Below are 57,671 nucleotides of genomic sequence, written 5' to 3' on the forward strand. Positions count from 1 at the left end.
ACCATTCTTACATGAGGCGCTTCGGACTGGTGTCTTGAACTACAGAGCAGCAGCTAGAACTCTTGATATCGATGGCGACGAAGACGCAATTGCAACTGCTCTACGCCGTTATGCTGACACACTCTCTGAACCCATTCAGCAATCAACTCCAGTCGTCCGTGTTAAGCGTGGTGTTGGGATTGCTGACTCTTCTAAGCCTTCATCATCCCCGCTTTTACAAATTGGTGAAACGACTGTGATTGACCAAGGAGACCAAACAGCTGTGTTGATCTCTGGATCATGTTCTACAATGGACCAAGCAAGAGTACTTACTCGACTTGGTATCGCTGACATCGAGACTTACGCATGCGGATTCAGCTCCGAAACAGGGATAATTGTTGTTTCGAATGCGGATGGAATGAGAGCATTACGGTTGATTGAACAGTCTTTCCAAAATCGACCGACGGTTTGAAACATCAGCCTCAGATATAGTACAACAATGACACTCCGCGTGACAAACACGCTGTCGGGAGAACGGGAACCATTTGAACCAGACGGTGATGAAGTCTTACTCTATCTATGCGGACTAACAACTTCGGACCCAGCACATCTCGGTCACGCGCGAACGTGGGTTCATACTGATGTTATGCATCGGTGGCTAGAGCACCTAGGCTATGACGTCCAACACGTCGAAAATTTCACAGATGTTAATGAGAAAATCGTTGCCCGAGTCGGTGCAGATGGAGAATCAGAGTACGATGTTGGTCGACATTATATTAGTGAGTTTCTTCGAGACATGCGGTCGCTTAATCTTAAGCGAGCAACTGTCTACCCAAAGGTGACTGAGCACATCGACGATATCATCTCGATGGTTGAAACACTCATTGATAAGGGATATGCCTATGAGTCCAACGGATCTGTCTACTTTGATGTAGCAGAGTTTGATGAGTATGGAAAATTATCTAACCAGCAACTGGAGGAGATGGAGTCACAAGCGGATCCAGACGAACGAGCCGAAAAGAAGCGGGCTGCTGACTTTGCATTATGGAAAGCAGGCGATGTCGATACCACGACAGTTGAGGAAAACCGGCGTGATGACGCGGCACCAGTTACAGATGCTTGTGAGACTGCCATGACATGGGATTCACCATGGGGGGAAGGTCGGCCAGGATGGCATATTGAGTGCTCTGTCATGTCTACGAAGCATCTTGATACAACCTTCGATATTCATGTTGCTGGTGAAGACCTTGTTTTCCCACACAACGAAAATGAAATTGCACAGGCAGAGGCAGCACACGGTGAGCAGTTTGCTCGATACTGGCTCCACGTTGGCCTGCTTGAGACAGAGGGTGAAAAAATGTCTTCGAGTCTCCGGAACTACTTCACTGTCGAAAATGCAATCGAAGAGTTTGGCCCGAATCCGATTCGGACTTTCCTGCTTTCCACGACATATTCTGAAAAGCAAACATATTCAGAGGCAACGCTGAATGAATGTCTCGAACGCTGGGATCGTCTCGATCGAAGTTACAGACGAGCCGTCGAGACAGCTGATAGCCCTGAAGCAGCAACGACAGTGGTTGATGACGAACTTCGAGACGCAGTAGAATCCTGTGAAGCAACGTTTACCGAGGCTATGAATGATGATTTTAACACTCGAAAAGCAATCTCGGCACTTGACTCACTTGCTGGCGTAATTAATTCACATATTGACTCATCTGAAGAGTATGATTATCAAGGGCTCCGCCAATCCATCGAGTTATTCGAAATGCTTGGTGGTGATGTATTAGGTTTGTCGTTTGGGTCTGAACCAGAAAGTGACATCGAGATTGCAGAAGATCTTATTGAACTCATCCTTGGGATCCGCGAAGCGGAGCGTGAGGCCGGAAATTACACCCGTGCAGATGAGCTTCGCGATGAACTCGAAGAGCTCGGTATCTCTGTTCAAGATACAGACAATGGTCCTGTGTACGAAATCGAACAGTAGTTACTTCTCACGTTTTACCACAAACTCTGTAAATTCGAGTAATTGATCCTTTGGCTCGGGCTGCAGGTCTAACCCATGAATATGTTCTCGCGCTTCTGCGGCTAAATCCAGTGCGATGTCCTTTGCATACGCGATACTGTCTGTTTCTTGGAGGATGTCGATCGCTTCAATGATTTCTTCGTTAGTATTCTCTTCTGCAGCCAAAATCCTCTGTAGTCGCCGTGCTCTCTCTTTAGGAGCTGTCTCGACGGCGTGAATGGCCATTAGAGTAGTCTTCCCTTCGCGGATGTCATTTCCAAATTCCTTCCCGAAGTCACCAGCCTGTCCGAGTGAATTTTCAACATCAAGGATATCATCACCAATTTGGAATGCTACAGACACTTTTTCAGCGTATCTTGCGGCCTCGTGTTCGACCTCTTTTGATTGTTCTGTAACAATCGCAGCAAGTCGTGCAACGATCCGACCAAGGCAACCTGTCTTACAGGCACACATTTCTAGATACTCTGGCTCTCCAACTTCGATTTCTTCGTCGTTATGCCAACAGATATCCATCCCTTGTCCAATGTGCGTTCGATTCAGTTCATACATTAACATCTCGTATGCTCGCAAGCGAAGCTCAGGATCAAGGTTCCCTGGGTTCTTCGTTATAATCTTCAGCGGGATAAAGTACATAGCATTACCAGCATTCAGTGCAATGTCTACACCAAACTGCTTGTGAACTGCTGGTTCGCCACGCCGCATTGCTGCTTCGTCTTCCACATCATCAACAATTATTGTTCCGTTGTGTAGTATTTCAGGAATTATCGCGTATGGAAGATACTCATTGGGATCCTCCCCAAATGCCTCAACAAACACCAAAAATAGCACCGATCGCCACCGTTTTCCACCCCTATCTAACAGGTTCCATATTGGGTCTGACAGTGCTTTTTGAACGCTCCGTGCATCGTACTGATATGTTGGTGTTCCAAAAAATTCATCGAGATACTCTTCGCTGACCTCCCGAGGAATGACCTCTTCTATCGCTTGATCAATGTCCGGCCGCCAATCCGCCAGTGTATCCCGCATATGCTATCTCAGTCGGGCATCTCCAAAAAACTTCCAGAAGCAATCTACATATTTTATCCCAAATCTCTGATCGCTTCGAAAAGTGAGGGCCAATATTTACTGTTTTCTTCCAATCATAGGACCACCCTTGAAGGAAAGACCAAGACGGACCCAATATCCGTTGGAATACTTTCACTTTTATGCGAGATTTTATTCCGGATAAAGACTAATCCACTCATATGAGCCAATCCACGCTTGATAGCGACGAGGAGCTATTTGGAGAAGCAGCAAACGAAATACGGACAGATGTAGAAGAGTCGCTTGCTGATGCCCGAGATGCTCTCCCTGAAGGTAAAGAAATTCTGAATCTCGAAGCGAACAACGTAATCGGTGTTCTTAATCGACTTAAATCAGAACTTGACACCAGTGGCGCGAAAGACAGTCTTCGAGATGCGAAAAAATGGTATACTATCGGCGAACGTGCGGAGGCGTTTGACGATGCCAATGATCTGGCAAGTGAGATTGAGGAAGTTGAGTCGCTGATTACAACTGTTGATGACGCTCATGAACATGCAGCAGAACTCGCCTCGACTGTCCCTGAGATTGGAGATCAGTTGAGCAGTGAAGAATAACTAACTAGCTATTTTATACGGCAAGAGATTCCGATAATTCCCAGAGGGCAGTCTCGTGAATGATTCGCATTTCTGTAGGTTTATAGTGTTCCAATCCAATGATCAACCATGTACAATCACGACGTCCTTGTTATTGGTGGCGGTGGAGCTGGTCTCCGTGCCGCAATCGCCGCGCACAATGAAGGGGCTGATGTTGCAATCATCTCAAAGCTTCATCCTGTCCGTAGTCATACTGGAGCGGCTGAAGGTGGTATCAATGCAGCGTTAAACTCAGACGACAGTTGGGAAGATCATGCATACGACACTGTGAAGGGGTCTGACTACATTGGCGATGCACCTGCTATCGACACGTTTGCTCAGGATGTCCGAAAAGAAGTGATCCAGCTTGAGCACTGGGGAATGGCATTCTCGCGTGAGGACGATGGAACTGTTGCACAACGACCATTTGGTGGTATGTCGTTCCCTCGAACAACGTTTGCTGGTGCAGAGACTGGTCACCATCTTCTTCATACGCTCTATCAACAGGTAGCGAAACTCGGAATTGACATCTATGATGAGTGGTTTGTCACACAGCTTGCAGTTACGAATCATGAAGATCCAACCGAACGAGTCTGTCATGGCTGTGTTGCCTACGATCTCACCACCGGCGAAATTGCCGGATTCAAGGCAGATAATGGTGTGATTCTCGCTACTGGCGGAAATGGGCAGGCATTTGACCACACCACAAATGCCACTGCTAACACCGGTGACGGAATTGCGATGGCATACCGCGCCGGGGTGCCGGTCGAGGATATGGAATTTGTGCAGTTCCACCCAACAACCCTTCCGTCAACTGGTGTGCTGATTACAGAAGGTGTCCGCGGCGAAGGTGGAATCCTGTACAACAGCGACGGTGAACGGTTTATGTTCGAGCACGGATACGCCAAGAATGATGGTGAGCTTGCGTCTCGAGACGTTGTCTCAAGGGCCGAATTGACTGAAATCAGCGAAGGACGTGGGTTTGAAGATGATCATGTTTACCTTGACATGCGCCATCTTGGTGAAGAACGGATTCTGGATCGACTCGAAAATATCGTTCACCTCGCTGAAGACTTCGAAGGTGTTGATCCAGTCGAAGAACCAATGCCAGTCAAACCTGGACAGCATTACACTATGGGTGGTGTTGAAGTCGATGAAAATGGCCAAACATGTATCAATGGACTGTACGCAGCCGGTGAAACGGCCTGTGTCTCACTCCATGGTGCTAACCGACTTGGCGGAAACGCACTACCTGAACTGATGGTCTTCGGTGCCCGAGCAGGAAAGCATGCTGCTGGTGGCGACCTTGAACCGGCTGAGATCGATACCGGAAAACCAGCTGATCCAGAAACTGAAGACAAAGAACTTCCAGTCTCTCCCGGTGCCATTGATACCTCAGCTGGCGAAGTCGTAGCAGATGGTTCTGGCTTGATAGTCGATCCAGATACTGTCGTTGATACCGCCGTTGACCGTGAAGAAAGCCGCATTGATCAGCTTCTTACTCGTGAAGACGGTGAATTCCATGCTGACATTCGGTCTGATGTTCAGGAGACAATGACTGAATACGTCAATGTGTTTCGAGAAGAAGAGGGCCTTAACCAGGCGCTTGAAAGTATCCGCGCTGCACGCGAACGCTATCAAGACGTATATGTAGGGGATACTTCTCGAACGTTCAATTACGATCTTATCCACACTATCGAGACACGCAACATCATTGATGTTGCCGAGACAATCGCTATGGGGGCGCTTGTTCGAACCGAATCACGTGGTGCACACTGGCGGAAGAATCATCAAGAACGGAATGACGCAGAATGGCTCAAGCACACCATGATTTCATGGAATGAAGGATCACCAGAAATCTGGTACCGATCAGCAAACCTGGAAGGAGCAAATAAAACCTACGAGCCGAAAGAGCGATCATACTAAGCGCCTTTTGCTTTCTTCGCTCCTACCGTATAAAATCTGAAAACGCAACTGTTTTACTGAAACCACATGTATATATCGTTGCACGCTCCGATGGTGTAGGCCGGCCAATCATATTGCCCTCTCGAGGCAATGACCGGGGTTCAAATCCCCGTCGGAGCATGAGATTTACAGGCATATCACTTGCAAGCCCTGGGTCAACCATTATTCCGTATATATACGTCGCTTGGTATGCCTATTCTATTTTTTACCTTCATCATTCCAAGTATCGTTATGCGGAAGTCAAAAATCCACCGAGAAACAGTTAATGTACTTTTTTGTTTACTTTTTGACCATAAAAAGACAGAAATTGGTATGATCTTTTCTATTCTATCCGATTCTTCTGTGTGTAGCGTGTCTAATTCCTTGCCATCAACCCTACCAAATGGTTAACTTATTACTCAAGCGAGTTACCTATATCTGGAATTATTCGATTAAACACATCCGTCTGATCGTTGTAGTCAAGAATCCATTCCCACAAAACAAGGCCTGTCACGGTCATCAGACTCGCCAAAAAGAAGAATAATCCTTCTTCAATCGGCAATCCAAGAAGTGGTACCGATAATTCAGATGTGTATTGATCCGAGATTACCCATGTTCCCATCCCGATTGCAATTCGATCAACTATGATTAGATATAGTGACGGAACAAGCGTTGCTTCAACCCATGGTCGATATTTTCGGAGTAGATAGCCACCGCCAGCTATCCATTGTATAATTATAATTGGTCCTACCCAGGCAATCAATCCACCAAGGTACAGGAACGAATCATCAAGTGTAATTAAATAAAGTCCACCAATGACCATACCTACTCCAATAACTACGCCAACAGCCGCAGATCGAAGCGATAGATCTCCACTTTGATATGTATAGTCAAATCCTCTCCAGTGGAGATAAAATCCCACAATTAGCACTTGGATGGTAAAAAACATATACTCGCCCAGTGGGATGTAGAGACCTCGCCAAGCAACTGCTGATTCCCCGTACCACCAGACTCCGGTCTGGATCATATAACTCACCCACGGCGTAGTATAAGTGAATGCAATAACATTCAATATGACTAGCCCAAGTGCTGCTCGCCGTCGTCGAACTGAATTATAGGAAGGAGCAAGATACCATAGAATGGCAAGCACCGGCAGGGTGAAAACTAAATGAAATTGGAGATATGTGAGCATAATCCCATCAAGCGCCTCAATGGCATTATCGATAAGCGTACCAATAAACAATGGCTCGACTGGCGATAATGCAAACTGGTGTATCATTGTCTTAAACTTCCGCCTTATTAGCGAAGCAAGTCATTTTACTCTTGTTCTTCTGGACGTTTGTCCTATCGATTTGTTCCATCTAGCAGGTTAAAATCAAAATAACGGTAAGTAATTTTCGATATAATATCTTTTCGTTCGGGATTCACGTTAAATAACACTAAATGTGATACACGAGGAATAGCTGTTAAAAGGTCTTTGAACTGAAGATATCTTGATATTGTATTATGTGAGAGCCTATTAGCACCTCAGGGAAGATACTGAATAGCTGGAGCTAATTACGGGTAGGCGGTGGTGCAGAAGTCTTCACAAGGAAAGCGGTAGGACGAAATTGATGTGTCCAGCAGCAAGTCCGTCCTACCGAGTAACGATACGGTCGAACAGGTTTTCAAAGCACTGGAGACGGAGACGACAGCGCTGTTCGAACACCTTGATCTCTCCTTTCTCAAGGACCTTCCCGTGTTCGCCCCTGATTCGAGGGGGCGAACACGGGTCCACGAGCCCCCAGAGTTGCTGAAAGGTGTCCTTCACTGCTTCTACAACGACATCTACGGGCTCCGACCAATGGCGCGAGAACTCCGGAATGAAGATGTGTGGCGGCAATGTGGATTCGAGCGCCCACCGTCCCGGTGGACGCTCTCACGGTTTATCACTGATTTCGCTCTCGTCGCAGAAGACATCTTCATCAAATTGGTGCATGAGCTTGCCGAGCAGGTCCCGTTCGGCAAGCTCTTCCGCATCGATGGTACCGACATTCCCGTCGATCAGCGTGATGATGACGCTAGCTGGAACTATGACCACAGCGAAGACGAGTACTACTACGGTTACGGCTGTTGTGTCGTGACCGCGGCAAACAACATTCCGGTCGCAGCAGCGTTCACTCCAGCAAAGAAAGTCGATCAGGAGACGGCGATGCGCGTCACGCGTGACGCGCTCGCCGTCGAAATCCCTCGATGGATGGTCGGTGATTCAGAGTTCGATATGCTGGAGTGGCACGACTACCTGCTGGCGCAGGCGGTCGTACCGGTTGCACCGTACAATCCACGCAATACGGACGACCCGCTAGAGATTGAGTATCGCGTCGAAGACCAGATCAAACGGCACAGCGACACAGTTCGTCTCTGGCAGAAACAGCTCGATAAGACGTATGATCAACGCTCACGGGTGGAAACAGCGATTGGTGTCTGCAAGGATCTCGGCCTCGGGACCTCGCGGGTCCGAGGCCGAGTGAGGGTCAAAGCACACGTTTTTCTGGTTCTGTGTCTTCGGTTGGCCGTTGCGCTCGCTAATCACCATCGAGGAAACGATGTCGCCAGCCCCAACATCATGCTATGAGAACCATTCTGCACCACCGCCTACGGGTAGTATGGTTGGTCGTGAGAAAGAGGTCGTGAAGCACCTCAGTAGGGGAGATTTAGATCGACTTCAAGCTGAGACTGACAATCTCAAAACCTACAAGCGGCTTACCTTTCTCAAGCATCTCTACGACGGTGAAACGTTAGCTGAGGCAGCTGACAAGGTCGGTATCTCGAATGGAGCGGCTAGTAACTGGGTACGTCGCTGGAATCAGGCAGCCCCTGCCGCAAGAAGCCGCCAACGGCGGCTGGTAGTCAGGGGTAGTTCACCTACAACTTGTGCCCAAGCGTATAATCCCACTCAGCTAAGATACACCAGAAACTAACCTCACATTATCGCCTTTGGTTTCTTAACTAGCAACGTCACGATACTTGTCCATACAGCGGCAAGGAACAGTAGTGACAAATTAAATGTTGATATCGCTCCAATCATGGTAATATACGGGGCAGCTATGATAACGATCATTGATCCCAGCCCGACGCTGACCGCAACTTGGATTAGTTGTTCGTTCTCTGCTCGGAATGTCACAGCACCGATGAATAGTACTAATGGAACTACAGTAAGCCACAGAACTATCTGTGGAACTGCACGGTCAATAGCAGGTCCAGTCGCATGATACCGGTCGCCAGTCAACAGCAGGTATCGGTTGTCATCCTGTTCGATAATGTCGTATGCTTCATCTATTGATAGCCCTTCGCCATATGTAAAATCGTCTGGAAGCTCGTCTTTGTAATAGCCATCACAGATAATGGTATAATTCTGGCAAATATCCGGGGTGAATGATCCATCTACTTTTGCCCTATTGAATACTTCTTGTGCAGCCGGTGAAAGTTCTTCATATTGGTGTACCTCAATAGTATCGTTATGTTCGTGTACAATATCCTCGTAATGTTCGTCAGTTTCCGGACTAACGGAATGGTGATAATCAGCACCACCGGAAAAAATATATGGATACGCGAGGGACCCAAGATAGAATAGACAGCCAATTAGAAGCACCGCCGTAATGATTCCGAGAATTCGGAACGGATCAGAGAAGCGGTACATCTACCAAAAATACTGTAGTAGTCGCCGAATAAAAAACCGTTGCCACAATTCAAACATGAGCCGTCAACTTGGAAGTCTTCTTGTTCGGACAATAACACCGACAGTGTTGGTAAATGATAAGAAGTGATCGGTTACCGGCCTTGACTTAGTTGTGGAAATGACTAATCACGATTCTTCAAGATTCGAAACCGTTGCAGTCTCTGTTTCCATCACATCACTAAATACATACGCATCACAGTCTGCTCGAAGATCAGGGAGTGCTTGTGGGTTGTTTTTGATTACAACGTAGTCCTGACCTTGTCTCTCACAAAGTTCAGCAAGCTGCGAACAACGTTGATATTCCGTGGTGGTAGAGCATCGAGACAAAGACCAGCTACTTCACCGTCTGGAGAAGGCCGTTGAAGCTGGTGACATGTACGAGTTGGAGACTGTCGATCACAGTGTTTTCGTCGGATATAGAGGTGATTGCCCAGTCAAGACTGCGGAAACGGGATCACCGGGGTCGGCAACCACTCGAAGCACGGCTTCAGCGAACTCCGAGCCAAGCCGGTTCCAAAGTAGGAGGAAAATCAGGGAGGTGACACAAATCGTAATAGAGGTAAAATATTGACATTACGGCCTGACCGCGTCTCGGCTGACTTCAACTCTCATTCCGGTGTCCACGAAATTGGGCTCACAGACAGTCCTAATAAAGGTAATCGGACTCTCGAAAACTGATAAACATGTTTTACTGACACCTAACTAATGTGAGCCAGAAAATTAGAATCCGACACCATGAATAAACGGCGACCGACTAGCCATCCTTAACGAAACCACCGTCATCTTCACCTTTCCAATCGAATTTAACGAACTCAAGATCATCCCTGTCATCGGGATCACGAGGGTCTGTAGTCGACCGTTCGTCATCATCCTGTCCGGCCTTAAGTGTAAACAGTCTTATCAGCTATGAGCCAGCCATCTTCAACAACATCATCATCCTGATCAAGCGTGGTCACAGTCCCTGAGTCAAATCCATTTCCAAAAATAAGGCCAGTTTCCTCGCGATCGAGACCGCCAATGTTGATTACAATTTCTTCAAGTTCTGTATTCCCATCAAATGATACAGTAACTGGGTCAAGGTCTCCTGATGCGTCATCACCGTTTTTAGCGTCCACTGCTTCTACTTCGGAAATTTCTGGACTCTCTTCCGCAATGAATGCTATGAAGCTAATTGTCTCTCCGGCCTCAATGATCCTCGGTTGTTCTTTTTCTGGCACCGTATCGTCTTCGCATGCATCATTGGCATCGGCGACGAGTTCCACTTCATCAAGTAACACGTCACCATCTTCAGGCTTGTCAAGTGCAAACTCATTGTCAAGGTCTTCTCTGGTATTTACTTGCAATCCGATACATTCACATGCTCCGAGTGGAAGGTAGATACCGTCTTCGATATCAGAGAACAGTTGTGCTTCGTCTGGGATTGGCTGTTCACCTGATTGTTCGCCGGTGTAGAAGGTAACTCGATCCGGGTCTGCTCCGGTTTTCTCAGCAATGTAAACACAGATGTCTTGTTTGCCCTGGTTACAAACCTGAAAAATATCGTCAAACCATGAAATAGAGTTTGAATTGACTCCTTCACCATCAACGTCCGTTGGATTCTCTTCGCTCATCTGAATAGCCAGATGCCCATCCTCGTCAATCTCCGCATAACTCTGATTCGGCGAGTCAGGACAACTGTCCAACCCTAGATACGCATCCGGGTCTTCGGCCACCTCAATAGTTACTTGCCGCTGCGATTCAACACGGGTGAACGCCCCGGAGCCAAGCAATGCACTGCCGCCAATAGATACCGACCCAAGTCCGAGAAGAAGGCGCCTCCGTTGCACGGTGGAACACATTCAATTAATTGGGTAGAAGATACTTTAGTATCTTCAGCATATACCAGAGATAACCAATGCATGTGCGTAATCTGGTTATATTAACGAGCGATTATTTTAGAGCTGAATTTAAATTTTGCAGGCTACGTCCCTGTCCTCAAGGAGAAGCGCAGTGAACCGTAATGAACGAGTAGCGCAGTAGTTCGGGGATACAGCCGTCGCTTAGCCTACGTGAAATCATCCAATTTAGGTGCGGTCGAACAACAAACTGTGACGGATTCTACTCATGAGGATGGCTTCGAACGGGATCATAACCGTAGTCAGACTCGATTTGTTCGTCACCAGCAAGTAGGGCAGGGCATGGCCGAATTAACGCCTGCAGAGACCGCGCTCCCTGTGGACACTGTGGTAGTTCACTCTACAGATGCACCCTCTGAACTTGGCCCAGGAGTGAGACTCATCCGACGTCGTCGTGTAATAAGCCTGAGGACAAGTGCCCCAAGGCCCAGAAGAGTAATAATAAAGTTAACCAGCCCTCCGATCACTGGTATTTGCCAGAGAATAGCCGCGAGCAGAAGCCCAGCGAGGAGTGCTGCCCATCGGTTATTCACATCAGCTAAGGATAGAAGCCAATCTCCGATAGCGAATCGACCGTAGATTGTTCCAATCCAGATGGTTAACAGAAATACGAACAACCCGGCAATCGAGATTGGAATACCGATAACGGTTAGTGCAACTATGATGAGAATAATCGGGGCTCCAATCAATATGCCGAGTCCAGTCAGACCACTTCTGATAGGATCGGTTTCAACACGGTCAGACACACGATCCGAGAACTTCGGGAATAATCCGAGTAATAACGCTCCGAGAAAAAAGTTCAATATAAAACCACCAATGGCAAACACCCATGTGCTAACCGGTTGGAAATCGCCGAAGAACATGGGAGCAATTGACCGGTCTCTTGTGATATCACCTTGGACAGCATCAAGATTTCCGCTGAGTTCTCCATCGTATGTCAGCGAACCATTAATGATTGCTGTATCACCAAGTTGAATTGTTGCAGCGCCAATCCGAGCATCACCCTGTATGGCTCCATCAATTTGTACACTGCCTGCCCCAACGTTAAAGTCTCCTTCAACAACTCCTGTTTCAGTAACTCGGACCGAACCAGCACCAGATGATACATCACCACGGACAGTCCCTGCTATATCAATGCTCCCGGCAAAAGCTTCGATATTCCCTTCGACTACACCGTTTTCTCGGACAACAATATCACCAGCGAATCCGGAGATATCCCCTGTTACTGTTCCTTCGACAATAATCGTCCCGAACACGCCCTCGACACTTGAGACGTTTTCTCCACTCTCCACCGTTACCTTGTCGCCAAAACCTGACTGTGCTGATACAACTCCTGGAAATAACCCCACTACGAGCAGTGTACTGATAACAAAAACAAATATATGACGTTGTGATGCTGACATGTGTAACAAGTTAACATATAAAGATATAAATTTTCGGAACCCCCGCAACAATACTCGCAAATACTACTGAAAATCAGAACAGCAAACAGGGAACATCAGTCTCCTCATTCTGCAACTACAATAGCCCGTAGATCGTTAACATTCGTTCCTGTTTGTCCGGTTTTAATAGTTGCATTAACTGATTCAAGAACTTTGTAGGCATCATTGCAATTTAATGCGGATCTCAGTTTTCTGTGGCTTAATTTCTCCTTAACTGATTTATCCACGATGCCTCCTGCAACATTCACGGATCCATCAATCCCATCCGTATCAACACTGGACACAATAATACGCGAATCATCTATTTCAAGGGCAGCGCTAACCGCAAATTCTTGACTTGGTCCTCCATCACCACTGCCTTGCACAGTGACTGTTGTCTCACCGCCGGAGAGAAGAACTGCAGGTGGTTCGACTGGATGGCCAGATGAGATGATTTCCTCAGCGACGCCGACGTGTACTTTTGCTACCTCACGTGCCTCTCCCCGGATTGACGAAGAAAGAATCAGTGTTTCATATCCCTTGTCTGTAGCATAATTCTCAGCAGCCTGAATTGCAGTACGGTTATCAGCGAGAATATGCGTATCTACTCTATCGAAGCATTGCATATCAGATGTTGGCGTCTCCTCGCACTTTCCCTGTCTTCCTTGGTCAAGATGCATGTAAACAGACTCAGGCGGAGTGATTTCATACCAATCAAGAACCGTTAGAGCGTCGTTAAAGGTAGTCTCATCAGAGGCCAAGGGACCACTGGCAATTGTACTTAGATCATTCCCCACAACATCACTGAACACAAGGCCAACTGCTCTTGCTGGAGCAGCTGCACGTGCTAGCTGACCGCCCTTGATTGCTGAAAGGTGCTTTCGAACCGTATTTATTTCACCAATTGTCGCACCACTCGTAAGCAGGTTGCTTGTTACTTCTTGCAGCTCTGACAGCGAAATATTGTTTACAGGTGCAGGGAGGAGTGCACTACCTCCACCAGTAATGATAGTAATGATAAGATCGTCTTTGTCTGCCGCTCTTGCTAAATCAAGCACCTGCTTTGTTCCTTCTACCGCTGACTGATTGGGTACTGGATGCGATCCCTGTACGCAACTGATTGCAGATAACTCAACTGGGTTGTCAGTGACAATAATTCCATCAGTTATGTGTCTCTGGATTAGTTCTTCAAGAGACTTTGCCACACGACCTGCTGCATTTCCACCTCCAATGACAAGGACACGACTGAACTGATCCAGATCATACTCTGTCTCATTTATCGACAAGACAGCATTATTGACTTCCACCTGAGAGTTTATAACATTCTCCGGCTGTGCTGCCTCAATGCCGGTCAGTATACAATCAAGTGCGATTCTGTGTTCTTTGGTTTGTATGAGTTGCTCACGGTTTTGCACCTCTACATCGGATTGATCGTGGCTCACACCTATCAACATACATACGTGATATCAAAAGCGTTTATTTAGCAACGAAACGGATGATCTCACGAGAGAATACGTATGTGTGATACTTTAGTCTCTTTTTGAATGAAACATAGGGCCCGGAAACTACGTTAGTCAATTTTACAAAATAATAAGAGGAGAAAGCAGTGGCCAATGCGTCTCCCGTTGAGACGGAATTACAGGACTTGACCTTGAGGTTGCGGAGAGATGGCTGCTCAACCGGGCATACTTTGACCGAAAGAGATTAACAATAGTATACAATTAATGGACGCCGACAGAGCACCACTTGATGATATTCGTGTGAGCCAAACAGCTCAAAATAAGTCTAGCCGTTATCTAACACCAGAGCAACTTAGAACTGTGCTGCGAACAGCATCAGGCTATGTCTGTCGTAAAACGTCGCCAAATCACGACGGATTATATGATGACTCGAAATTTATCATGCGCGGCACCTTCTATGAGACACAACTAGATATTGTCTTTACCGTTGAAAATGACTATGTCACAGTGGTTACACAGATGTCCCAGCATGCAGATAGTCTCCGCGGACGTTTTTATGACCATATTGGTGAAACCGCTGGTGACGCCATTGAGATAGTATCTAATTGACATCCTCACCCGCCTGAAAGTGGGTGAATCCCAAGCGTTGGGATATTAAGGTTTACAGACTCCCTGTTCTCTCGGGGTGAACCGTCCGCTCTCGCGGTCGAACAGGAAGACTCCGGGCCTGCCGGTGCCGGTTGAATGTGTCACTGAGCGACGGCGCGTATCCACGGCCTGAAGGCCGTGGTATTGCGCTTGTTCAGCATATAACCTACCCGGCAAGACATAACAGATAATCTCTAGTATATATACATAGACGAATTAGCTCTACCCACTAACCTATTACTCATCTGTCCTTTTGTAGGGGGGCTTCGAAACAAAACCTCCTGATTTTAGCCATGGGAAACTTCAATGGGTGCCTCGATGAGGATAACAGTAAATACCGCAGGGACGAATACAAAAAATATGAGCGAAGAGACTGGGCAAAATCAGCTTGTTAGCTATTACCACCAGTATGTCGGAGATCCTGACCGAACCATCGATATCTATGCTGGGTTCGGACTCTTTTTTCTCGGATTAGGATTGGGTCTCGCAGGCGTTTTGATATTCCTCTATAGCGCAACTCTGAGTGAAGCAGTCTACTCCCTTCGTGAGATTGCTATTGTCACTGGCGCGATTGGTACTCCAGCACTGCTTGTTGGGATAGTTGTTCTTTTACCGGTTGATAAACGGATGCTCGCTATTGCTGGTATTGGGAGTGGTATCTGTGGGATCGGAATTATCAGGTTTGTCGACGCCTATCCATACAATTTTAATGTCGCTGGGCCAGACGCCACTGCAGAGGTCGTTGGTATCTATAGTGTTGGACTGGTGCTAGTTATTGCTGCAACAGCTGCTGCATTGATTGCACATCGTGTGGAACAGGCAGCTGAGAGAACTCCGACCACGGGCACAGAGCAGACTAATCCGAGCACTGACGGCAATGAATCTGTCACCGATGCCGATGTTCAAGCAGATATCAAGCGCGAACTAGATCAGGCTGAGCTTTCATTGGGAGGTGTCGAGAAACGTGAAACCCGACGTCTAAATCTTGATACAACCGAGCTTAACGATGTGGATCGTGACAGTCTCCCCGATCCAAATACCAAAACACGGACATCTGACAACCGTGTTGATGACGCAGTCTCCCAACTTGACGGGCTCAAAGGAAAAGAAAAGAAGACAAAAAGTGGAGAAAGTACCGATGATCAAGTCGCAGCACTTAGCGAACTCAAAGAACAACAGGCAGACTCGAAGTCTGATACGACACTTTCTGAGCGATTTAAAAATCTATTTTCATCGAAATGAGAAACAAGGTACATTACAGCGGTATCGAGGCGAAATCACATCCGTTTACGGGTGTGGATGAAGCCGACAACTGTGATGCCAACAAACCCGGTAACGCTGAATCCCATGCCAGGATTGGAGACGGCGACTTGGCCCTGCCAGTAGTCTGGTCATGTCGATCAGACTGCGAACTTGAACCTCCCAACCAAGCCCTGCGGTGCCGTGGGAATCCCACCCTGTTCACAGGTGGGAGGAGGTCAACCACATACCATTCGTGATGGGAACGTTATGCTGGCTTGATAGCCCAGGCTGAGAGTTGATGGTTTGAGCTCGTATATACACCATTGCAGCTCTGAGTAATTACGAAAGTTCACGAAGAATGCCTCGCACCTAAAGTCTGGAGACTATCACGACGAGGCTGTGGTATTAGCCTGCGACCCACCTGATCGAGTCCGGTTTCGGCTTGAGAGTCCAGCAAGCAATATTAGCCCAACCAGCCGTAGTGCAAAAGTTATCTCGAATGTGACGAGACCAGCCTCAATGCCGATAATACCAAAGACACCTTCACCGAGTAACAGTAGAACTTCCGGTATCATAAGCAACGCTGAGGAAAGGATGTATCCTACACGTTCATTCTGGCTAACCTGTGAGTATTGGTATCCAATAATCGCAACACCCATCGCGTACACCCCGATAAACATCCCAAGCACCGGAACGACAACTTCTGGTAGGAAATAACTGACCTCCAATACATCAGACCATCCGATCAGCCCCCATTCTCCATCAACCTCTCGAACAAGAAGAATTCCTGGTGAAAATACGAATGCAAATGGAACTAAAATTTTGTTCAATGATAGCATAAAGGCAATCACTGCTGTTTTGAGCTTTTTTGCGTTTGCAACGCCTGCTCCAGCGAATGCAGCAACCGCAACCGGAGGTGTCACATCAGCCATCAGGCCAAAATAGAGAATGAAGAGATGGGCAGCGACAATCCAGATTCCAATATCTCCGATTGGGCCACCAAGCATCGCAACGAGAATCACATACATAGCTGTTGTCGGCATGCCCATTCCAAAGATTACAGATGCAACACCTGTCAACCCAAGCAACGCGAGAATTGATCCTCCACTAACAGTATTAATCAGCGAAGCAAGGTTTGGTCCTAATCCAGTGACACTGATTACCCCTGGAACGACGCCGGCGGCAGCCACAGCTATCACGACCGTTGTTGCTGTTCGTGCACCATCATCCATAGACCTGAGCACAAAGGTCCCAAATTGAAACGCCGGGTTCTTGCCCCACGATGGACGACCAAGCTGATTGGCTACCTGCTCTGAGGTATTTTTAACCCCATCATCAAGTTCCAGTAATGGAGCGTCTGGTCGACGTTGTAATATCATAAATAACACACTCACGATAATTGCAATCCAACCTAAGTCGCCAGCAGCAGCCACGAAAGCGTCAATTATTCCATGCGAATTTGTCTCAATTGTTGCACCAAACTGATTACGGATAAGGTTAAGTAGGCCAGTACCAGCCGTTGCATAGCTCCACGTCTGAAGAAGATATCCTCCTATAATCGAACCGAATAGTAATGATCCATACCGTTCGTTATAGACTGCAAGGATACTGACAATTGCAACAGTGAGAACAATTGTTAACCATCCTGCATTGTTAATTGAGTAGTTGGCAATGACAAGAAAATACAACAGCGCGAATAAGGGGACGAGATAGAACCAGCCAGATTTGAGCTTCTCAAGCCCATTAGGAAGTTCTGTCCGTGGTAAGCCTCCGATATCACTCCGGACAGCCTCAAAGTGCACCATCACCCACATGCCGAAGAAGAACGCAATTGCCGGCAATGTTGCTGCAATAATAACATCAGAATACGGGGTTCCGGTGAATTCAACAATCAGAAATGCTGCAGCACCCATAACCGGCGGCAGCATCTGCCCCCCCGAAGAAGCGGATGACTCAACAGCTCCCGAGAACTCTGGGGAATATCCTGACCGTTTCATCAGTGGAATCGTAAACGCTCCAGTCGTTACGGTATTCGCCACTGATGAGCCACTGAGCATTCCCATAAACCCGCTGGAGACAGTACTTGCTTTGGCTGGTCCACCTCTGAGTGTCCCAGTCAATGCATATGCAAGATCAATAAACCACTTTCCAGCACCGCTCAGTTTAAGGAATGACCCGAACAGGATAAATATGTAAATGAAACGAACACTAACACTCACCGGCGTGCTGTGAATCCCCGCTTCAACAGTATACCATAAATTGAACACAATGCTATCCCAGGACCCCGGCAAGATGGCAAGGGAACCAATAAAGGGGGTATCTCGCGGGATAAGATACCCAAACCGAGCATAGATTATAAAGAGGCTCACTAGTCCCATCAGCAGCCATCCCAGTGTTCGTCGAGTAGCTTCAAGCACAAGCACGATACCAAGACATCCAAGCAAAAACGCATACGAAACCTCATCAAGCGGTATTCCAAAAGCTGCAATCACTGACACAAGTGGCTCCATAACTGGATAGACCTCGTGAAGAGGACGACCCGAATCGAGTCCCCGTACCGCAAGCTCTCGGATTTCATCGAACTCTGTAACTATGTACGTCGCTGGTAGGACGGAAAGAATGATAAGAACAATATCTGCAGGTGCGACTCGATTCTGATTCGGATCAACAACTGCCCATCGGACAAATTGTTTGCCCCGTTTCAGATTCAACCGAGTCCATACCCGCGATAATCGGCTGGCGACTGGGCCTGTTCCACGGGTTCCAGGAAACAGCAGAAATGCCAAGATAAGCGCAAAGGCTACATGGATCGCGTGAACTTGTAGCGGTTGTAGAGCTCGATCAATTTCGAATAGGTATGGAACTGAGATACGGAATGAGTAGCCATACGCTGCAATCCACATCTGAAACGCAGAGAAAATAATACCAACAATTGCAACAACGAGAACAGCTACTCCTTGGAGATCTCGACTTCGATCGACACCATCTAAGTCGTCACCGTCTGGTTCTTTAGAGGAAAGCTCATTTACACTCATAGATACTCAATCACTGCCACTACCAACACAGTGGACTCTAGGTGTTTATATTTGCTTTTGATTGCCTGAAAAAATGCCATGACCAATACCACAACAGCCTGTCGAAGTAACAGCCACAACCTCAATCAGGGATTGTTCTTCAATATCAATTGCCACCGGCCCATCGGATCTGTTGAGAAGATAGTACTGTTGTCCATTCACAGTAAGTGTGTGATTTGGGACAGGGTGTAAGGCGACTGTAAGCGAGTCGTATGTGTCCTCTGAATGGACAACGAACCCTTCATCAGTTGTCGTCATATTTGTGGTTGTGGGTAGGCCAGCGCCATACGATCGAAACACAATTTTATTCTCAGCAAGTTTTGTCCCCGAGATCTCGTATTCTTCCGTAATTGGTGTCCGCTCGACACTATGTGTATACTCTAACTGCACCAAGTCCCCATCAGTAACTTCCTCTTCAATTATCTCCTCGCCTGTTTCTGTATCAGTTACTACCAGTGTCGTTTGTACAGGCACAAATGCTGCTAAACCGATGAGAACGACAAATGTAACTGCCAACCCAATTACGACACGGTTCATACGCTTAGATGAATGAAGTGAGGTTGATAGCGTTAGTTGTCTTCGAAGAACGATTCTGCTCCAGGATGTTGCGGCACATTCGGAAGCCCGTCTTCAGCAGTCTCTATCGAAATGTCATCTGCTCTCTCTCCGATTTCATCAAGGTTATTGAAAATTGCCTCAAGCACTTCCTCAACAACTTCCTCATCTTGATCTTCATGTGTTGCGATCATTGCTTGGACCGACACTGTCTCAACGTCTTCATCGACTCCATCATAAGTGCCGCTAGGGATTGTATCAGATGCAAAATACTCGATCTCTTCTTGTAGATCGTCTCGGAAATCGCCACTGATTTCAATAATATCGATGTCAATGTCGTTTGCAAGTTCCTCAACAGCACCCACTTGGTAACCTCCGACGACAAAAGCTGCGTCAGTATTACCATCCCGGAGTTCATCAGCTGCCCCTGCGAAGTCAGCATTCCCTTCGTCAAAGTCATCTTCTCCAATCCCTGCCTGCTCAAGGATCTGTAGTGCGTTTGCTTGTGTCCCTGATCCAAGATCCCCTGTGTTTACCTCAGCACCCTCTAGATCATGGACAGTTTTAATATCTGAATCTGCTGTAGTAATAAGATGGATTGTCTCTGGGTACAGAGTAGCAACACTTCGGAGATTGTCGATTGGCTCGTCGAAATCATCGATTCCTTCTCCTTCATACGCAAACTCAAGAATGTCGTTTTGAATCAATGCAAAGTCTGCATCCTCATCCCCGAGGCTACCAGCATTGGCCGTACTAGCGCCCGTTGATTGAACTTCAAGCGCATATTCCGTTTCTGAATCAATGATAGTCTTAAAATCACCTGACAGCGGATAATATGTGCCAGACGTGCCCCCAGCGTGCCAGCTAAGAATGTCCTCATCGCCACCAAGGAGGTCACTACAACCTGCGATCCCCGTGGCTGTAACGGCAGCTCCCGCGGCCAGTACTGATCGACGATCTGCTGTAGATGTAGATTGTTCGGTCATATCGACACCTAATTTCATATAGTAATCTATATAAATTTATAGAATTAGGGTTAACGCTCATCATGATGCTCATAAACAAGGAAATTATTGAACTATTGTCAGTTTATACCGATTTAGTGATACTAATCGATGAAATATTGTCGTCTAATGGGCGGGCTTCGACAGGTTGAGATAAGCCATTTATTGATGTTATATTTATCCAACTCTAGAGTCTGCAGCAACTTCTTATATCTCCCAGAACAGTTTCCTATGGTGGCGACTAGATATATACGATGGCTGTTCTCTTCGACATGGACGGTGTAATTCTCAAAGGAAAATCCACCCCGCGAGACACGTACTATCAGGCATCCAATCATGTACTTGATAAAATTGACCAGTCGGTTAGCGAAACTGACCGTAACCGTCTGGAAGTGTATTCATATGAAAAGTTCAAAAAAGCATGCCAATCAGCAGATGCTCCTCTTAACCCGCAGAAACTCTGGCAGGAGCGCGAACAGATGGTCTCAGAACTTGAGCACGAGCACATTATGTCTGGAAGTCGGAAACTGTATGAGGACACCTCAGTCCTTTCCTCAATACACGAAAACATACCAATCGCTATTGTTAGCAACAACCGACAGGCGACGGTTGAATTCGTTGTCGACTATTATGATTTGCCAGTGGACATCGCCAAAGGTAGGACTCCGTCACCAGACGGGTTCCGACGAAAAAAACCGGATCCGCACTATCTTACCAAAGCCTGCAATCAACTAGAGGTTTCGGCAGGATTATACGTTGGTGATCGGCAGAAGGATATGATTGCCGCTGATCGGGCTGGCATATCAGGAGTGTTTATTCGACGAGAGCACAATGAATCCAAACCTCTTCCAGAAAAAGCAGAATATGAAATTCATTCCCTACGAGAGCTACCGGACACAATAACAAAAGAAAGTGAAATCAGCTAATGGTTTTCCTTGTATATATTGACTAGTTCCTGCATTGTCGCCTTTGCATCGCCAAACAGCATATTTGTGTTATCATTTGTGAAGAGCGGGTTTGGTATTCCTGAGAAACCAGGACTTAAGCTCCGTTTGTTAACAATCACAGATCCTGCATTCGACACCTCAAGAATTGGCATCCCAGCAATTGGACTTGAATCGTCTTCATTTGCAAGTGGATTCACAACATCATTTGCCCCAGTAACAATCACGACATCTGTCTGTGAGAATGTCGGATTTACCTCTTCTAGTTCTCGCATCTTGTCGTATGGGACATCAGCCTCTGCTAAGAGCGCGTTCATGTGCCCGGGCATTCGGCCAGCAACAGGGTGAATCCCAAACTCGACATCGACGCCGTTTTTCTCAAGTAGTTCAGCAAGCTCAGCGACAGCGTGCTGTGCTTGGGCAACAGCCATTCCGTACCCTGGGACGATAACAACCTGCTGGGCTGCGTCAAGAAGAATTTCAACCTCTTCAACAGATGTTTCAGTTATTTGCCCTTCGTATTCTTCTTCCATCTCAGAGGTAGTTGCCTCCTCGCCGAACCCGCCAAAGAGAACGTTTCGTAGTGATCGGTTCATCGACTCACACATAATTACAGTCAGTATAAATCCGGCTGCTCCAACAAGTGTTCCAGCAATAATCAATGCAGTGTTATTAATGACAAACCCAGTGGCTGCCGCTGCAAGCCCTGAATATGAGTTTAATAATGCAATGACAACCGGCATATCAGCCCCACCAATAGGGATGACAAGTAATATACCAAGCACTGAAGCCGCCAAAACAAGCAGCCAGTACGATGGCACCATATCTGTTTGCAGTGTATCGGCGAGAATATCTGGTTGAATTACAAGGTACGCACCAGCAACCAGAGCAGCAATCAAGAACAATGCCTTAACAATCTGTTCGCCAGTGTATCGCACCGCTTGCGTGCTGATGACACCATGGAGTTTTCCGGCAGCAACGAGACTTCCGAAAAACGTTACTGCACCTACAAGCCCAGAAAAGACTGCTGCAGTTCCTACGTCAGTAGGGATCGAACCACCCTCAAGCATTAATTCCCCTCCTGCAACTAACACTGAAGCCCCCCCACCAAATCCATTGAACAATCCAACAAGCTGCGGCATCTCCGTTCGCTCGACCCGAACTGCCAGTAGCACCCCAAAAAGCCCCCCGACGATGAGTCCGGCAATCACCAATTCCCAAGTAAGAATCTCAAATGCGACTAACGTAATCACGACTGCGATGATCATTCCGATTGAAGAAATGATGTTTCCACGCATTGCAGTCCGGGGATGTGTCATATCCCGCAAACCTTGAATAAACAAGATTGCAGCGACTAGGTAAGCGAGTGAGATCCCCCACTCGGGGACAGAAATAAGCTCTGACATTAATTCTCACCTCCCTTACGGAAATCTTCGAGCATGAAATGTGTCACTAAATAACCACCAACAACGTTGGTTGTTGCCATTACAACTGCGATAAATCCGATAACTGCAGCTATCGTCCCAGATTGGCTACCAGCGACGACAACGGCTCCAATGAGAATAACACCTGTAATAGCATTAGCTCCCGACATCAACGGTGTATGCAAATTTGTCGGTATACGTGTAATAATCTCATACCCAACAAAAGCAGCAAGCACGAACAGTGTAACGTTAGTTATTAGAAGTTCAATGGAACTCATCTATTTTCACCTTATTATTCCTCTTTGTCTCTGTGTGGTTCACGGTTAATACCATCATGTGTGAGTAATGTTGCATCAATGATTTCGTCATCTGTATCAATCACCAAGTCGCCATCCTCAGCTAGTAATTTTAGAAAGCTCACGAGATTGCTTGAAAACAGTTGGCTGGCTGTATGCGGAATTGTTGCTGGTAAATTTGTGGGACCAAAGACCTTTACTCCATCAATTTCTACAGTTTCATCTGCGCGAGTTGGAGCACAGTTTCCTCCACCAGCTGCTGCGATATCAACGACAATTGACCCTGCATCCATTCGCTCAATCATCTCTCGGGAGATAATCTCTGGCGCTTGACCGCCAGGAACAGCTGCAGTTGTGATCATAATGTCTGACTTGCCCACAACATCTAAGAGCATCTGCCGTTGTCGCTCGTAGAAATCATCTTCTTGCTCTTTGGCATGACCCTCCTCATCAGCAACGTCCTCCGGTTCCTCTTCAATTGCAAAAAACTCGGCTCCTAGACTTTCAACTTCTTCTTTAACTTCTGGCCTAATATCATGTGCTCGTGTCCGACCACCAAGTCGCTCGGATGTGGAGATTGCTTTTAATCCAGCAACACCAGCGCCCAGTACAAAAACATCAGCGGGACGGATCGTCCCTGCAGCAGTCATCTCCATTGGAATCATCTTCGGTAACTCTTTAGCAGCAATAGTCATTGCTCGATAGCCACTTAGACTATCCATTGAAGATTGAACATCCATACTCTGTGCCCGGCTAATTCGTGGTGTCAGCTCTAAGGCAAACGACGAAATTCCGCGCTCCGCGAGTTCATCTAACTTTTCATCGAGTTGGTGAGGACCAACTTGACCAATAATCACTTGTCCATCACGATACGGGTCTGCTGGTGCGTCCGGATCATTTGCCGCCAATCCACGAACATGCAAAATAATATCTGACTGCTCAAACACTGCAGACCGGTCATTAGCTATCTCGCATCCGGCTGTCCTGTACGCTTCATCGGTATGCCCTGCGTCATTACCAGCTCCAGTAGCAACGCATATATCAAATCCTTGCTCAAGCAGTTCTTCTGCTCCAGAAGGAGTAAGTGCAACACGCGTTTCGTCAGCCCCCGTTTCACTGGGTACACCAATTCGCATACATATATTCAGGATGTGATGAACTTATACTTTGAGTATAGTTATCATTTTCCGTAGACAGTATTCTATATGCATATTTTCATTATACAATGGGATGGCAGTGTAAAATCACTAATACAAACTAGATGGTAACGTGGATTCCTGGCTCCACCGTGGGTGGGAGATTACTCATTCAGCCGGAGGAGGATCGGCCAATATTCTATTAAGTTAGGATTGAGGACCCCGGGTTGACTGGACATAGTACTCCGTAGAAGTCTTTGAGGAACTGGGAGATGAACGGTCAAAATTCACCGGAAGTGACGGCATTTATCCCCTCGATTGCTGAATTACCTCAATAGCTTTCCCGAGTTACTAACTCCAGTCAACCTACTTTGACTCTGAGCTCCCCGACAATCTCTGCACCGCCGGGCGCCGGGTAGTTAATCCTCTGATCTTTCGTGCCAGCGCAGGCCTATCCATGAAAGTGGCTGCTGATTAACTCTCGAAGGGAAAGATATCTACGTGATTGATAAATCACAAGATCTGGTATCCACCTGTGATGGTTTGTGTTGGCATGACTCTTAATATATTAAGGTCCTTCTATATCCGACATGCGTGCTGTGTCACTCCTCCCCTCGGCAACTGAGATGCTGTACTCAATTGGCGTCGAACCCATTGGTGTCTCGCATGAGTGTGATCATCCTCCCGAAGCCCAACAACTTCCGAAAGTAGTCCAATCCAGAGTTGCTCCTAATGCGTCAACGTCATCAATTAACGAACAAGTTCAGAATACTGAGTCTGCGGGGGGCGTATATACAATCAATCGCGATGTGCTTGCAGGATTAGCCCCCCGATACAATTGTCTCGCAGGGGATTTGCGATGTGTGCGCTGTTGATGATAGCTATATCCATACAGCTGTTGATCAATTAGGTATTGATGCCGAGATTATCACTACAAATCCACATAGCCTTTCAGAAGTTATTACAGATATTGAACGTCTCGGAGAATATTTTGATCGTACTGAGAGGGCAGCTGAGGTAGTAGGTACCCTTGAAGAACGCATTACTCAGGTCCGACGAGAAGCAACCCCGTCAGCACAAGCTGGTCCAGATGTCGCAGTGCTTGACTGGATGGACCCGATAATGGCTGCTGGCCACTGGGTACCCGATATAGTTGAAATTGCAGGTGCAACTTGTTCAATCAATAATGCAGATCAAGCTTCAACACCCTGCAGATGGCAAACGCTACAAAAGCATGATCCAGATGTTATTATCGTAGCGCCTTGCGGATTTGAGATCGACCAAACGGTAGACAATACGAAAGACCTATCTAACCGCCCTGGATGAAATGACTTGACCGCCGTACAGAATGAGCGGGTTTATATTGTCGATGGCCACCACTATCTAAATCGTCCAGGTCCGCGTCTGATTGATTCCCTTGAGATTATTGCACAGCTTATTCATCCCGAGATAGATGTTCTGCCAAGTGAACTTCCCCGGCCCTACTCTGCTCGGGCTGCACCCTCTTTGTTGAGGACGGGGGTTCCTGTCTTTCGAACAGGACTTTCTGATTCCACAACGGCACTTGCAGACACTTCATGGGTGGCATCTGTGTCCACAGCGGTGCCAGTCTCCGCAGGCGTTGCTTTGGATTGCCCCAACCCTACTTGCTGGTGACGGAAAAATAGCGACTGACCGCGGTTATAATCCCGCTCTAAGCCAGCCTCATGAATGGATTCCGTCACAATGTAGCGTATCTTATCAACCGAATTGAATGTTTGGTTACAGCGAGCGTGCGGCTGTATCCCCGCCCTACTCGCTCCCGTTGATCGCTCCTTGAGGACGGAAACGTAACCTAAGAGTTAATTCCGCAACCACAACAAAGTGGCCAATAGGCACATGACTAGAGAGATTGGTGTATACTGAAACCTACACACAGATACGTGGTTAGGCAAGGCCAGTATACTCCCTTAGTGTGTGCGTTACTCCTCCGTCAACTACCAACGATTCTCCATTAACATAACTGGAAAGATCACTTGCAAGATATACTGCTGCAGCGGCAACATCTTCTGGATTTACTGCCTTTCTTAATAGCACTGTCTCAAGGAACTTTTCACTTCGAAAGACGCCTGCATTATTCACCATTGTATCGATACCCCCTAGTTCATCTGCGACATTCATTGCGCTCTTTAGGTCAGAGGGTGACGTAACGTCACATTCAGCAAATTCAGCTCTAACACCCATCTTCGACTCAATCAACTCATAAATCGGCTTCCCTCCTCATCTTGGTTCTTTCTGTACAGGCGGTACAAGGCGACTGCCCCGGGGCTTGACCCCGGGGTGAGTTCACGTCAGCGACCACAATGTTTGATCCTTCCTCTGCAAATTTTTTGCCATTGCTCGACCGTTACCACTCGATGCACCGGCAATAACTGAAATGTTACCAGATAATATAACGCTTCCAAGGCTTGCAACTGTATCACTTTGCTGGACGTTGTCAATGCTAGAAAACGATACCTTCACGATAGAATGTCTGCTTCTGTGTAGCTATCTTAGGAGTATGGTAGCATAATTAATTTGTTTCAAATGACATATGATTACATCACTTGTGTCTGAATTGGCATCCAAATATTGAAATGTTCATACAATTAAGTTTTTGTGACACGCAGCAAAACCAATAGATATCATCTAATGGAGGACTTGACCATGGATATCCTAACCGAAATACAAGAAAATCAGCTTGAGAATACAGTCAATGGCCCTGTTCAGACATCTGAAGATATATTTGGCGATCTTCCAGATGACTTAGATGATGGTGTTGTGTTTGAGACATCAGGTACTACAGGTGATCCTACACCAGTACCACACACTAACGTTGATCACGCTATTGAATCTGTAGTGGATGTATACCGCTTAGTAGGTCTTGATGAGAATGATAGTATTCTCAACTTTGGTGCTCCTGAGCCACATATCTCCGGCTGGGGAGTGAACAAAGCCATTGAACGGTATGGGTGTAGATCAGTGAACAATCACTTTGAGGATTATCACCAGGTGTTCGAAAACGAAGCGGCACACGAGGTAACTACCCTATTTACCGTTCCTAAAATTGCTGAGGCCGTAGGTGAAAAAATCGCTGCTAAGCGAGAATCTCCATCAGAACTGTTCCCAGACCTTGAGTTAATTATCTGTGGTGGGCAGATTGTTACTCAAAAGAGCAAGGAACGATTAAAAGAGTTGTGGGGAGCAGATAGAGTACGAGATATATACGCGACCACTGAAGTTGGAATCATTGCCAGCACAAATGATGATACTCGACAGTCAGTTCCGTTCTTACATCGGTATATTCTGGAGATTATTCCAGATGATAGCTCCGATGAAATTATTGATATACGGAATGTCTCTGAAAAGAGAGAAGGATCATTATTAATTACAGCCCCGGACAGAGAAGCGGCTGATATCACAAGATACCGGATCGGTGATAAAGTCGCCGTTCACCCTCGTGATGGAATTCCTAGAATTTCACACCTTGGTCGTGAGGACAACAGCATCGATATTTCTGGTGCACTCTTGTATCCTGCACAACTACATGTCGCTGTGAAAAATGCATATGGTACGGATGCTGACTGGGTTGTTCGTGTTTCACATGAAGATTATCCTGCACTCGATGTCTATGTCATCGACGGAGATGCTCAATCAAATCCAGAATTCAGGTCTCAGCTTTACGACCAAAATGATGCAATAAAGTTAGTCTACGAAGAAATTGGTTCTTTAGAACGGCTTGATATACATCATGTCGATAGTCGGGAAGACATTCCTGGTCTGTCACCAGACTCCGGCATCAAAAAAGAACATGTCCTTTTTGATGACTCATATACACAAATGTATCGCGGCTAATATAATCAAAAATATTTATTTGGACTCTGTACATTCACGCTAACAGGCCCTCCAAAAGATGCCTTCAGAAAGTATTATTTATCTAACTGGGATCATCTCGAGTCTAGTTCCTCTCCCAATGCTCTTTCTCGTTTATTTACTCTGGGATTCGCGATATAATATTTCGGTCGGATGGTTTCTCGCTGCTGTTATCTTTTCGGGCACTTGGGGATTGATCTCTGGGTTAGCTCTTCTAATCCCAGCTGAAGGAACATCAGCCTTTTTATTATATACTGCCCGTGTTGTTGGTATACTTGCAGGCGTCAGTTTCTTTCTATTTGTCCTTGAGTTTACAACCGGAAAGGCCCTTTCGTGGAAGGTTGTTTCTCCGTTCTTGGCAGTTCCGCTGATCACTTTTGTAGTGATTTTAGCCGATCCATCTGCGTTCATGTCGGTACAATTTGAGGGAAGAGGATATTCTCTCGAATTGCATGAATTTGGAATGGCTCTACTCACGTATGGGTTGATTTTACATATTATGGCCATTTCACTCCTTTTTCGAGGGTACCTTACTACAGATGGAGCACAACAGAATCAGGTAGGGATAATAATTATTTGGTACTTAATCAGTGTGGTAACTGTATTTGCGCCGTTTGTTCTCCCAATACCAGATTACTTTACTGTAGGTGTTTTCGGACTGTTGTTTTTATTTATCGGAACAGCCTACGCACTACAGAAGTTCAACCTCTTTACAATCAGTCCTATTAGTAAAAAAGAAATATTTGACAAGGTAAGCGACGGAGTGGTTGTTCTAACTCCACAAAACATAGTTATCGAGGCCAATCAGAGGGCGGAAGAGTTACTCGATCTTGACGGAGGATTTGCTGGAAAATCAGTTGATGAAATGTTCGATTCGGATGCTGCAATTCACAAATTGCTCAGTGATGATATCACCGGAGCTACGACGTTTAATGTGGACAGAGAAGATAGCACAAAATACCTCACTGTAACAAGCACGGATTTTCATTACGGGCGAGGGAATACAGGAACAATCTTAGTTATCCAAGATGTAACCCCCATTAAAACTCGGGAACAGCAATTAGATACACTTTATCAAGTATTTTCTCGTGTGTTCCGGCACAATATTCGGAATGAACTAACGGTTATTCGGGGGGTGCTTGAATTTGCACAATCAGAAAACAAAAAGGAACACGTAGATGCGCAACTCGAATCGGCGATTGAGTCAACTGATAAACTATTAGAGCACTCTCGAAAAGCGGGACAAGCAGAAGAACTTATTCGCGATCAGCATGAACCGCGTAAACAACCACTAGATGACCTTGTTGAGACTATCGTAACAAAATGTAAAGAGACATATCCAGACGCTACTATTAAAACTAGTGTTAATGGAGATGATGTTTTAGCCGTCCCAGGTTTTGGCCGGGCAATTGAATGTGCTATTGAGAACGCCATTGTACATAACCCCTATCCAGGAGCAATTAAGGTATCTTCATCAACTAACGGTGACTTCGTAACAGTTTCCATTGAGGATAATGGACAGGGTATCCCAGATGATGAGATTGAGGTCTTACAAAACGAAAAAGAAAATTCTCTCACGCATGGGAGCGGAGTCGGGTTGTGGTTGATCAAGTGGTACACTGAAAAGTCAGGCGGGGAGTTTGATATCACTAGCACCAACTGTGGTACAACTGTCAGTATGACTATCCCTAAAGCTTGATCTACAGAGAAAGCAGGCCGAGTGCATCGGGGCTTGACCCCGGAGCAGTTAAGTTGAAGCACCCTATGTGCAATCTTCAAGATGCTCTACTTGTTTTCCTTACAGAGGCGCAGTCTAAAGCAACTGGCAATTGTGAATTATGAAGCTGTACCCTGTCAACTCCGATTAACTCTGGCATGAAAATCAGATTTAATGTTTTCAAGCTAAACAGGGTCTGAGATCTCTTCTTGCTGAACTTTAACTCTCATAGGTTAGGTCCCCGTCCTCGAGGAACGACCAACGGGAGCGAGTAGGGCTGGGATACATTGCCGTTTTCGGTTCGTATTCACTTTGGCGGGTATGTACACCACTGCCGGTCGAAAACCGAACGTGTGATGACAGTTGCACATCGTTTCGGCTTCGAGCCTGACAAGAACGGCCGCCGAAATGTATCTCGCCATCACCGCTGAGTAGGAGTGGGTCGCTCTGAATCCATGTCTGTGGAGACTGCGCTCCTCGCGCGGATGGCCGGCAACAACCGACCAGCCATGAAGAAGCGCGTTGTGGAACAAAGAACTCCCGTCCGAAAAGTACGGATCAGCGCGAGCAGGGTAGGTAGCTCACCAAACCATCGTAACCGTCCGTTATTGATATTAGGAATTAGCAATCATTTAAAATCACTTGAGTATAGGACAACAAATCTGCCACTTATTATTACTATTCGATCATGTTGAACAAACATAATATTTTACTGTCTACATATGGTTATTTTTGAGTGAAATTCGATTAATATAAGTATTTAATCTATAACTGTTGCACAGTGGAATACGATAGATGAGTACACAATTGTTCGAATCCACTGACGGTTCTCTCAGACTATACGGGGGTGTCGGTGTTTCATGAGTAGTGAAAAATCAACTACTGATATTACGCTTGACTACCCAGCCTCCGATTGGAAAGGTTTCTTTAAACATCACTTTGGTCCTTCAATGATGTGGGCACTGATCAGCATTGGAGGCAGTCATATTGTATTAGGGCCGGAAATGGCTGCTACGTTTGGTTTATTTGCTGTCTGGGTTTTTGCGTTTGTCTATGTTGCGAAGTACGGTGCCTGGGAGCTGGGAATACGTTATAATTACGGAGCGGGGGAAAATCCTGTTGAAGCGTATGACCAACTCCCCGGGCCGAAAAACTGGATGCAATGGTTTACTGTCATTGTATTCGGGGTACTGTACGTTGGAATCACTGCCTCTGTTGGCATGAGCACCGCCGCCTTGGCAGCAGCAATTACACCTCTTTCAGTTCCTGTCGCATTCGTCGTGTTTGTCGGCGGTGCAGGTATACTGGTCTTCTTTGCAAAGTACAGTTTATTAGAGAAAATCCTAATTGGTTTTACCGCAGCACTTGGTGCATTATTGATTCTCGGCGTTTTTGCTGGTCCACCATCCACAGATGTTGCTGCTGAAACCGTATTCTCTCTCAACCTCGGCGGCGAGCGAACGATTGCGTTTGTTGCGCTCTTTGCTGCCGTTGCTGGATTTGCTCCAACTGGATTTAGTACGAGCGTGCTAATCGGTAGTTGGAGTATGGCAAAGGGCGAAGGAGCAAGCCAACTCAAAAAACATGGGCTTGACCCTCACGATGACCAATATCATGATTATATCAAAGAGTGGATACAGACCGGACGACGAGACTTTAATATCGGCTATCTTCTGAGTTTTGTTGTTGTCATCGCCATGGTTCTGTTAGCGACAAACGTGCTGTATCCTGATCCACCGGGCGATGAAAACTTCGCTATTGCAGTTGGTGAAATTCTTTCCGAATCGTTTGGTGAATGGTCTTTCTGGGCAATGATGCTTGGGGCATTTGCTGCGTTGTATTCAACAGTAATCACGCTGCTTGATGGTGCATCTCGTGCTGTTGGTGATGTAATTCCAATGGCTATGGAAAACGATGATCTCGATAGCGACCTGATTCGTCGGGTCATGGTCGTGTTGATTGTCGTTGTGAGTAGTCTTACCGTTCTCATCCTCGGGAACATTCCGGTCACATTACTCGTCTCGGTTGCAGCGATCCTTGCAGTCACCGAGATCCTATTTTACCCTGCAAACTACTACATTGTCAAAAAGAACCTTCCAGACGCATTCCAACCGTCCCGAGCATGGACTATCTACTATGCACTCAGCTTAATTGCGGTGCTTGGGTTTGGTGTTATGGGTGCTGCAGTTGAATTAGGGTTTGTTCCAGAACTTGTTGGGCTACTTTCCTAACGAACATACTCAATTTCTTATATCCTGAATCTAAATGAGCAAGTAGACTGACTATGGAGCACGATTTTCTGACTGAGATTGTCGGCACACAACGCGTTAGCACCGATCCAAGTACGTTGAATGATCATAGTCATGACTGGGGCACTCCGGACGAACATCATGTGCGTCCCGATGTCGTTGTTTGGCCTCGCTCAACTGAGGAGGTTGCTGCTATCTTATCTGCAGCACACGATCAGTCTATTCCAGTTACACCGTATGGATCTGGCACAAGCACGCAGGGACATGCTGTACCCAACGAGCATGGTATTAGTCTTAATCTCACACAACTTGACACAGTCGTTGATATCCGCACAAACGATTTCCAAGTGGATGTCCAAGCAGGCGTTGTCGGATCTGATCTGAATGAGGCATTATCAGAAACGGGGCTGTTCTTTCCGTCACTTCCTGCTTCAGGAGATACAGCAACAATTGGAGGCATGATAGCAAATGATGCAAGTGGGATGCGAACCGTAATGTATGATGAAGTGGCAGACCGGGTCCTCCGTCTGCAAGTCGTGCTCCCAAATGGGGAAATAATTGAGACCGGAACAAAAGCAATGAAGTCTTCTTCCGGATATAATCTTACCTCACTTTTTACCGGAAGTGAAGGGACTCTCGGGATCATCACGGAAGCAACGCTTGAACTATCACCACGACCATCGAATATCTATGGGGGCCGGCTTATCTTCAATTCCCGCGGTGATGCATCTGAGGCAGTCTTTGACTTGATCCATTCGGGGATTGACATTGCCAAGCTTGAGCTGGTCGATTCAATCTGTGCAGCAATGGTTAATGATTATCTCGACGCAGACCTTCCTGACGCTCCGATGTTGTTCATTGAGCTACATGCTGACCATGGAGTTGATGCACAGGTTGATACTGTTGAGAAGATAGCTGTTCAACATGACGCACAGGCAGTTGATCTGTCTCCGTCTGGCGATCGGATGAATGACCTGTGGGAGATCCGGTCTGAAATTGCCAACGCATTGGATCCGTACAATCCCGACTTAACTCCGATTGCTCTCGGGGATGTCAGCGTCCCAATTAGTGAATTTGCACCCTTTATCGGAACCATTGAGCAATTAGCCGAACAATATGATCTACTTATCCCATGCTTTGGACATGCTGGCGATGGAAATGTCCACTATGCGATATTAGCACGAGAAAATGATCCTGAGCATCAACAACTATGCACAGAAGTTGATAAGCAGATCATTACCACTGCCATCGAAATTGGCGGAACAGCCACCGGGGAACATGGAATTGGAGCAGAAAAAACAGAGATGGTACAAGAAGAATTTGACACAGCCACCATCCGGCTCATGCATGATATAAAAGATAGTGTTGACCCCGACCATATCCTTAATCCTGGCACGTCACTCCCATCAACAGAGTAAACCTTGGAATTGCTAGCTGCTGATCGCGGAACCAAATTCGAGTGCTGTTTCCATTGATTGATCCTAAGAAATTAGATAGATATTCAAATTCTTGACCATTATCTTTCGGTGATCGATTAGCTCTGAATCTCTTGCTTCCAGATTTGCCAGAGTGCTTTGTATACCGTCCAGCAATCGCATTCACACTGAGAAGCGATTGCCTGCCCTCGTTTTAGATACTGATTGTATTCGATAACTGATGGAGAATTTGGATATCCCTTGGAAAGTTCACCAGCCGCATGTAATACCGCCCACGTTCGGGGGCCAGTAACAAGATAGGCATCTGGATCGAGAAACTGCAAAAAAGCAGAGGCAACCGGAACATCAACGCCTGAAAGATCGGTAAGTAACTGCATCTTGTCAACCACGGAAGTCTGCTGTGTCGTTTCATCAAGCGCAATTAGTACATCGTTGAAATCGTTTTGCCGAAATGCCTCCTCAGCTTTCTGTCGTTGCTGCCCTGGATATTGTCCTAAATGCCGCCTGTAGTACCATTGAACAACCCATTCAACATCTCTTTTCCCAATGTCTTGGCCCCTCAGTGTCTTTGGCAACATCCGAATATGCTCCTCTTCGACATCAACAAGTGGCTCGGTATCAGCGTAAGTATCGGCAGCTTCCGTAATCTGCTCCGTCGACAATTCAATCATGCCCTGCTCTTTGTTTGTGATCGCCTAAGCATTTCGGCGACCCACTTCCATGCGGTGCTTTGTTGGAAGGCACAGACATCACATATAGACAGATCTTCCTGATTATTGGGGATTAATTTATACGTATCGGGGCCTGACAGTGTGTAATTCGTGGTACATGATGTCACAAAACAACAATGACCCAATCAAAACGATTTGTCCGTACTGTGGTGTTGGTTGTGGAATTGGTGTGGCCACTGATGATGACTCCAGTGAAATGCATTTTCGACCATGGGGCGATGCTCCTGTCAACAGTGGTCGTATCTGCATTAAAGGCGGAGCAGCCACCGAAGTCGTTAATCATGAGGATAGACTGACTGATCCACTGATCAAAGAAAACGGGGGATTCCAGAAAGTTAGTTGGGAAAGGGCATACGAGTATATCATTTCAGAGCTTGAGCGTATTCACGAGGAGCACGGTCCAGATGGAATGGGATTCTTTGGATCCTCAAAGACGATGAACGAAGAAAACTATCTTCTTCAGAAACTTGCTCGGCGGTACGGAACTAATCAGGTTGACAACTGCACGCGAATGTGTCACGCCTCAACTGTTTGGGCGCTTCGCCGGAGTTTGGGCGCTGGTGCAATGACAAATAGCATGGCCGACTTGGCAGAGGAAGCTGATGTACTTTGGATTCATGGTGCTAATCCGGCCGAACAACACCCTATTGCAAACAGCCAGTATTTTCGACAAGCAGCACTTGATGGAGCAACTGTAATTCAAGTTGATCCACATGCCAATAAAACAACGCGCTCGTTTGAAATTGAGGATACTGACCGGCATATGCACTTACAGGTTGAACCAGGAACTGATATTGCGCTACTAAATGCTGTCATCAAGACCATATTAGAGCATCATGAGAAAAATCCAGAAGATAATTGGATTGACGAAGACTTCATCGAAGATCGAACCGAAGGATTTGAAGACCTGAAACGCACACTTGCAGACTTTGATAGAGAGGCTGCTGCAGAAACATGTGGTGTTGATCTTTCGGATATCGAGGAGGCAGCTGAAGTATATGCTCAAGCCGGTAATGCAGCAATATTTACTGGTATGGGGATGAGCCAGCACACATCCGGCGTTGATAATGTGCAAAATGAAATCAACCTCGCGCTAATCACTGGAAATATCGGTCGACCTGGTACAGGAATTAATCCACTACGAGGCCAGAACAACGTGCAGGGAACATGTGATGTCGGTACAATGCCAAACGTTCTGCCAGGCTATCAAGAAGTGGATGATGATGAGGCTCGTGAATCTATCGAGTCGGTTTGGGGGTTCGATATTCCTTCTGAACCTGGTCTGACCAATGTTGAAATTTCACACTCAATCGGTGAATCTGTCTTTGGCCTCTATGTGATGGGAGAGAATCCACTAATGAGTGAACCGGACTCTAATGCTGCTCGACAACGGTTTGACGAGGATCTTGAATTCATGGTCGTGCAGGACATCTTTATGACTGAAACTGCTGAATTAGCTGATGTCGTCTTGCCAGCAACATCGTGGGCCGAACGGGGAGGAACGGTCACAAATACTGATCGGCGAGTGCAGCTAATGCGTCCGGTTGAAAAAGTATACGACAATACAAAACATGATCTTGATATACTCAGCGAGATTGGGACCCGGTTATTTGATGACGGATTTGATTTTGATGGCCCTGAGGAGGTATTTGAGGAGTTACGTGAAGTCTGTCCCATATATCATGGCATGACCTATGATACGCTTTCTGAAGAAGGGTTGCAGTGGCCCTGCTATGAACCAGGTGACGAAGGTGACCAGTATCTCTATAAAAAAGAGTTCGACACTGACAATGGCAAAGGACACATCGAAGGTGTCCGCCATCAACCCCCTGCTGAAACCCCAGATAAAGAATATCCGCTTATTCTGACAACCGCGCGCCTTGAAGAACATTACAACACGGGAACAATGAGTCGCCGGTCACCAACACTGAACCGACAACATCCTGAAAACTTCGTTGATATTCATCCTAAGGACGCAGAAAGATATGGGATTGAAAACGGTCAAACAGTCCAACTGCGCTCCCGACGTGGATCCATTGAAGTCACGGCTCAAGTAACAGATGCGATCAAGGAAGGAGTTATTTGGACAACCCCACACTTTGCTGCTTCCTCTGCTAATCGGCTTACAAATGATATACTCGATGACCGGGCTAAAATACCCGAGTACAAGGCTGCTGCTGCTGAGATTGATGTTGATATTGATACCAGCAGTTCTACAGAAACAGCTGACGACTAAGCACATCTTCTGAAAGAGACTTCTGTCAGTACCACTGTACATGAAACCTGCAGGAAAAAACAGATAGAGCCCGTTGAACTCTGACATTGAGATAGTTCACAGAAATTTCAAGGCGGATGCCACGGTGATTGCCCCCGAGGCAGTTGACTTGTATAGACTCCCGGCGACAAGTACTTTTTATTGTAAGCTAACGTCTGTTTGAGTCTAATATCCATGTCAGAGCATACTAACCGTGCTGATGTTTCTCCTCCATCCAATCCCCAAACCTCCGGCTGGAACACGGCTGAACAGCAGTGGGAACACCCAACGCTTCGGAAGGCAACAGTTCATGGCATAAGGTTATATAATGTTAGTGAATATCATGAGTCCCACGATTGCTTTGAGTATGAGTGGTTCAACTATGGATCCGGTACAACCGAGAGTGCATTCTTACACGGCATGGTTCAAGTCGCGGCCGGTGCGTACAAACACTTTGATTTCGAGAATGATGATGGGATGCGGTCGCTGTTTCAGACAGCACTGCAATACTTGCACGACGTGCCAGACCGGTATTACGGTGTTGACGTTGCTAATGTGAAACGTGCACTTCAACAGGCACTTTCTGACCCAAGTCTACTGAATAACTGGCTGATAACACTAGATCAACGTAATCCGACAGCATCAGAAGTTGACTACATATATGCAGAACAGTTTGACTAGCCAAGTGATCATGCTAAATCGCTCAATATTTCATCATAACCGTTTCATTGCATTATATTTTGGAATCAGGTCGATTTATAACCATTTCCCATTAGCACGGCGCAACTTAGGAAATTGCTGGAATGAGATCTGAGATATGCGCAATATATGATTATTTAACTACTTGTTTACAATCGTTTCGACATTCCTAAAAGGCTGAACAACTGTTTATCCATTGCTTTCATGACAAAAGATAGCATTTCTGCTGATCGCCGGACAATGTTGAAGGCAGCCGGCATTGCAGGTGTGTCAGTAGGCGCAACAACAACAGCCGGATGTTTAGATTTGCTTGGTATTGATGATGACCAAGTCACGATAACTATGAGCGAAGTTGCGTCAACACCTGATCCTAACGATCATAACGCAACGTCCGATTACAATTCTCTTGACCCTGTATATGAACCCTTGCTCCAAGTTGATGAGGAAGGAAACATTGAGGAACACGTCATTACCGATTGGGTGACTGACTCAGATACAATTGAGCTAACAATTCGAGATGATGTACAATTTCATAACGGCGATGATCTCACAGCATCTGATGTCGCATATACAATAAACCGCCAAGTTGATGACGATGTGGGCGTTGTCAGTCCGCAGGATGACGGGATGATTGGTATTACGGAAGCGGAGGCTGTCAATGACACGACAATTGAAGTCTCACACGAATCAAACCCCGACCTTGCAATGATGGGAATTGCAGTTTTCGGGCGTGCTATGAACGAGGAGTGGACAGCAGACAATGCCGACGATGAAGATGGTACTGTTTCCGGTGATATGAACGGAACAGGGCCATATCAACTAGAGGACTTCTCACAGGGAGACTACTACGAATTTACTGTGTTTGATGATTATTGGGGTGAAACACCAGATGTTGAAGAAATTAGACTTGAGGCAGTTGATGAAGATACAACTCGTCGGGATCGACTTCTCGCTGATGAAACTGAGTTTGTGACTAATCTTCCTCCAGAAGACATTGATGATGTTGAAGGCGAAGATGACCTTCGGACGGAGACTATCACAAGTTACAGAAATATCTTCCTTGCAATGCCAAACGATGATGGTCCATTCGACAGTAAAGACTTCAGACAGGCGATGAACTATGCGATTGACAATGAAGAAGTCCTCAATTCAATTTTCGATGGATACGGAGAGCCGATGTCACAGCCTATTCCTGAAGGAATCTTTGGCCACAATCCAGAGCTTGATCCGTATGAACAGGATCAGGATCTCGCAGATGATCTAATTGAACAGAGCGGTTATACAGATGAAGAATTAGTAATCCATGTCCCGAACGGTCGATATATTAACGATGTAAACACTGCAGAATACGTTGCTTCACAGATTGATGAGCTTGACAACGTAAGCTGCGAGCATGAGGTCAGGGACTTTGGAGAATTGGTTGAGGAAATTCTTGACGGCGATCTTGAAACTTCTCCTGATATTTATCTCATTGGATGGGGGAACCCAACTCATGATGCTAACTATGGTCTTGAACCATGGTTTGTTGAAGGACAATCTTCATACGCGTTTGAAGATTCGGAGCTGGAACAGCGGATTATTGATAGTCAGACGATTGAAGACACAGATGAGCGCGAAGAAGAACTTCAAGAGATTAACGAGTATATTCATGACGAAGCCCCGTGGGTATTCCTCCACCGACAAGAAAGCATCTATGGCGTACATGAAGATATTGACTGGTCCCCTCGTTCTGATGAACGGATAAATCCTGAAACGATGGAAGAATAAGTCAGGAATTGAATTTATCTGCTGTCAACGTTTGGAAGCTTCATACTTCCACCCACTATATACATTATAGCCTCCACGCATGCGCCTGATAAAATTCTTGGTTCGTCGAAGTTTACAAGGTCTGCTGGTTGTCTGGGGAGTTGTCACAATCACATTTTTACTCCGTGTTGTGACTCCGGGAGATCCTATCGATCTGATCGTTGATCCTGGAACTTCTCCCGACACTAGAGAACAGATACGGGAAGACTTCGGACTTAATGAGCCATTACATGAACAGTATATTGATTATCTTCTTCAGCTAGTCACCGGTGATCTTGGCTACTCATTTCAAGAACGACGTGATGTAGCAGCAATTATTATCGAACGACTTCCAGCAACAATTGAACTTGCCATTGCAGCGACAATTGTTGCCCTAGTTATTGCCATTCCGTTAGGTGTAATCGCTGCGACCCGCCGCCAGCAGCCTGCCGATTACGCTGCGACAACATTCTCATTATTAGGTATTAGCACACCGAATTTCTGGTTGGGCGTTATGCTCATTATGATCTTTGCTGTTCAGCTTGGTATCTTTCCGACTAGTGGTCGCCCAGTCGGACTCTGGGAGTCAATTGTTTCGCTCACGTCGGGGGATATTGTTCCAATAATCCAGTGGACAAACTACATCATCTTACCTGCAATCACGCTTGGAACGTACTTTACTGCGCTTATTACGCGACTTACTCGGAGTGGAATGCTTGAAGAACTTGGCCAACCATATGTCACTGCAACTGAAGCAAAGGGTCTTCCAGGTGTGCTGATCCGGTATAAACATGTTTTGCGAAATACGATGATCCCGATTTTGACCGTACTTGGTCTTCAACTCGGAACATTGATTGGTGGAGCAGTTATTACTGAGGCTATCTTCGACTGGCCGGGACTCGGTGATCAATTAATTAGTGCTATTAATGCCAACGACTGGCCACAAATACAAGGCATCCTTGTTGTAATCGGTGTAAGCTTCGTGATTATCAATGCGGCTGTTGATCTTCTTTACAGGTATCTTAACCCACAGGTGAGTGAACAATGATCTCTGAACGGATTAAATCAAGTCTCAGGCGTGAATTTAGTAAAAGTCTACTTGCCAAAGTAGGATTAATACTCGCGATTTTGATTATATTCATTGCTATTTTTGCACCCATGCTGGCAACGCACGACCCGACAGCGACTGGATATTATACCGAGGAGTCTGACTCGTACCCACCATGGGGTGTTACATATACTGATACGGTCCTTGGAGGTGATGAAGAATACACCGTTGAAGCATCTTCAGATCACCTTCTCGGCACCAATCACTTAGGACAAGACGTCTTCTCCAGAGGGCTGTACGGAGCCCGCACGTCGTTGCTTGTTGGACTGATCGGAACGGGATTAGCAGTCGCAATTGGGGTTCCATACGGACTAGTTTCTGGATACTTTGGGGGACGCATCGATGACTCACTGATGCGAATGGCAGACATCATGCTCGCCTTCCCGTCACTTGTTTTGGCGATTGCATTGATAGGTCTCTTTGGTCAACAAGAGGTTGCTATACCGGATCCATTTGTCATGGCTGGTCTGGCTGATGGGATGCCCGAGACGTTTGTGCTTCCAGGCACAGTTACGATTGTTGTGGCTTTAGTTAATTGGGTCTGGTTTGCTCGAGTGGCTCGCGGAGAGGCGCTCTCAGTCAAATCTCAGGAATATGTAGCAGCAGCCCGAAGCATGGGAGCAAGCCATTGGACAATTATTCGGCAACATGTGCTCCCAAATAGCCTGACGCCAATAATTGTCCTTGCAACAATCCAAGTCGCGGCGGTTATAATCCTCGAAAGTTCTTTGTCTTTTCTTGGATTTTCGGGCACAACGCTTTCGTGGGGGTATGATATTCAGCAGGGTCAGGGATTCCTCCGTACTGAATGGTGGATTGCAACGGTCCCTGGTGTTGGTATTTCGCTTGCCGTAATTAGCGTTAACCTTCTCGGAGACTGGCTGCGCGATGCATTGGATCCAAACATTGAGGGCCAAGGAGGGTTCTAAAATGAGTGCACAAGATATTCTGCGAGTACGCAATCTTTCAACCCGGTATTTCACAGATGATGGACAAATAAATGCTGTATCTAATCTCTCAGTTGATATCCAAGAAGGTGAAGTGTTTGGTATTGTCGGCGAATCTGGAAGTGGAAAGAGTGTGACTGCCCGATCTGTAATGGGATTAATCGAATCCCCGGGCCGAATCACAGAAGGAGAAGTCTGGTATCGAGATCCAGATATTGTTAGTACTATTGGAGATAAGCATCCAGATGCGATAGATGGTGACTTTGTCAATCTCCGGGCACTACCAACTGAACTCCGAAACTCATTCCGCGGAACCAAATTTAGCATGATCTTCCAAGATCCTGAAAGTAGCTTTAATCCGAGCCTTACTGTTGGTGAGCAAATTGCGGAAGCTGTCGAAGTTCAGCGTCGAGCGAGTGCGAATCCTCGCACTACACGAGCTCGAACAGACGATTATTCATTACTTTCGTATCTTAGTTCAACTGTGGTCCCATCCAGACGATATGTTTCCTCTGAAAGTAAAGAAAGAGCGATTGAATTACTTGATAAAGTCGGTATCCCTGATCCAGCCGAGCGAGCCCAAGAATATCCCCACGAATACTCTGGTGGGATGCTACAGCGAGCGATGATTGCTCAGGCAATCGCTGGCGATCCAGACCTCCTTATTGCAGATGAACCCACGACCGCACTTGATGTGACCATTCAAGCACAAGTTCTCAATATTCTTCGAGAATTGCAAGAGGAGACCGGTATGACAATACTTCTAATTACACATAACCTTGGAGTGATCGCACGCATGTGTGATCGTGTTGGCGTTATGTATGCCGGACAGTTTGCTGAACGAGGAACACTACGAGAGATTTTCGAAGAAAGTGTACACCCCTACACTAATGGGCTGCTTGGTTCTGTTCCAGACTTGGAGGACACAACACAGCAGTTACAGCCAATTCCTGGTAACGTACCAAGTCTCATCGATGCTGAAATGCCAGACCGTTGCTACTTTGCTGATCGATGTCCTAAAGCAATGGAGAAATGCTTGTCATCTGTCTCTGAACACATAGTTGATAAAGACAGTGATCATACGGCCCGTTGTGTATTAGCACAGGGTGATTATGACCCCGCACAGGCGGTCGATATTAGTAATGGAAAGATTAGAAAAGCCGATTCTCAACAGGAGGTAATTAATCATGACTGACAATACTCCGCTCATTGAAGTTGAGGGGCTGGAAAAATATTTTTGGGAAAACGATTCACTCTTGGACCGACTTCTCGGAGGGACTCCAACGGCGGTCCAGGCCGTTGATAACGTCTCATTCAGTATCCAATCTGGAGAAACGCTCGGGCTTGTCGGAGAGTCAGGATGTGGGAAATCAACAACAGGTAAGACATTGCTTCGATTGCTTGATCCTACTGGCGGAGCTGTCAAATATAATGGTGACCTTGATCAGATTTCCCCAGACAAGGATCGGAATATATACAATTTCGACAAACAGGCCCTAAAAGAATTCCGCCGGAACGCACAAATACTCTTTCAGGATCCATTTTCCAGTCTTGACCCTCGGATGACGATTGGCGACATCGTTACTGAGCCCCTTCGAATCCATGACTGGCCGTGGACAAATAGCGAAATAAGCACCGATGCTGAGGTGCATACTGATGGAGTATCTCTGGAACGAGTGAAGGTTACTGTTACTGATGATATTGATAAAATTGTTGAGCCAAAAGACGGAGTTTCGACAGCACATGTTACGATCACACAAAAAACACAACAAGAGCACGACGAGGAACGATCAGTTGCTGTGACAGACAATTATATTGCTACAGTTGATGAAGACCTCACTGTTTCACTTACTGAAGACGAGATTGGTATTACCGTCAAGGTAACCGTTGGCCGCTCCGATGAGGCTGTTCGCAAATCCAGAGCTATGAACCTATTAGAACGAGTCGGATTAGCAATTGAGCAACTCGATCGATATCCGCATGAATTCTCTGGAGGACAGCGACAACGAATTGGAATCGCACGTGCATTAGCACTTGAACCAGCATTTATCGTCCTTGATGAACCCACTAGTGCTCTTGATGTATCTGTGCAGGCACAGATCCTAAATCTCCTTGCAGAATTGCAGGACGATTTTGAGCTTACCTATTTACTCATTAGTCACAACCTTTCTGTGATCCGTCATATCAGTGATCGAGTTGCTGTTATGTATCTTGGTGAGATCGTTGAAATTGGCCCGACTGATCAGATTTTTGAATCACCAAAACACCCCTATACGAAGGCCCTCCTAGAAAGTGTTCCCCGTGCCTCAGTAGATGAACAATACCGAGATATTGAAGTAATCGCAGGTGATGTTCCATCCCCCCGCGATCCGCCAAGTGGATGTCGATTTCGAACCCGTTGTCCAGTTGTTATACCGCCTGAAACAACCGATATAGACCAAACTCTTTATCGCGAAATCATGACTGTCCGAGAGCGTATCACAGAACGATCAATTAGCCTCTCTGAAATTAAAGACAGGGCAGACACTGACTCTGATGAGGCACTTGCTAATAAATTAAAGGATCGGTTCTTTGAGTCTAAACTACCACCACAACACGAATCAACAATCGACGCTGCATTTTCAGCATTAATCGAAAAAAGTTGGGATGAAGCGGAATCGATCCTAGCAGACGAATATGAAAGCGTTTGTGAAAACGTCAATCCTACATTAACTGATCAGGCACATCCAGCGGCGTGCCACCGGTGTGAGCAATCCGAACAGGTGACCACAAAGGTAGATCAGTGGAAACAAAATATCTCATCAGATCAGTTCCCTTGATTATATAGGGTTTCTTCTCATCGGACCACAGCTGATAATATGACTCAAACCTACATGTGTATATCAGTAGATATTGTGACTGATAGCCTCTCCCCGTTGCTGAATTACGCTCTACTGTGTTTCAATTTGAAAAACTGATTTTATAATTTTTAATATATGTTTTCTAATAAATACCTGTATTATTTCTGGAGAGATATGTTCTTAATAATCAAAAAGACATTTTTAGATGGAAGCCAACTGAGTCATATGACGGCAACATCGAAAAACCGATGGATTATCGCTTTTTCTGCAATTGCGATCCATATGTCAATCGGATCGATCTATGCTTACAGTGTTTATCAGAATCCGTTACAGGAGCTTCATGGCTGGACAAATTCCCAAGTCACACTTGCATTTAGCTTGGGACTGTTCTTCCTTGGGATAACAGCGGCAAGTATGGGCTGGTTTGTCAATCGGTATGGCCCTCGGCTGTCAGGTTATGTATCGGCTGTCGTGTTCGGGATTGGTACTGTTGGTGCAGGAATCGGTGTAGAGCTCGGATCTCTGCCAATATTCCTCTTTATGTTCGGCGTTCTTGGTGGCGTTGGTCTTGGAATTGGATATATTGCACCTGTCTCGACACTCGTCTCATGGTTCCCGGATAAGCGGGGATTAGCGACGGGATTAGCGGTGTTTGGATTTGGCGGTGGTGCATTAATTACGGCACCGGTTGCAGAGCATCTAATGAGCATTATTTCAGTGTCACAAACGTTCTATACACTTGGCGTATTCTATTTCATAGCAATCACGGCTGGTGCCAGCTATCTTGCTAAACCCCCAGAAGGATGGACTCCCGAAGGATTTGATCAAGACGTCGAGACTGAAGGCGAACACGGCCCCGCTGGAGCAACAGCAAGTGATCTAGCACAGTTGACCGGTCGAGAAGCACTCCGAACTCCTAGATTCTACCTGTTATGGGTCGTTATGTTTCTGAACATCGCTGCAGGATTGATGGTTCTTTCCCAGGCGTCGAACATGACACAAGAGATTACTGGTGTAACGGCTGCCGTTGCCGCTGGAGTTGTGGGCGTCATTGGATTCTTTAACGCCGGTGGACGAATCGGGTGGTCAGCACTATCTGACTACACAGGGCGAACCAATATGTTCACGTTGTTCTTTGCTGCGCAAATTCTGATTTTCTTGTTGATGCCAAGCGTGACGAACGTATATCTCTTTGCAGCTATGCTATGTCTTGTCGTGAGCTTCATGGGTGGTGGATTTGCCTGTCTCCCCGCCTACATTGGCGACCTTTTTGGCACACGGTCACTTGCTGTGATCCATGGATATCTGCTAACTGCGTGGGCATTAGCAGGCCTTGCATCACCACAGATGATTGCGTATTTCCGTGACACAACTGGAAGCTTCGCTGGGGGAATGTACGTAATCGCTGGCGGAATGTTTGTTGGGCTTATCGCTATCACAGTGCTTCGATTACGGATTAATAATGTGAGAGACGCTGATACCGTACAAACGCCGGCTGCAGAATCTTAATTCACAGTGCGATACAAATTATCTGAGCCGTTGACACTCTCTTACCGTCTAAACGAAAAGCAGCGCGAGTTCCCCCTTGCGAAAACCTGCGGTTTTCGGCTTTCGCAGATATCCGATCTGCGTCAACACCGCGCACGAGGTTGTTTACCCGTACGAATTGTTTCTCCTGTTTACCACCGATTACAGCATTTTGAAGAAAAGCCGCAACGTTTAGTCGTCAACTGCTTCGGGGTTAAACCCAGAGCTTGTCAGTGAACTCCTGATTCACCCGTTTCCGCGGAAGGTCTGGGGTGACCAGTCACGTTCGCTGTCTCTGAGTTAAGAGCTAGTTGACTGGCAATCCACCTATCACGAGACGTTCGCTCATGAGGGGTGTACAGGCGGTCGAGAAGACTACCCCGAGGCTTAATTCCCGGGGTGAGTTCATGGTCGCCAAGACTCACCACTCGATAAATATGTATATCCTAATCCGGGAGACAGATTGTTGCATTACGTGACTGTATTTTCAAGTGCCAGCTTCTTCCCTTGAGCCCGAACCTCGGGGCATCCGCCTTAGTTATTCTGTGAAAACCGATTAAGCGGACTTAGTCACTTGATTTGACTTCCGTTCCTGAGTCCCTCAATTCTATTCTGTAGTTGCTGTATGTTGCGAGTTTGTTCATCAGTAGCTTCTTCGACCTCTTTGACTTGCGATCTTGCTTCTGTCGAATGGTCTTTGATATTTTCAAGTGTTGCGGTGACCTCCTCAATACTTGATGCCTGCTCGTCATTCGCTCGAGATACTTCGTTAATCCCCTCAGCGGCTTCCTCGACAGCATCTGCAATCTTTTCGAATGCTTCAAGCATCTCTGTAATCTGGCTACTTGCGTTGCCGATTTGTTGTTGTGATATCTGAACTGTCTCTACAGTCTGTTTCGTACGCTCTCTAAGTGCTGTGATCGTCTTCGTAATCTCGTCTGTATGCTGCTGTGTTTGATCAGCAAGTGTTTTTATTTCATCGGCAACAACGCCAAAACTGTCACCATTTGTTTCAGCTCTAGCAGCCTCGATGTTTGCATTTAGAGCCAGCAGGTTTGTCTGGTCTGCGACATCGTCAATCACTTCAATGATTTCATCAATATCATTGATCTGTTCCTCTAGTTGTTCGATATCGTCAACAAGCTTGTCTGCGACCTGTGTTACTTTATTGGTTGCTGTCTTTGCCGCATCGCTTTTTGAAACCCCTTCCTCTGCAAGACCTTGAGATTCAGAAGCAGCCGCATCGACTTCCTTCGCTGTCGCAGCTACTTCTTCCATTCGTGCAGAGAATGATTCCATTTCTGCGACCGTGTCGTCAAGCATTTGATCCTGCGACTCAACATGACTGGTTATTTTATGCATATTTCCGTTAACTTGATCAATTGTTGCGGCAAGTTCATTTGCTGCTGTCTCTACCTCACTACTGAGCTTCTGAAACTCATCAATAAACTCATTTAGCTCTTCAACAACAGCCAGCAATCCATCATCGATAGCATCCGTATCGATAGATCCAGAATCTGCTCGGGCGTCTAATTTTCCGTTTCGAACAGCATCTAACGTCGTTGTTATCTCCTTTACAAGGCTTTCCACAGCTTGGCGGCGCTGAACTTCTGCGGTTTGATCGACAACTGTCTCGATTACGCCGACCAGCTCTCCGTTTCGATACTGTGGTGTTGCGGCAAATTTAATATGCTTCTGATTGCCGTGTTGGTCAATCATTGTACTTGTATCTGCTACTTGACCTTGTTCTGCATCGACCAACTCCACATCATACTCCTCGTGTGCATCTTTTGGATTTTTAAGTACCTTATCAGCGAGTGTTTTTGCTCTACGTCCATCTGGATAGAACATCTCGCTTGCGACATTGTGCCCGAGAGCTTCATCCTGACCAGCTCCAGTTAATTCAGCAATTGCCTTGTTCCAGCCAATAATATCCCCAGTAGAGTCAAGAACGAATGTTGGTTGGTGAAGTCCATCAAGTAACTGATGAGTGCTACTATCTAATAGCCCATCATCTGATTTGCTGTCTGCTGATGCATCATGTTCGCTTTCAGCTGTTTTTGTTGATTGTACTACTCCACCATCAGTAACTTGGTGGAGAGTCTCTGTGCTATTTGATGTTGAATGAAGGAGGGCAAGTAACTTGTCAAACATAGATTCTTACTCATGCTGATAACTGAGTGATGGGAGGACCGAATCTGTATTTCGATATAACCGCGCCAATCTACTTAATTATTTATGCTATTTCTATCAGAGTGCAGCGATTTGCAACAACATTGAGACACGTCTACGGTGATGATTGTGAGCGATGTTGCTGTGAAGCCTGACAGCAGGATCTGTAGAACCCAGTCTCTTTCGTGCGAAGCTGACCCATGAGCAAACAGTCATGGAGTTATCATAAAATAGCAACCTTCGCAAAATTGCAACATTAATCGCATCTGCAGCCATCGCTATTCTGGCTCTGTGAACCGTTCATCTGACTGAGTTGTCTCTGCTTGCCTCCCTTTTTCTTCAAGCCATCCAGCTGTCACACTGCTCGGACAATCAAAATCAGGAACATATGGTTTGATATCCAACAACGGTGTTTCATCAAGCACGTCAATATTAGTGACCTGTATTGTGCTCCCAACAATCTCCTCTATCTTGACGACGGACATTCCAATGCGATTCGGACGTTGTGGTGCCCGCGTTGCGAAGACTCCCTTCGATGTTGAGTCGAGGAATGGTGTTACTGATAATTCTGTGTTGGTACTTGCTTGGTGGAAATGATAGAGTAAGATGCAATGTGTGAATCCTGATAACGCGGTAACTCCCTGTGTGTATTCATTATCTAGTCTAACTTCTCCGGATGCTGTTTCGTTACCGACTGGCTGGATCGGCATATCTTCTGGTGTCTGAAATGGTGTGTGGATTGTTCCAATTCGCTTGTACGCGATAGTGTCGTTGTTCATCGATACCCGATATACTGTTAGTAATATAAAATATCCTCCGAATCAAAAACTATCATGGTATTAGTCTAATGGACATTAACCGCCCTTCTGCTGCGCCTTGTGATGCTCATATAGATTCCATAATCTTTCAATTCGCACAGCTATAAATATCCAGAGCTAATATAGGGATTGGTTGAAGCAGCTTATCGTAGCCTCCGTTGGGAAGAACTACGGTTCGCGGCTAATATCAATGACTGTTGATACTCGAGCATTCTCCTTTATATCGATCCCGGCCCCTCCGGTTGACAGTGGTACCAAAGACAGTGCGTCCATCTCCATTGTTGGATGAAATGCTCCACGAGTAATCAACTCAGTTCGTGGTTGGGTTGTCACTGTTGCATCAGAAATAAGCTCTTCATTATACTCTAGGAGGTACTGTCCTCCTTCTAGAGAGTACCAGCCATAGTCATCATCTTTGTTCTTCTTTTTTGTTCCAACTGTCTGAATCCCGGCCGACTCAAGCTCTCCCCCTCCAAAGTCAACTTTACCAGGCTCTGCAATCTCGTATATCTCTGCCACTGTTAAGTCAAGATGCCCATTATTGATCTGTGTGCGTTCATGTATGGTCCCTGTAAAGTGGTCTGTAATGTCTGTCATAAATGTCATTCTTTACCACGATAGCATATATCTATTGAATATGCGAATAAGTCATATTGGACCGGGTTTGATCTGTTATTGATTTGGCTGCCTCTGCTTTCACTTAGTAAATTGACCAGCAAGTTCGATAGATATTTAATAAAAACATAATTAAATTGTTAGCAACACTTTTTAAGTAAGACGCCTATATTTATTAACACAATGGCACATACCTGTACCACATGCGAAACCGAGTTCAAAACAGCAGCTGGATTGACCCAACACCTCCCACTTCATCATAACACCTGTGGTGTTTGTAACGAGCAATTTGATGACACAGACTCACTCCGGAACCACATCCACAGCTCTCACTGATCTAATTGCTCTCTTTTTATATGCAATTTTCGTGGCACGCCTCCACCTATAGGAAGCGTCTGTTACAAGGAGTGAACTACCCCTGCCTACTCGCCGCCGTTGGCGGCTCCTTGAGGCAGGGGCTTCCTGGTTCAACGACGCGCTTTGGAGACACATCATCGGATGGTTCCTCAGTCTCCCCAGGGAGCGCAGTCTCTGCAGGCGTTGATTCGGCCATGCCCTGACCTACTGTCATCGTCTGTGCTTCCACTCCAAGTTGCTCCAGCCCCAGACGCTTGATTTCGAGCGCGGCATTGTAGTCCCTGTCAGCTTCGAACCCACACGCCGGGCAGGAATGCTCACGTACCCATAACGGTTTGTCTGTCTCACACCCACATTGTGAACAGCGTTTCGTCGTGCCTTCTGGCGGCACTTCAATCACGTGACACCCGTTTTTCTTCCCGTGACGTTTGAACGCTTGAATCGTTTCCCGCCACGACATCGATGCAATGTTCCGACTGTTCCCACCATTTTCTGTCATCGCTTTCACGTCCATGTCTTCGAGAAACACTGCGTCGTACCGAGTGGTGTATTCATTGGCGAGTTTCTCCCGGTAGTCTTCACGACGGTTCTGCAATCGGTTGTATGCTTGAGCGAGTTTCTGCCGGGCTTTCTCCCAGTTGTTCGAGTCGTATGTTTTCCGGGAGAGATTGCGGTGTCGGCGTTCGATTCGGGCACGGGCACGCTGTTCGTCAAGTGATTCGAACGACCGACCGTCCGAGTCGTGGATAAACGTCGTGATGCCGAGATCAATCCCAACTGTATCTGCCGGGTCAATCTTCTCGACAGGTGGTTTGTCCGGGTATTCCGGGTCGTAATCAACGACAATGCTGACGGACCAGTCACCGGTTTTTTCTTTTTTCAGGATGATTTGTGTAATCTCGCCGTCGTCGGGGAGTGGGCGGTGGTAGGTGAGATGAAAGTCACCGATGTTGGAGAAGTTCACGATCGCATGCTCAGCCCGATCCGTGTTATGATCCACGTCGAAACCAGACTGGTTGTACACGATACTGCGGAACTCTCGTGGTGGTTTCCATTTCAACCGCCCAACGTCGTACCCCCGATCTTGGAGTGATTCAAGGACGCTTTCGCTTTGCTTGATGCGCCGGATCGCCATTTGCAGGCACTTGGAATACACGCTTTGCCACTCTGGCCAGCGTTGTTTCCATCTATTGGGGCCGGTGAGGTTGTTCTGCAGTTCTGTATAGGATGGTTTGTTGTAGTCTGGACGTGGCCGATATTCTTGTGTGAGCGCGTGATTGTATACTTCTCGACACGTCTGAATATCGGCCCATGCAGCAGTCGCTGTCTCAGCGTCTTCCGGCGTTGCAGCGTACTTGAACGCCTCCTCAACCACTACCGACTTATTGGGTTGGCTGTCACTTGAACGTTCGGAAAATCACGGAGTGTACGGCTGTGTCCCCGCCCTACTCGCTCCCTTCGGTCGCTCCTTGAGGACGGGGACTTAGCCTGTAAAAGTTAAAAAATCTACAGAGATAGCAGGCAGAGTGCCTCGAGATCGCCAAAAATCAAATATTCTCGACCGACTTGACCCTGAGATACTTCACACTGCGTTCTACCCTGTCAGATGTATTGACTGAATCTTAGATTTACACCGGTAACAAGGCAAAGTCTCGCGTTTACGGGTGTGGATGAAGCCGACAACTGGGCATCTGTCTACGGTTTGTTGTCCTACTGTTTTCTATCCAATCGAAACATAGATGTAACTGTATCGAGACGACTCAGTCCTCGAGTAAATGGATAATATTGAAATGCCGGCCAAGCTGCGTCTGAAGGCATCCCCTTTAGGCCGCTGGTCGTGAACTTCGAGTAAACACGACACCACTCAATCCCATGCTGGGATCAGAGAGGGCGGTTTGGCCCCGTCAGGTCCGGTCATGCCGATTGGACTGCAACCCTGAAACTCCAACGTGGGAATCCCCCGACTGAAGTCGTAGGAGGAGGTCAAAGGCGATTAATACGGATTAGCATCTGAATCCAAAACTGCGTCAATCCTTGAATCTTTGATCAAGCCGACGCGTTTTTCCCCACTGTGATTCAGTGGTTTCTATGTAATAGTAGAAAACGGGAATAAAACAACACCAAGACAGAATATATGCAATTCCGATAGGAGTGGTCTGGGCATCAAAGCGCAACGCAAATCCATTGATGAAGCCGATAAATAGAATAGCAACAGTAACAATAACGATTGGTTTTCGCTCTAGCCAACTGTAAAGCACGCCCACCAACGATCCAGTCACATAGCTGAACACATACTGTCCAATTGCAGCAAGTACGATGTACGCGTAAAAATACAGCGTCGCTGATCCAGGCAAATTAACACTAACACCATGTACAACGGTCTCAACCCAACTGACGGACTCGTCCGGTGCAGATAATAAACTTCCAACCACCAGTAATGCAGTCAATAAACCAACAACACGACCGGCGATTACTCCTGTTTGTCCTGGATCATTGGGACTGCTCATCTCTTTTTGTTATTTGAACCGGACTGCAGTTCCGTAAGCAATGACTTCTGATCCGCCACCAGTAATCGTTGATGTTTCCATCCGAACGTTGACGACAGCATCAGCACCTAAATCTCGTGCATCCTCAACCATCCGATCAAGCGCCTCATCGCGTGCATCTGTAAGTAGCTCTGAGTATGCTTTCAGTTCCCCGCCCGCAAGATTCCGAATACTTTGTGTAATATCTCGACCGACATTTCGTGCTTTGACCGTATTTCCACGTGCAATACCAAGTGTTTCTTCAATCTCTTCGCCTGGGACTGTTTCTGTTGTTACAACTCGCATGTTTCTAACTAAGATTAGCAGACACAAAACCTTTCGATGGACGGTACTTCTGTGCTTGATCTCGAAACAGCACAATTATACTGTCACATGGTCTACTGATTTAAACTAACTACAAACGCTTGACACCTTGCAGATACATCTTTGGGCCTATCTTCGTATAAACAACTGTAAATTTGTATGTGCCTGATCAAGCGTCTTCCTTCTAGAGACTTGATGGCGTCTATTCCCTGTCAAACGACCACTCCCCACTTTGATCGGGATTTCTCCATGTTCTCGCCTTTGACCGCAGTACCGTTCCATATTGCGTGGCCCGGTCAAGTAGCACTCCGGGTCATCATTATAGGCCCCGGGGCACGTTGACTGGACCCCGTTCATCCGAACAACTGTTGGCTCGGATTAACGTACTTAGGCTATTCCTGAAGTCCAACAAGTGTACTTCCCCCGTCTTACTGCTCTTCTTGTTCGTTTTGGCGGACCGCGATGTCCCTGGAGGTGGGAACTCTGCTTAGACAAGTTGAAATCAATATGATGCCAGATGGTTGTATAACTATTTGTTATTAATATTTACTAATAGTTGTTATTAAGCAAATTTTTGTACAAAAATATCGTGCATAGAAATAACAAAATTTAATATGCAAAATATATTCTTCATGGTTGATGACGGAAGAAAATATCTCTCGTCGTAACGCACTCAAAGCAGCAGGGGCGGCAGGCGTAGCCGGGATGGCCGGTGTTGCGGGTTGTTCAGACCTATTTAGCAGTCCAGATGTCACAATTGCGAGTACCTCCTCAGGAAGCTCATCATATGAGACAGGGCAGGCGCTTAATTACGCAGCCAGTGAGCACGATGCTGATGTTGATATATCGATCCAGACTTCTGAGGGCTGGACTGCTAACCTCTATGCATACGAGGCAGGTGACTTTAATACAATTAGTGTTGACAATAACTCGCTTTCACAAGCACTTAATGAGGAAGGCGACTTCGAAGACGACCCTGTTGAAGAATTCCCAATGCAGGGATTCATATTTACGTCACTGGAGATGTTTTTCGTCAAGCGGGAAGGAGCTGACTTTAACACCGTTGAAGAACTGCGCGAAGGAGACTACGATATTTATCCAATTGAGCCAGGATTCGGGACACGACTAATGACTGAAGAAGTCCTCCAAGCAGCTGGCATTTATGACTTTGATGAGGAAGAAGGCATCGAGAACAATAACGAAATCAATAACGCAGACACGACCGATATTGCAGAAATCATTGAGGAACAAGAGATTGATGCTATTGTTCTCTATGGACAGAATGGTGTCTCTCTTGCAAGTTGGTGTGATGAAGTCGTAACACAGAATGATCTCGAATTGGTCGAGACTGATGAAGATTTTGCACAAACGATTGACGACCTTGATGGAGCGAGCCTATTGGAAGATAGTGATCCAGTAGAGCGATATGGTATTGAAGAAGGAATTGACGAGGGCATGGAAGTCGCCCAATGGAGCCTTGATGGCCAATGGGCATTTGGTAGCGATGTAGATCCAGAACACGCATACGAGATTGCTGAAATATGCAAGGATCACTACGAAACAATGCGAGAGTCTGACGACTCAGTGCTTGAATATGGCGATGACCCAGAGATCTTTACAAACGCAATTCTCGAGGATCACCCAGTACACCCAGGCGTTGTTGATTTCCTTAAAGACGAAGGTCTCTGGAATGACGACTGGGAAGAAGGAGAGATTGACGAATAACTAACCTGCCGAGTGGTTCGGCATCTTACCCTATTGTACCCATGACGATCGGACCGAATATCAAAGACAGTGAATTGCTTAATCAACCAGTCAGTAGATCCATCAAAGAGCGTGTCACTAAGTCAGCGATTACTGATCGAATATCGCTATGGTATCTACTGACGTTTCTTACTCTTCCCTACTGGGGATATATGCTCTATATGATTTATCAGGGAGCTGCCCGACACGGATTCGTTGGGCTGTTCGTCGGTGGTATTCTCTCACTGTATGCTTTGTATGAGATGACGGAGTTGGTCGACGGAGGAAGAGATTCGATTCAGGCAGACGTCCGCAGACTATTTTCAAGAGAGAATATTGTAGAAACATCATTACTCCTTGGCAGCGCTATCATCTCGATCATAACCTCCCTTTATATCCACATTAACGTCATGGACCTCCTTGATCGAGGCTATGCGACGACAAATGAGTATATCATGGCCGGTCTATTCACATTTGCAATCATCTACTTAACGTGGCGATCTTTTGGGGCCACGTTCCTCGCAATCGTCGTCGTAGGTATCCTCTACGGAATGTTTGGATACGTCGCTCCAGGCGTTCTGAGTCATGGCGGGATGTCCATTGAACGGACACTGCGAACACTGGTTATTGGCGTTAACGGATTCTTTGGATCACTTTCACAGATGACAGCCGCATGGATTGCTCCATTCCTACTTTACGGAGGATTACTGAAAGCATATGGCGCATTTGATCTGATTCTCCGTGGTGCGGCATACGTTGGTAAACTGTTTTCCTCTGGAGTTGCCCAAGCCGCTGTTGTTGCAAGTGCCGTCATCGGATCGGTCAACGGAAGTCAAACAGCAAATGCAGGAATGACTGGTTCGTTTACGATTCCGATGATGAAAGACAGTGGGGTGAGATCAAAGACATCTGGTGGAATTGAGGCTGTTGCATCAACATCTGGTCAAGTACTTCCCCCCGTGATGGGTGCTGGCGCATTCGTGATGGCAACTCTACTTGGAATTGCCTATGTAGATGTGCTGGTTGCCGGGCTGATCCCGGCGGTAATCCTTATGATTACAATCATTGTGGCTGTCCACTATGTGGCTGCTCCGCAGCTCACTGAGGCTGACAGCGTTGCAGATAATATCGATACAGACCTGTCTCGTCGGGATGCTGGACTTGAGATTATCAAGTTCGGCATTCCGTTAGGTGTTCTCATTTATCTCCTTGGTGTTGCTCAGTGGAGTGTGCAAGGATCTGCATTGTACACTGTTATTGCTATGGTCGTCATGGGTATTTTGCTCCCAACCGGACAAGCGACTGTTGAAACACGCAACTACCGAGCAACGTTCTGGATGGGTGTAAAAACCATCAAGCAAACTATTGTTGGCTTCCGCGAAGGAGCAATTATCCTTGCCCCAATCGCAATTATTTTGATTGCTATCAGTGGTGTTGTCGACATTTTAGAAGCAACCGGTGTTCCTGGAGTTATTTCCCTTGCTATCATGGATCTATCTGGAGGATCACTGCTGTTAGCTGGCGTCTTGGCAATGATCACATGTATCTTGCTCGGGCTCGGTATGCCGACAACAGGTGCATACACAATTGTGGCACTGCTTGTTGCTCCAACGCTCATTGAGCAGTTCCATATGCCTGAACTTGCAAGTCACTTTTTCGTATTCTATGCTGCAATTCTTGCAGGTCTCACACCACCGATTGCAACATGTGTAGCGGTAACAACGGGAATTGCTAGATCGGGCTTCTGGGAAACTGCGTTAGAAGCAATCAAGATATCAGCACCACTGTTTATACTGCCATTCTCTTTCCTGTATCATCCAGAGATCGTCAATCATCAGGGTGAGATAACCACAAATCTCCTCCTAACGTCTGGATTGATTATGCTTGGTGCGCTGATTATGATCCACGGGATTAACTATCGGTTCAAGCATGCTCGTGTTCAAACTGCAGTCATTCGTGCTGTATTCATTGGTCTTGGCCTAGTCATCATGATTTATCCTGGCATGATGATTCAAGCGGCTGCACTTGGTGTCGGTATTTTGTTATACATGCTTCTCGCTAATGTTGATGATACTCGTCCACTGGAACAGTGGCGATCCCGGTTGCCTGGGGCATGAACTGCCTTAGGGCTTGATTCCAAGGCTATCGGCCTGCTCTGCCTGTAGGATATTCGTTTATCTTTTGTAGGCTATATTCCCGTCCTCAAGGAGCAACACAGTGAGTAAAGCGAAGGAGCAGCGCACTAAGGTGAGGATACAGCCGTTGCTCAGCCTACTTTGAAGCAGTTACGCTATGCGATATTGAATCATCAACTGTGATGGATTCTACTCATGCGGCTGGCTTAGAACGGGATGGTAACCGTTAGGCAGACTCCATTCGTTCTGTCACCCCCAAGTAGGTCAGGACATGGCTGAATCACCGCCTGTGGAGACTGTGCTCCCTGTGGGAACCACGGTGGTTCCTGCAAACCGCGTCGTGGAAGCAGGAAGCCCCTGACTCAAGGCCCCGACAACGGCGGGGAGTAGGCAGGGCTAGTTCACTTCGGTATCCAAACCTGGGCCTTCTTAGTCTCTGGATTAATAACTTGGTGAGTGTGCTAATCCCTCGTCCCAACAGAGCGACCGGTAGAAGTGAGTAGGACGAGGTAACTCACATCTCACTTTTCCCTAAACGATTAACGACTAATACAGGACTGACACACTCTGAGGCTACTTGTTCGGGCTTTTTGTCACCAAAAAGTGATGATCTAAGTGTCGGAGATTGCTCACCCATTACAACTGCGCCATGACCTCCAGCTGCTTCTGCGAGTGTGCTAAAAGCCACTGGCTCTCCCGGTTGCCGCTGTGTATCCTCCCCCCCAGACTCAGTCTGTACATCTATTCCCGCTTCTTGGAGCCGCTTAGTTGCAGACGCAATTTGTTCCGAATCCAACCCGGAGTCCCGTGCAGTAAATAGGGTTACGCCGATATCGCGATCTACGACGAGTGACTCTACAAACGATAGAATATTTCCAATATCAACTTTATCGGACAGCGAAACGAGTAACCGGTCAATCTGTCCTGCCATCCCCGGGATCACGAACGCTTGTGCACCAATCTCATCTGTAATTCGCTCTATTGTCTGTTTTTGACTGTGCGTAAATACGAGACGGTGGTCTGCCTTACAGCCCGCAGATTCAAACTCTGCCTTAAGATCCTCTAACGCTTCGGTTGCGCGGTCTTCATATTGCAAACGTGCTTGATCTGGTGAGGTCTGCTCTGGAAGCACATGATACCCAAGAATTGTCACATTTGATGTACTTAATAAGTCTATAAGCCCGGGTGAAATGGTTTGGTTTTCAAGAATTCGTATTGGTATGAGTATATGTGTCATTATAGCACCCCCTTAAGCTTTACATCCCGAGCATAATATAAATACCAGCCTACTGTCACAGCAATTACACCAATACCCACAGCAATTGAAAGTCTATTCATGAATAGTATTAGTCCGAAACTTGCTATTGCACCCAGAACTGG

Annotated in this window: 48 protein-coding genes, 1 tRNA gene and 1 pseudogene (2 of these 50 only partly in view); 26 read left to right on the forward strand and 24 right to left on the reverse strand. The window is 46.5% G+C overall.

Annotated features, from left to right (window positions below):
• On the forward strand, nucleotides 1-451 hold the 3' portion of the coding sequence (locus K0C01_RS09405; RefSeq protein ID WP_221169453.1) for a DUF7523 family protein. 41 nt of this gene lie to the left of the window's left edge; only the last 451 of its 492 coding nucleotides appear in the window; the start codon falls outside the window, past its left edge; its stop codon occupies nucleotides 449-451.
• 27 nt (nucleotides 452-478) lie between these two features.
• Nucleotides 479-1,963 (forward strand): cysteine--tRNA ligase, encoded by a 1,485-nt coding sequence (gene cysS / locus K0C01_RS09410; protein WP_221169454.1) that lies wholly within the window; start codon nucleotides 479-481, stop codon nucleotides 1,961-1,963.
• On the opposite strand, the gene K0C01_RS09415 is transcribed toward cysS, so the two are convergent.
• Nucleotides 1,964-3,028, reverse strand: coding sequence for a polyprenyl synthetase family protein (locus tag K0C01_RS09415; protein WP_221169455.1), 1,065 nt, complete (start codon nucleotides 3,026-3,028; stop codon nucleotides 1,964-1,966).
• A 218-nt stretch (nucleotides 3,029-3,246) separates the two neighbouring features.
• Here K0C01_RS09415 and K0C01_RS09420 point away from each other — a divergent pair, with 218 nt between their 5' ends.
• The 3 genes from K0C01_RS09420 to K0C01_RS09430 all read left to right on the forward strand — a co-directional run bounded on the left by K0C01_RS09420 (nucleotide 3,247) and on the right by K0C01_RS09430 (nucleotide 5,742).
• Nucleotides 3,247-3,639 (forward strand): DUF5790 family protein, encoded by a 393-nt coding sequence (locus K0C01_RS09420; RefSeq protein ID WP_221169456.1) that lies wholly within the window; start codon nucleotides 3,247-3,249, stop codon nucleotides 3,637-3,639.
• Between the two features lie 108 nt (nucleotides 3,640-3,747).
• Nucleotides 3,748-5,583, forward strand: a complete 1,836-nt coding sequence (locus K0C01_RS09425; protein ID WP_221169457.1) for an FAD-binding protein — start codon at nucleotides 3,748-3,750, stop codon at nucleotides 5,581-5,583.
• Between the two features lie 84 nt (nucleotides 5,584-5,667).
• Nucleotides 5,668-5,742: transfer RNA gene (locus K0C01_RS09430), tRNA-Glu, on the forward strand.
• 274 nt (nucleotides 5,743-6,016) lie between these two features.
• On the opposite strand, the gene K0C01_RS09435 is transcribed toward K0C01_RS09430, so the two are convergent.
• On the reverse strand, nucleotides 6,017-6,793 hold the full coding sequence (locus K0C01_RS09435) for a lycopene cyclase domain-containing protein (protein ID WP_397541157.1): 777 nt from the start codon (nucleotides 6,791-6,793) through the stop codon (nucleotides 6,017-6,019).
• Between the two features lie 423 nt (nucleotides 6,794-7,216).
• Here K0C01_RS09435 and K0C01_RS09440 point away from each other — a divergent pair, with 423 nt between their 5' ends.
• Both K0C01_RS09440 and K0C01_RS09445 read left to right on the forward strand, forming a co-directional pair.
• On the forward strand, nucleotides 7,217-8,215 hold the full coding sequence (locus tag K0C01_RS09440) for a transposase (RefSeq protein WP_221169459.1): 999 nt from the start codon (nucleotides 7,217-7,219) through the stop codon (nucleotides 8,213-8,215).
• 31 nt (nucleotides 8,216-8,246) lie between these two features.
• Nucleotides 8,247-8,561 carry a helix-turn-helix domain-containing protein gene (locus tag K0C01_RS09445; protein ID WP_255568443.1) on the forward strand — a complete coding sequence of 105 codons (315 nt, stop codon included), beginning with the start codon at nucleotides 8,247-8,249 and terminating at the stop codon, nucleotides 8,559-8,561.
• Nucleotides 8,562-8,563: 2 nt separating this feature from the next.
• Here the strand turns inward: K0C01_RS09445 and K0C01_RS09450 are convergent, their stop codons facing one another.
• From K0C01_RS09450 to K0C01_RS09470, 5 genes are all read right to left on the reverse strand, one after another.
• Nucleotides 8,564-9,280: a hypothetical protein gene (locus K0C01_RS09450; protein ID WP_221169461.1), complete on the reverse strand. Its 717-nt coding sequence runs from the start codon at nucleotides 9,278-9,280 to the stop codon at nucleotides 8,564-8,566.
• 165 nt (nucleotides 9,281-9,445) lie between these two features.
• On the reverse strand, nucleotides 9,446-9,646 hold the full coding sequence (locus K0C01_RS09455) for a hypothetical protein (protein WP_221169462.1): 201 nt from the start codon (nucleotides 9,644-9,646) through the stop codon (nucleotides 9,446-9,448).
• A 554-nt stretch (nucleotides 9,647-10,200) separates the two neighbouring features.
• A complete protein-coding gene (locus tag K0C01_RS09460; protein WP_221169463.1) occupies nucleotides 10,201-11,145 on the reverse strand; it encodes a DUF1102 domain-containing protein in 945 nt (314 codons plus the stop codon).
• Between the two features lie 404 nt (nucleotides 11,146-11,549).
• On the reverse strand, nucleotides 11,550-12,617 hold the full coding sequence (locus K0C01_RS09465) for a bactofilin family protein (RefSeq protein ID WP_221169464.1): 1,068 nt from the start codon (nucleotides 12,615-12,617) through the stop codon (nucleotides 11,550-11,552).
• 104 nt (nucleotides 12,618-12,721) lie between these two features.
• On the reverse strand, nucleotides 12,722-14,077 hold the full coding sequence (locus tag K0C01_RS09470; protein ID WP_255568265.1) for a glycerate kinase type-2 family protein: 1,356 nt from the start codon (nucleotides 14,075-14,077) through the stop codon (nucleotides 12,722-12,724).
• 282 nt (nucleotides 14,078-14,359) lie between these two features.
• On the opposite strand from K0C01_RS09470, the gene K0C01_RS09475 reads away from it, so the two are divergent.
• Complete coding sequence (locus K0C01_RS09475; protein ID WP_221169466.1) at nucleotides 14,360-14,704, forward strand: hypothetical protein; 345 nt, start codon at nucleotides 14,360-14,362, stop codon at nucleotides 14,702-14,704.
• Nucleotides 14,705-15,103: 399 nt separating this feature from the next.
• Nucleotides 15,104-15,985, forward strand: coding sequence for a cell division protein CdpA domain-containing protein (locus K0C01_RS09480; RefSeq protein ID WP_221169467.1), 882 nt, complete (start codon nucleotides 15,104-15,106; stop codon nucleotides 15,983-15,985).
• A gap of 386 nt (nucleotides 15,986-16,371) precedes the next feature.
• Here K0C01_RS09480 and K0C01_RS09485 read toward each other — a convergent pair whose 3' ends face one another.
• From K0C01_RS09485 to K0C01_RS09495, 3 genes are read right to left on the reverse strand one after another with little or no spacing between them, the layout of a single operon-like run.
• On the reverse strand, nucleotides 16,372-19,020 hold the full coding sequence (locus K0C01_RS09485) for a TRAP transporter permease (protein ID WP_221169468.1): 2,649 nt from the start codon (nucleotides 19,018-19,020) through the stop codon (nucleotides 16,372-16,374).
• Nucleotides 19,021-19,065: 45 nt separating this feature from the next.
• Complete coding sequence (locus tag K0C01_RS09490; RefSeq protein WP_221169469.1) at nucleotides 19,066-19,596, reverse strand: DUF1850 domain-containing protein; 531 nt, start codon at nucleotides 19,594-19,596, stop codon at nucleotides 19,066-19,068.
• Between the two features lie 32 nt (nucleotides 19,597-19,628).
• Nucleotides 19,629-20,618 (reverse strand): TAXI family TRAP transporter solute-binding subunit, encoded by a 990-nt coding sequence (locus K0C01_RS09495; RefSeq protein ID WP_255568266.1) that lies wholly within the window; start codon nucleotides 20,616-20,618, stop codon nucleotides 19,629-19,631.
• Nucleotides 20,619-20,872: 254 nt separating this feature from the next.
• On the opposite strand from K0C01_RS09495, the gene K0C01_RS09500 reads away from it, so the two are divergent.
• Nucleotides 20,873-21,544, forward strand: a complete 672-nt coding sequence (locus K0C01_RS09500; protein WP_221169470.1) for an HAD family hydrolase — start codon at nucleotides 20,873-20,875, stop codon at nucleotides 21,542-21,544.
• Here K0C01_RS09500 and K0C01_RS09505 read toward each other — a convergent pair.
• The 3 genes from K0C01_RS09505 to K0C01_RS09515 are packed head-to-tail and all read right to left on the reverse strand — an operon-like array spanning nucleotide 21,541 to nucleotide 24,418.
• Nucleotides 21,541-22,968: an NAD(P)(+) transhydrogenase (Re/Si-specific) subunit beta gene (locus tag K0C01_RS09505; RefSeq protein WP_221169471.1), complete on the reverse strand. Its 1,428-nt coding sequence runs from the start codon at nucleotides 22,966-22,968 to the stop codon at nucleotides 21,541-21,543. The genes K0C01_RS09500 and K0C01_RS09505 overlap by 4 nt on opposite strands.
• Nucleotides 22,968-23,264, reverse strand: a complete 297-nt coding sequence (locus tag K0C01_RS09510) for an NAD(P) transhydrogenase subunit alpha part 2 (protein ID WP_221169472.1) — start codon at nucleotides 23,262-23,264, stop codon at nucleotides 22,968-22,970. Before K0C01_RS09510 ends, K0C01_RS09505 begins: the two co-directional genes overlap by 1 nt.
• Before the next feature lie 14 nt (nucleotides 23,265-23,278).
• On the reverse strand, nucleotides 23,279-24,418 hold the full coding sequence (locus tag K0C01_RS09515; RefSeq protein WP_221169473.1) for an NAD(P) transhydrogenase subunit alpha: 1,140 nt from the start codon (nucleotides 24,416-24,418) through the stop codon (nucleotides 23,279-23,281).
• A 590-nt stretch (nucleotides 24,419-25,008) separates the two neighbouring features.
• On the opposite strand from K0C01_RS09515, the gene K0C01_RS09520 reads away from it, so the two are divergent.
• Nucleotides 25,009-25,293 (forward strand): TroA family protein, encoded by a 285-nt coding sequence (locus K0C01_RS09520; RefSeq protein ID WP_221169474.1) that lies wholly within the window; start codon nucleotides 25,009-25,011, stop codon nucleotides 25,291-25,293.
• Nucleotides 25,280-25,744 (forward strand): ABC transporter substrate-binding protein, encoded by a 465-nt coding sequence (locus K0C01_RS09525; RefSeq protein WP_221169475.1) that lies wholly within the window; start codon nucleotides 25,280-25,282, stop codon nucleotides 25,742-25,744. The genes K0C01_RS09520 and K0C01_RS09525 overlap by 14 nt, the downstream gene beginning before the upstream one ends.
• Before the next feature lie 155 nt (nucleotides 25,745-25,899).
• Here K0C01_RS09525 and K0C01_RS09530 read toward each other — a convergent pair whose 3' ends face one another.
• Both K0C01_RS09530 and K0C01_RS12940 read right to left on the reverse strand, forming a co-directional pair.
• Complete coding sequence (locus tag K0C01_RS09530; protein ID WP_221169476.1) at nucleotides 25,900-26,142, reverse strand: hypothetical protein; 243 nt, start codon at nucleotides 26,140-26,142, stop codon at nucleotides 25,900-25,902.
• A gap of 202 nt (nucleotides 26,143-26,344) precedes the next feature.
• A pseudogene (locus tag K0C01_RS12940) lies at nucleotides 26,345-26,794 on the reverse strand (SDR family oxidoreductase).
• Nucleotides 26,795-27,103: 309 nt separating this feature from the next.
• Between K0C01_RS12940 and K0C01_RS09540 the strand changes: the two are divergent.
• The 4 genes from K0C01_RS09540 to K0C01_RS09555 all read left to right on the forward strand — a co-directional run bounded on the left by K0C01_RS09540 (nucleotide 27,104) and on the right by K0C01_RS09555 (nucleotide 33,693).
• On the forward strand, nucleotides 27,104-28,291 hold the full coding sequence (locus K0C01_RS09540) for an AMP-binding protein (RefSeq protein WP_221169477.1): 1,188 nt from the start codon (nucleotides 27,104-27,106) through the stop codon (nucleotides 28,289-28,291).
• A 118-nt stretch (nucleotides 28,292-28,409) separates the two neighbouring features.
• The gene (locus K0C01_RS09545) at nucleotides 28,410-30,008 is read left to right on the forward strand and encodes a sensor histidine kinase (RefSeq protein WP_221169478.1); all 1,599 of its coding nucleotides are present in this window, start codon (nucleotides 28,410-28,412) and stop codon (nucleotides 30,006-30,008) included.
• An 878-nt stretch (nucleotides 30,009-30,886) separates the two neighbouring features.
• Nucleotides 30,887-32,257, forward strand: coding sequence for an Nramp family divalent metal transporter (locus K0C01_RS09550; protein WP_221169479.1), 1,371 nt, complete (start codon nucleotides 30,887-30,889; stop codon nucleotides 32,255-32,257).
• Between the two features lie 53 nt (nucleotides 32,258-32,310).
• On the forward strand, nucleotides 32,311-33,693 hold the full coding sequence (locus K0C01_RS09555) for an FAD-binding oxidoreductase (RefSeq protein WP_221169480.1): 1,383 nt from the start codon (nucleotides 32,311-32,313) through the stop codon (nucleotides 33,691-33,693).
• A 116-nt stretch (nucleotides 33,694-33,809) separates the two neighbouring features.
• Here the strand turns inward: K0C01_RS09555 and K0C01_RS09560 are convergent, their stop codons facing one another.
• Nucleotides 33,810-34,382, reverse strand: a complete 573-nt coding sequence (locus tag K0C01_RS09560) for a hypothetical protein (RefSeq protein WP_221169481.1) — start codon at nucleotides 34,380-34,382, stop codon at nucleotides 33,810-33,812.
• 160 nt (nucleotides 34,383-34,542) lie between these two features.
• Here K0C01_RS09560 and fdhF point away from each other — a divergent pair, with 160 nt between their 5' ends.
• The 8 genes from fdhF to K0C01_RS09600 all read left to right on the forward strand — a co-directional run bounded on the left by fdhF (nucleotide 34,543) and on the right by K0C01_RS09600 (nucleotide 45,584).
• Nucleotides 34,543-36,678 carry a formate dehydrogenase subunit alpha gene (gene fdhF, locus K0C01_RS09565; RefSeq protein WP_221169482.1) on the forward strand — a complete coding sequence of 712 codons (2,136 nt, stop codon included), beginning with the start codon at nucleotides 34,543-34,545 and terminating at the stop codon, nucleotides 36,676-36,678.
• 213 nt (nucleotides 36,679-36,891) lie between these two features.
• Nucleotides 36,892-37,377: a DUF309 domain-containing protein gene (locus K0C01_RS09570; RefSeq protein ID WP_221169483.1), complete on the forward strand. Its 486-nt coding sequence runs from the start codon at nucleotides 36,892-36,894 to the stop codon at nucleotides 37,375-37,377.
• 222 nt (nucleotides 37,378-37,599) lie between these two features.
• Nucleotides 37,600-39,162, forward strand: coding sequence for an ABC transporter substrate-binding protein (locus K0C01_RS09575; protein WP_221169484.1), 1,563 nt, complete (start codon nucleotides 37,600-37,602; stop codon nucleotides 39,160-39,162).
• A gap of 79 nt (nucleotides 39,163-39,241) precedes the next feature.
• On the forward strand, nucleotides 39,242-40,228 hold the full coding sequence (locus tag K0C01_RS09580) for an ABC transporter permease (RefSeq protein WP_221169485.1): 987 nt from the start codon (nucleotides 39,242-39,244) through the stop codon (nucleotides 40,226-40,228).
• Nucleotides 40,225-41,217 (forward strand): ABC transporter permease, encoded by a 993-nt coding sequence (locus K0C01_RS09585; RefSeq protein WP_221169486.1) that lies wholly within the window; start codon nucleotides 40,225-40,227, stop codon nucleotides 41,215-41,217. The genes K0C01_RS09580 and K0C01_RS09585 overlap by 4 nt, the downstream gene beginning before the upstream one ends.
• Before the next feature lies 1 nt (nucleotide 41,218).
• On the forward strand, nucleotides 41,219-42,430 hold the full coding sequence (locus K0C01_RS09590; protein WP_221169487.1) for an ABC transporter ATP-binding protein: 1,212 nt from the start codon (nucleotides 41,219-41,221) through the stop codon (nucleotides 42,428-42,430).
• The gene (locus K0C01_RS09595; protein WP_221169488.1) at nucleotides 42,423-44,054 is read left to right on the forward strand and encodes an ABC transporter ATP-binding protein; all 1,632 of its coding nucleotides are present in this window, start codon (nucleotides 42,423-42,425) and stop codon (nucleotides 44,052-44,054) included. Before K0C01_RS09590 ends, K0C01_RS09595 begins: the two co-directional genes overlap by 8 nt.
• Before the next feature lie 246 nt (nucleotides 44,055-44,300).
• The gene (locus K0C01_RS09600; protein ID WP_221169489.1) at nucleotides 44,301-45,584 is read left to right on the forward strand and encodes an L-lactate MFS transporter; all 1,284 of its coding nucleotides are present in this window, start codon (nucleotides 44,301-44,303) and stop codon (nucleotides 45,582-45,584) included.
• A 588-nt stretch (nucleotides 45,585-46,172) separates the two neighbouring features.
• Here the strand turns inward: K0C01_RS09600 and K0C01_RS09605 are convergent.
• The 6 genes from K0C01_RS09605 to K0C01_RS09635 form a co-directional block, all read right to left on the reverse strand.
• A complete protein-coding gene (locus K0C01_RS09605) occupies nucleotides 46,173-47,756 on the reverse strand; it encodes a methyl-accepting chemotaxis protein (protein ID WP_221169490.1) in 1,584 nt (527 codons plus the stop codon).
• Between the two features lie 296 nt (nucleotides 47,757-48,052).
• On the reverse strand, nucleotides 48,053-48,553 hold the full coding sequence (tsaA, locus tag K0C01_RS09610) for a tRNA (N6-threonylcarbamoyladenosine(37)-N6)-methyltransferase TrmO (RefSeq protein ID WP_221169491.1): 501 nt from the start codon (nucleotides 48,551-48,553) through the stop codon (nucleotides 48,053-48,055).
• A gap of 207 nt (nucleotides 48,554-48,760) precedes the next feature.
• Entirely contained in the window at nucleotides 48,761-49,189 is a 429-nt protein-coding gene (locus K0C01_RS09615) for a dCTP deaminase/dUTPase family protein (protein WP_221169492.1), read from the reverse strand.
• A gap of 430 nt (nucleotides 49,190-49,619) precedes the next feature.
• Nucleotides 49,620-50,939, reverse strand: coding sequence for an RNA-guided endonuclease InsQ/TnpB family protein (locus K0C01_RS09625; RefSeq protein WP_255568267.1), 1,320 nt, complete (start codon nucleotides 50,937-50,939; stop codon nucleotides 49,620-49,622).
• Between the two features lie 652 nt (nucleotides 50,940-51,591).
• Nucleotides 51,592-52,071 (reverse strand): hypothetical protein, encoded by a 480-nt coding sequence (locus K0C01_RS09630; RefSeq protein WP_221169494.1) that lies wholly within the window; start codon nucleotides 52,069-52,071, stop codon nucleotides 51,592-51,594.
• 9 nt (nucleotides 52,072-52,080) lie between these two features.
• Nucleotides 52,081-52,395, reverse strand: coding sequence for a YbjQ family protein (locus tag K0C01_RS09635; RefSeq protein WP_221169495.1), 315 nt, complete (start codon nucleotides 52,393-52,395; stop codon nucleotides 52,081-52,083).
• Nucleotides 52,396-53,052: 657 nt separating this feature from the next.
• On the opposite strand from K0C01_RS09635, the gene K0C01_RS09640 reads away from it, so the two are divergent.
• Both K0C01_RS09640 and K0C01_RS09645 read left to right on the forward strand, forming a co-directional pair.
• Complete coding sequence (locus tag K0C01_RS09640; protein ID WP_221169496.1) at nucleotides 53,053-54,138, forward strand: TAXI family TRAP transporter solute-binding subunit; 1,086 nt, start codon at nucleotides 53,053-53,055, stop codon at nucleotides 54,136-54,138.
• 41 nt (nucleotides 54,139-54,179) lie between these two features.
• A complete protein-coding gene (locus K0C01_RS09645) occupies nucleotides 54,180-56,273 on the forward strand; it encodes a TRAP transporter permease (protein WP_221169497.1) in 2,094 nt (697 codons plus the stop codon).
• A 532-nt stretch (nucleotides 56,274-56,805) separates the two neighbouring features.
• On the opposite strand, the gene K0C01_RS09650 is transcribed toward K0C01_RS09645, so the two are convergent.
• Together K0C01_RS09650 and K0C01_RS09655 are read right to left on the reverse strand one after the other, a co-directional pair.
• Nucleotides 56,806-57,444, reverse strand: a complete 639-nt coding sequence (locus tag K0C01_RS09650) for a universal stress protein (protein WP_259372364.1) — start codon at nucleotides 57,442-57,444, stop codon at nucleotides 56,806-56,808.
• 83 nt (nucleotides 57,445-57,527) lie between these two features.
• Nucleotides 57,528-57,671 carry the end of an APC family permease gene (locus K0C01_RS09655; protein ID WP_221169499.1) on the reverse strand. 1,281 nt of this gene lie beyond the right edge of the window, so only the last 144 of its 1,425 coding nucleotides appear in the window; its start codon lies beyond the right edge, outside the window; the stop codon is at nucleotides 57,528-57,530.

Source organism: Salinarchaeum sp. IM2453 (assembly GCF_019693215.1).
Classification (GTDB): Archaea; Halobacteriota; Halobacteria; order Halobacteriales; family Salinarchaeaceae; genus IM2453.

Excerpts from the sequence above, each read along its gene's own strand:
- cysS (WP_221169454.1), top strand. The coding sequence starts at position 479 with ATGACACTCCGCGTGACAAACACGCTGTCGGGAGAACGGGAACCATTT.
- K0C01_RS09415 (WP_221169455.1), bottom strand. The coding sequence starts at position 3,028 with ATGCGGGATACACTGGCGGATTGGCGGCCGGACATTGATCAAGCGATA.
- K0C01_RS09420 (WP_221169456.1), top strand. The coding sequence starts at position 3,247 with ATGAGCCAATCCACGCTTGATAGCGACGAGGAGCTATTTGGAGAAGCA.
- K0C01_RS09425 (WP_221169457.1), top strand. The coding sequence starts at position 3,748 with ATGTACAATCACGACGTCCTTGTTATTGGTGGCGGTGGAGCTGGTCTC.
- K0C01_RS09435 (WP_397541157.1), bottom strand. The coding sequence starts at position 6,793 with ATGCTCACATATCTCCAATTTCATTTAGTTTTCACCCTGCCGGTGCTT.
- K0C01_RS09445 (WP_255568443.1), top strand. The coding sequence starts at position 8,247 with ATGGTTGGTCGTGAGAAAGAGGTCGTGAAGCACCTCAGTAGGGGAGAT.
- K0C01_RS09450 (WP_221169461.1), bottom strand. The coding sequence starts at position 9,280 with ATGTACCGCTTCTCTGATCCGTTCCGAATTCTCGGAATCATTACGGCG.
- K0C01_RS09465 (WP_221169464.1), bottom strand. The coding sequence starts at position 12,617 with ATGTCAGCATCACAACGTCATATATTTGTTTTTGTTATCAGTACACTG.
- K0C01_RS09475 (WP_221169466.1), top strand. The coding sequence starts at position 14,360 with ATGGACGCCGACAGAGCACCACTTGATGATATTCGTGTGAGCCAAACA.
- K0C01_RS09480 (WP_221169467.1), top strand. The coding sequence starts at position 15,104 with ATGAGCGAAGAGACTGGGCAAAATCAGCTTGTTAGCTATTACCACCAG.
- K0C01_RS09485 (WP_221169468.1), bottom strand. The coding sequence starts at position 19,020 with ATGAGTGTAAATGAGCTTTCCTCTAAAGAACCAGACGGTGACGACTTA.
- K0C01_RS09490 (WP_221169469.1), bottom strand. The coding sequence starts at position 19,596 with ATGAACCGTGTCGTAATTGGGTTGGCAGTTACATTTGTCGTTCTCATC.
- K0C01_RS09495 (WP_255568266.1), bottom strand. The coding sequence starts at position 20,618 with ATGAAATTAGGTGTCGATATGACCGAACAATCTACATCTACAGCAGAT.
- K0C01_RS09500 (WP_221169470.1), top strand. The coding sequence starts at position 20,873 with ATGGCTGTTCTCTTCGACATGGACGGTGTAATTCTCAAAGGAAAATCC.
- K0C01_RS09505 (WP_221169471.1), bottom strand. The coding sequence starts at position 22,968 with ATGTCAGAGCTTATTTCTGTCCCCGAGTGGGGGATCTCACTCGCTTAC.
- K0C01_RS09510 (WP_221169472.1), bottom strand. The coding sequence starts at position 23,264 with ATGAGTTCCATTGAACTTCTAATAACTAACGTTACACTGTTCGTGCTT.
- K0C01_RS09515 (WP_221169473.1), bottom strand. The coding sequence starts at position 24,418 with ATGCGAATTGGTGTACCCAGTGAAACGGGGGCTGACGAAACGCGTGTT.
- K0C01_RS09520 (WP_221169474.1), top strand. The coding sequence starts at position 25,009 with ATGCGTGCTGTGTCACTCCTCCCCTCGGCAACTGAGATGCTGTACTCA.
- K0C01_RS09540 (WP_221169477.1), top strand. The coding sequence starts at position 27,104 with ATGGATATCCTAACCGAAATACAAGAAAATCAGCTTGAGAATACAGTC.
- K0C01_RS09545 (WP_221169478.1), top strand. The coding sequence starts at position 28,410 with ATGCTCTTTCTCGTTTATTTACTCTGGGATTCGCGATATAATATTTCG.
- K0C01_RS09550 (WP_221169479.1), top strand. The coding sequence starts at position 30,887 with ATGAGTAGTGAAAAATCAACTACTGATATTACGCTTGACTACCCAGCC.
- K0C01_RS09555 (WP_221169480.1), top strand. The coding sequence starts at position 32,311 with ATGGAGCACGATTTTCTGACTGAGATTGTCGGCACACAACGCGTTAGC.
- K0C01_RS09560 (WP_221169481.1), bottom strand. The coding sequence starts at position 34,382 with ATGATTGAATTGTCGACGGAGCAGATTACGGAAGCTGCCGATACTTAC.
- fdhF (WP_221169482.1), top strand. The coding sequence starts at position 34,543 with ATGTCACAAAACAACAATGACCCAATCAAAACGATTTGTCCGTACTGT.
- K0C01_RS09570 (WP_221169483.1), top strand. The coding sequence starts at position 36,892 with ATGTCAGAGCATACTAACCGTGCTGATGTTTCTCCTCCATCCAATCCC.
- K0C01_RS09575 (WP_221169484.1), top strand. The coding sequence starts at position 37,600 with ATGACAAAAGATAGCATTTCTGCTGATCGCCGGACAATGTTGAAGGCA.
- K0C01_RS09580 (WP_221169485.1), top strand. The coding sequence starts at position 39,242 with ATGCGCCTGATAAAATTCTTGGTTCGTCGAAGTTTACAAGGTCTGCTG.
- K0C01_RS09585 (WP_221169486.1), top strand. The coding sequence starts at position 40,225 with ATGATCTCTGAACGGATTAAATCAAGTCTCAGGCGTGAATTTAGTAAA.
- K0C01_RS09590 (WP_221169487.1), top strand. The coding sequence starts at position 41,219 with ATGAGTGCACAAGATATTCTGCGAGTACGCAATCTTTCAACCCGGTAT.
- K0C01_RS09595 (WP_221169488.1), top strand. The coding sequence starts at position 42,423 with ATGACTGACAATACTCCGCTCATTGAAGTTGAGGGGCTGGAAAAATAT.
- K0C01_RS09600 (WP_221169489.1), top strand. The coding sequence starts at position 44,301 with ATGACGGCAACATCGAAAAACCGATGGATTATCGCTTTTTCTGCAATT.
- K0C01_RS09605 (WP_221169490.1), bottom strand. The coding sequence starts at position 47,756 with ATGTTTGACAAGTTACTTGCCCTCCTTCATTCAACATCAAATAGCACA.
- tsaA (WP_221169491.1), bottom strand. The coding sequence starts at position 48,553 with ATGAACAACGACACTATCGCGTACAAGCGAATTGGAACAATCCACACA.
- K0C01_RS09615 (WP_221169492.1), bottom strand. The coding sequence starts at position 49,189 with ATGACAGACATTACAGACCACTTTACAGGGACCATACATGAACGCACA.
- K0C01_RS09630 (WP_221169494.1), bottom strand. The coding sequence starts at position 52,071 with ATGAGCAGTCCCAATGATCCAGGACAAACAGGAGTAATCGCCGGTCGT.
- K0C01_RS09635 (WP_221169495.1), bottom strand. The coding sequence starts at position 52,395 with ATGCGAGTTGTAACAACAGAAACAGTCCCAGGCGAAGAGATTGAAGAA.
- K0C01_RS09640 (WP_221169496.1), top strand. The coding sequence starts at position 53,053 with ATGACGGAAGAAAATATCTCTCGTCGTAACGCACTCAAAGCAGCAGGG.
- K0C01_RS09645 (WP_221169497.1), top strand. The coding sequence starts at position 54,180 with ATGACGATCGGACCGAATATCAAAGACAGTGAATTGCTTAATCAACCA.